Source organism: Serratia sp. T13T92, from assembly GCF_047530105.1.
GTDB classification, from domain to species: domain Bacteria; phylum Pseudomonadota; class Gammaproteobacteria; order Enterobacterales; family Enterobacteriaceae; genus Chania; species Chania fonticola.
In genome coordinates this window covers 1-57671 of sequence record NZ_JBLJAK010000017.1, presented here as the reverse complement: position 1 = coordinate 57671, position 57671 = coordinate 1, and the positions used below count along the sequence as shown (strand labels likewise).

Sequence of the window (57671 nt, the reverse complement as noted above, 5' to 3'; positions counted from 1 at the left end):
CTGGATAACGTGCTGCTAGAGGCGGGTTTTGAGTTTGACGGGGCAACCCCGGTCAGCACTCGCACCGAACTGAAAACGCTGGAGATCAACCAGGGCAAGATCGTTGCGTTGCGCGATAACCGCCAGCATGCAGACAGCGCGTTGCCGGTCTACGACGCTGGCGGCAAACTGATGCTGCCCGCCATGCGTGATATGCACATCCATCTGGACAAAACCTTTTACGGCGGCCCATGGCGTTCGCTGAATCGCCCGGCGGGCACCACCATCAAGGATATGATCAGGCTGGAGCAGAAACTGCTGCCGGAACTGCAACCTTATACCCAAGAACGGGCAGAAAAGCTGATCGATCTGATTCAGTCCTACGGTTCCACCACCGCTCGCAGCCATTGCAACGTTGAGCCGACTTCCGGCCTGAAAAACCTGGAGAATCTGCAAGAAGTGCTGGCACGTCGCAAATCTGGTTTTGACTGCGAGATTGTCGCGTTCCCACAGCATGGCTTGCTGTATTCGAAATCAGAGCCGCTGATGCGTGAGGCAATGCAGGCAGGAGCGCACTATGTCGGTGGCCTGGACCCGACCAACGTCGACGGTGCAATGGAAAAATCGCTCGATAGCATGTTCCAGATCGCGCTGGATTATAACAAAGGGGTGGACATCCACCTGCACGAAACCAGCCCGGCAGGCATTGCAGCGGTGAATTACATGGTAGCAACCGTTGAGAAAACGCCACAGTTAAAGGGCAAGCTAACCATTAGCCACGCCTTTGCGCTGGCGATGATGAATGAGCAACAGGTGGATGAGATCGCCACCCGCATGGCGGCACAGCAGATCACCATTGCCACCACGGTACCCATTGGCACTATGCACATGCCGCTCAGCCAACTGCGCAAGAAAGGCGTGTTTTTGATGACTGGCACCGACAGCGTGATCGACCACTGGTCGCCGTATGGTTTGGGCGACATGTTGGAGAAAGCCAACCTTTACGCTCAGCTTTACGTCCGCCCGAATGAGGGAACCTTGTCACGTTCGTTGGCGCTCGCCACAGGTGACGTCTTGCCGCTGAATGATAAGGGTGAGCGCGTATGGCCGAAAGCCCAGGACGATGCCAGCTTCGTGCTGGTTGATGCTTCCTGCTCCGCCGAGGCGGTAGCGCGTATTTCCCCAAGAACCGCCACGTTCCATAAGGGCGAGATGGTTTGGGGCCGCGTTGGGCAAGGTAGTAAGGCCTGATAGGTGTGGTGACACCTAGGGGCGCAGCATGCTGCGCCCATTTAAATCATCATTGGCTTGCATTAACAATCCACCAGTAGAGCAGGCCGAGCAATGCCAAAAATACCAATATGGTGATTACCACCCGTCTCCGAGTGCGCCCTTTGGTAAACGAATAAATGCAATTCACAATTTCGTAGATGGCTTCCAATATCCCAAAAATAATTCTGAATACCACACTTACCAAGTCGCTGATAATGTCAAACATTCCCTGTTCCTTGCTATCCATAAAGGGCATACCGTACCAGCCAGGCATATGATAAGCCACTGACCTGCGCTAGCAGACCCACTGATTACCCCACTCTTACCAGCGCATTGTTGGCTCGCACGGATCATAGTGTGCACACCCGTATAAACTTATCGCACTTCACTCAGGCAAATCGGTTAAAAACCGTGGGTCGGTGGGAAATAATGCCTTAGCTTCCTGGTGTAAATGCCGGAAGGTGGCGGTATCCTGTTGATATTGCGCGATAGCCAACCATGAAGCATAAACATTTTTATCAATCCGCTGAGCAAGATAGCCCTGAGCCCATTGGGCATAGTTTTCAAGCAGGCGGGGATCGCGGGTCTGGTTATACATTAGCAACGCATGGGTCTGTTGATCGTATTGCCAGCGCTCGGTATTCACCCAGGGATCAAACGCCATTGCACGGCGAGCTGGCTGAATATCCGCAAAGTGATTACGTTCAAAGGTAGTTAAAGACAAATTGGCATATAGCCCAATACTGGCCACTATGCAGACGGCGGCTGAAGCCATGGGCACTACGGTTCTTAAAAAAAAGTTAGTTGCCAAGGATAAAGTGGCACGCTCTAAGGCCTTATCGGTTTGACGATCCCACTGTGCCAGCAGCAGTAAAAAAATCGCCCAATGTGCGCTAGACAGCATAAACGGGTATTCCGTTTGGCTGTGTAACAGCAAAGGGAGCAGCACGATGGTCAACGCCAGGCTTGCGCCTTTTTTTCGCCAGGATAGCCGGAGCAACCTGATACCGGCACACAGTAAGATCACCATGCCTGCCAAGGCAACCATGCCCCCTTCAACCCACCACAGCAAGATTTCATTATGCGGATGGCGCACCACACCAAGCCCCAATGTGGATAATCCGGCAGCCAGGCGATAGTGCTGAAAGCTATATTCGAATCCACCGTAACCCCAACCCAGCCAGGGCTTTTCGGCAATCATCTTCAGGCTGTCCAGTAACATCATCAGCCGCGCCTGGTTTGACGCGGCGTGTTCAACCGTTTCAATTCCTCCGCTCACTTGAAAAATCAAGGCGATAGTGATACCCAAAAGCATTAGGCCTGTTGCGATACCCGTGAGCTTTTTTGCCTGCCGCCATCCCAAACAGAGCAACAACGCCCCGCTGATACCGCCGCCAAGCCAGCCTATCCGTGACTGTAACCACACCAATAATGCGGGGAACAGCACCAGCACCACCCCCAAGGCATAGCGTCTGTATCGTTCTGCTTTTGGCTGGGTTAAGGAAAAATCAGGCAACAACAACAGCATCAATGCCAGTGCTAATCCGCAAGCGATAAAGCTGGCCAGAACATTCACCTGCTGGAAGACCCCATAAGGCCGGCCATCTTTCATTGGGTAGTCAAACCAGGCTGGTACGGCTCCCGGTAAAGTCAATTGCAACAGGGCAATCAACGCCTGTAATACAGCGGCCAGTAGAATGGCGTAAAATAGCCAATGCCGGGCAAAGTGCGGTGGGCGATATTGCATCCATGAGACGTAAAAAACCCAACCGCCAGCTAACCCAAGCCAGCGTGCCATTCCCGCACTCAGCCAATGTGGCGAGGTATATAATAGGGGAATTGCCAGGATCACCACGGCCAGCAGCAGCCAACGTGCCGTTACGCTAAGCGAGACGGGAGAGTTAGCCGATAGTGTCAGCCAGATGGTGCCAGTGACGGCAGCCATCACAGCCCAAGTCAGGATATTATGCGGCAGTTTCAGGCCGCTTCCGCCCATGTTAGGCAAGGCAAGCGGGCTAAGAAATATCAACCAAATCAGTAGCAGCCCTAGAGGCAATAAGGCTAGTCCCACCGGACTAACCAATGGTAAAGGGCTTTGTGGATGACGCATTTTTCACCTGATAAAATAAGCTTCAGTGTTGAGAGCGATGGTATTACTTTTTTATGCCTATCACTCTTCAAATTACGAGGGAATAATAAATTTAACATCAATTATAGTCATTGATGCATAAGAGTCTACAACATCGTGGAAAAACCAATCAATTTAATAGTTGACAATTAAAAAATAATATCTTCAATTTTTTATAACAAAAAATTAAATGTTGGCTTAAAAGCAGAGATCGCAAACTCAATGGCAATATTGCTGAATTTGCAGGGGAATGTATACATGCCAATCTTTAGTTAAACAATTGATTAATTGAGAGATGTGAAATATACGGCGCCCGTTTTAGCGTAGCCGCTTAGGAGTGTCTGGCCCGGTAAACCGGGCCATCGTACGATGAGAGTATTAAATCAACCAAAAACAAGTTAAAACAAATTAAATCAGCTTAAATCAACATCTTTACTGCCAAACAACCAGGTCAGAATAAATCCGGCGATATAGGAGATCATAATACCGGCGACATACACCAGCATGCCGGCAAAAATCCCCTTGGCTGAGGTCATTAATGGGATCGACACCAGGCCCGAAGGACCAAACACCGTATTCAGCCCCACCGGCAACCCCATCCAGGCAACCAGACCGATAAAGAACCCACCGACCGCACCACCCAGACAGGCGGTAACGAAGGGCTTCAGGCGCGGTAAGGTTACGCCGTAAATCAGCGGCTCACCAATCCCCAGCAGGCCGGGGAAAATGGCACCTTTAATCTGGGTACGCAGCAAAGAGCCTTTAGGTGACCGAGCAAACAGCGCCAGTGACGCTCCCACCTGCCCTGCACCGGCCATCGCCAGAATAGGGAACAGCGAGTTAAAGCCCTGTGCATCCATCAAGGCAAAGTAAACCGGCACAAAGCCCTGATGAATGCCAAACACTACGGCGATCAGGAACAACCCGGCCAGAATGGCGGTACCGAACGGGTTGCCGTTCAGGTGCATAAACAGCCATGACATGCCCTTAAACAACTCACCGCCAACCGGCATAATCACCACAAAGGTAATGGCGCCAGTGATCAGCAGGGTAATTGACGAAGTCAGGATCATATCCAGATTATCGGGGATCACCCGGCGCACCTGCCTTTCGATCCATGCGCCCAAGATACAGGCCAGTAGCACCCCAATAATGTTACCGCGTGGGTCGATCGCCAGCCCAAAAAAGTCGCTCATCCCTGCGTAGTAGCCGGTAGTTCCTTCGGGAACATAGCGTAAAACAAACAGCGAAGCGATGATCGCTCCGTTAACCCCGGTGCCACCAAAGGCCTTCTGAGTGTTAAAGCCGATCAGGATACTGAGGAAGGTAAACAAACCGATGCTGAACACTTTCATGTAAGCGATCAGCCCTTTGAGCCATGCGGCCGGTGCCGCCCCCTCCACGATCAGCGTTTGCTGCATCAGGGTAGCGATCCCCAACAACAGCCCTGCGGCAATAAAACCTGGGATCAACGGCGTAAAAATCGTGGCAAACTTAGTCAGGAAATTATGCACCGCGCTATTTTGCTTGGCTTTCATCTGCTGCTTGTTTTCACTTGCCAAGGCCTGCAAGTCAGCTTGCTCGGCATTCCCCCGTTCCTGCTGCGGCTGCGCCGTTAACAACGCATTCATCATCTCGCTGGCAGTTTGCGCTTTGCCAGGGCCGAGGATAACCTGCAGTTGATCGTCGCCGTTAACTACCCCCATCACGCCAGGGATCTTCTTCAACTCATCAAGCCGTATTTGCTGACGATCCTTTAACGTCAGACGCAGCCTGGTCATGCAGTTACCGCAGATAATGATATTTTTACTGCCACCTACCAGAAGTAAAATTTGCTCTATCATCGGAACGGTTATTTTCGCCATGGTTATGCCTGTATCCCTTGCAGTGCTTGACGGATAAATCCTTTGTTTTTACTTAAAACCGCGCTGGCCTCAGGTGCAGACAAGCCGCCGAGGATCATCACAATCGCGGTTTTGCAGTGGCGCTGACATTGATTAAGTGCCTCTTCCGCCTCTTCAGGGCTGCACTCCGTGGCTTCGACCACGATATTGACCTGGCGCTGTATAAGCTTGGCGTTGGTGGCTTCCACGTCGACCATCAGGTTGCTGTAAACTTTGCCGCTGCGGATCATCGCCCCGGTGGTGATCATATTCAGGATTAACTTCTGCGCCGTTCCCGCTTTCATCCGCGATGAACCTGTCACCACTTCTGGGCCTACCACCGGTTCAATCGCGATATCGGCTGCCTGACCCATTTCGCTATTCGGATTGCATGAGATGGCTACGGCAGTCGCCCCCTCGCTACGGGCATAAGCTATTGCCCCCAGCACATAAGGGGTGCGGCCGCTCGCTGCGATGCCGACCAACACATCACGCGCGTTGAAACCGAGATTACGCAGATCCTGCTCGCCCATTTGCGGACTATCTTCGGCATTTTCCACCGCCTGCAAAATCGCGGCATGGCCCCCGGCAATCAGACCAACTACCTGCTCACGCGGCGTGCCGTAAGTAGGTGGGCACTCGCTGGCATCCAGGATCCCCAACCGGCCAGAGGTGCCCGCTCCGCAATAAATCAATCGGCCACCGTTGGCAAAAGCGTCTACCACCAGATCCACTACCCTGGCGATTGCTGGCAAGGTAGCAGCTACCGCCAGCGGCACTTTTTGGTCTTCGCTGTTGATCACTGCGAGCATATCCAGAGTGGGCAACGTATCAATTTGCGAACTGGCCGGGTTGCGGCTTTCCGTCACCATCTGGCTTAAATTTATCTTCATGGAGGTTTCCAATGGGTTAAGATTTGCGACAATGTTAAGGAATTATTTATTCGGCAAATGTGATAATCGTCACGGTAAATCTATTCTCGCCGAGAGCTAAATCAGGAATAAAGCGGAAAAATAACCGCCATTTAAACTTTAATTTCCAACAATTTCAAATAAATAAGTCAAAGGAATGAAAAGCCCCCGAACTGGAATAATCTATTACACACAGTGGAGATATTGTTGATGTCAGTCCTGAACGAAATCACCTGGTTGTTGCCAAGCCTGGCCGAAAACCAGCAAAAAATCGCTAAATATATCCTTGATAACCCGGAAGCCGTCCTGGGCATGTCTTCTTCCCAGTTTGCTGAAGATGCGGGGGTCAGCCAGTCTGCCATCGTCAAGTTTAGCCAGAAAATCGGTATGAAAGGCTTCCCTGCCCTGAAAATTGCCATCAGTGAGGAGTTGGGTAGAAATAACCTGTTCAAGTCCTCTCCGCACAAGGCCTTGCATAACGCCATCTCGTCGGAAGATTCATTGATGGTTGTGGCACAAAAGCTGGCCCATGAGAAAAATGCCGCAATCGTCGAGACGACAAAAAGGATTAATTTCGCCATTTTCCAACAGGTGGTCGATGCCATCGATAACGCCCAGCGCGTGCAGATCGTCGGCATTTGGGGCTCTGGCCTCACCGCCAAAGATCTGAGCTATAAATTACAAAAGATCGGTATCCTGAGCCTGGTGGAAGCCGACCTTCACGTCCAGATTGCCACCGCGCAGGCGCTAACCGCCAAAGACGTACAAATCGTGATTTCTTTCAGTGGCCGCAGGAAAGATATGCATATCGCCGCCTCCATGGCAAAAGCGCAGGGAGCCACGGTGATAGCCATAACCGGCGACAAGGGAAATCCTTTAGCCAAAATAGCCGATTATGTATTGGAAAGTGTCTCTGATGAAAACGAGTGGCGGAGTTCTTCGATTTCGTCCAGAACCGCACAGAATACCCTGACGGATTTGATTTTCCTGGCGTTAATGCAACAACGCAAAGAGAGCGCCAAACCTCTGGTGCTGAATGCGAGCATGACCATTAATAACCTGGACGACTGAGCCCCAGAAAAAACCGAATACCATTAAAACAACGACAAGAATTATCTTAACTTTTCATGACGAGATTAAAATAATTACCGCAAGATATTCTTGCCCTTAAAGGGTTATTCTTTGCTCGCCCCCTTTACCAATCAAGCTGCGCGATACAATGCTGGTATAAAAAACCGGCATTATTCCTTTACGCATCACAAACACGAATCGATCAACTGTGATAATTATCACTTTATTACCTGGTTTGGAATGTACAATCGCCGGAAATTGATACCTCGGAGTCATCCCATGAAAAAAATAATACCGGTCATCTTTTTATTTAGTGCCGGAAGCTATGCTGCCGCTATTCCAGAAGCCCAACTAAAAGAGATGTGGCTTTCCCCCAAAGACGCGGCTGAAAAGATCATTGCCGACATGAGTTTGGCAGAAAAACTCGGACAAATGCTGATGGTGGACATTCGTTCTTGGGATGAAAACAGTAGCGAAAGTAAAACGCCTTTTATTGAGATGAATACCCACGTCAGTAAAATGATGACTGACTATCATTTAGGCTCGGTGATCCTGTTCCGTGAAAACCTGATTAATACCCCACAAACGGTTGAGTTGATTAATAATTTCCAACACGCACGGACTAATTTACCACTGTTTATCAGTACCGATCAGGAAGGCGGATATGTTACTCGTCTACGTGTAGGCACCGAGATGCCGGGTAATATGGCCTTGGGTGCTACCGGTGTGGCCGATTTAGCCAAACAAGCCGGGAATATCCATGGTTATGAGTTAAGCAGCCTTGGGTTTAACTTTAACTTTGGGCCGGTGGTCGATGTTAATAACAATCAGAATAACCCAGTCATCGGCGTCCGATCCTATTCGGACGACCCCATTCTGGTTGGGCAATTAGCCCGTAGTTATATTGAGGGTATTCATCAATATCCGGTGCTCACCTCTCTGAAGCACTTCCCTGGGCATGGCAACGTCGCCTCGGATACCCATTTTGCCCTCCCCAGCGTCAACACGGATAAGGCTTCATGGCAACAGACCGAACTGAAACCCTTTGTCGACGTAATGCCCGATACCGATGCCATCATGACCGCCCATGTGGTGGTGCCAGCGCTTGATAGCACCATCCTGACCAACATCAAGGGAGAGAAAATCGGTACCCCGGCCACCTTATCCAAAGCGATCCTGACCGATACCCTGCGTAATCAACTCAAGTTTGACGGGCTGATCCTGACGGATGCCATGGACATGGGGGCCATTACCGGCAATTTTGATCGTCATTGGTCCATCAAGCAGGCTATTTTAGCCGGTAATGATATCGTCTTGATGCCAATAGGGATTAAAGACAGCGCCAGCATTGAACAACTCGGCGAACTGTATGCTTATTTGCAGGCAGAAGCGGAGAAAGATCCGGTGCTGAAGCAACGCATTGAAGATTCTGCGCAGCGGGTGATTTATACCAAGCTCAGTAAGCGCATCTCCCCTGCGCCTCATGATACTGCCACGGCTGAAAGCATTGTCGCCTCCAAGGCGCACAAGGATCTGGAAAACGCCATTTCGGAGCAGGCCATTACGCTGATCAAAAATGAGCAGGTTCTGCCTTATGCGCTGAAACCACAAAACAACATCATGGTCTTTTCGGACGAAGGCCCACGCAATGAGTTAATCAACAAGCATCTGAGCCAGATTGCCAATGAGTTGAAAGTGGGATTAAACGTAAAGGATCAGGTGGTTAAGCTGGATCAGGATACATTAACGACAGAAGAAATTGAGCAGCAACTGCAAGGTCAGCAATTGGTTATCCTGGCCACCTATAACCTGAAGCTCAACCCAGTCAATGCCCAGCGCATCATCGACGTCGCCAATAAGCAAAATATCCCTCTGGTAGTTATTGCTACGCGCAACCCGTATGACATTGCCTATTTATCTGACGTAAAGGCCAATATTGCGATTTATGGCATCACCGGTTTTGATGTGACCAATAACGTCCGCAACAGCCTGGAAACCAACATTCGCAGTGGTTTAAGAACGCTGTTCAAGGGGCCTACAGGGGATAGTCTTGCAACGCCTCACGGTAAATTACCGGTTGATATTAAAACACCAGATAATAATAACGTGCTCTACCCACGCGGTTACGGATTAACGGCATTATAATATCTCTGAAGGTAAAACATGAAGATCTTAACAGGGCTAGTGATTTTCAGTGCTATTCTCATGGCACAACCGGTATTGGCTGATGAGTCTGAGACGGATTATGATCAGGAGATCATCAAACTCAATAAACGCATTCAGCAAATAGAAAAAGAAAAGAAAGAAGCACAGGATAAAGTTCACCAACAAACCTGGCGCTTTGATACCTATATTGGTACCGAGCAGGAGATAGACAGTGACGATCGCTGGAAATATATCCGTGGCAGCGTAGCTACCTCGCCTTATGTCGGTGCCTTTATTTACCAGAATGATTCATTATGGCTGTATGACGTTCAGTTTTTGAAAACCTATCTGGATAATACGCCAGAATATGACCGCACACGTTGGCAGGCAGGCGTCACCAGAACCTTTCCCTTTACTCTGGCAGGGAAAACTGGCAACACCAAATTGCGCCTCGGTTATCGTAACGACAACTGGCATTATCCGTCCATCAGCAACCCGGCACTGGCCGATCCAGAATACAAAGGGGATATCCGCAAGGGTGAGGAGCGACACGAGATCTGGATCCGTCCGCAAGCCTATTATAAGTACTCTGATAGCCTGAGTTTTAATGCCAGCCTCTCCTTCCGCCTGATTGACCGCAAGTTGGATTATGCGCGGGCAAAAGGAGATTATGGGGTTTACAAACGCGACTGGAGCCAGATCAATGAGCACTTCGCGGGGGCAAACCTGACGTTTAACCAGAAAAACTCCCTCTGGCTGAACTATCTGTATATCGATGAGCAACTGGTCAATACGCTGTATAACAAGGAGCATTTCCTGTGGGCGATTTACCGTTACAAGTTCGATAGTGGCGTGATGTTAATGCCTTATACCCGCCTGGCGCTGACTAAAGGGACGCAAAGCTTCCGCGACTCCAGAAACCAGGAAACGGTGTATAAAGAGAAAGACCGAAGCCGCTACGGCTTCCAGGCAATCTATCCGTTTACCAAGCAGACGTCGCTGTTTGTCGACAGTTACTACCGCCCGGAACAAACCTGGATGAACGGTGATAAAACCAGCAACAACTTCTGGTTCTGGGCGTTGGAACTACGGCATAACTTCTGACGGGCAATTGATCCCATTAATAGAGAGAAATAAGGAATGAGGCATCTGCTACTGACAGTGTTATTCCTGTGCTCGTCGTTTGCTCTCAGCGCTGGCTATGTCAGCGCTGTACCAGGCATAGTGCTCGGCGTCGACCAGGAACAAACCTATGGGCCACTGCTCAAAAATAAGCGCATCGGCCTGATGGTGAACCAAAGCTCAATCAATAAACAGGGCCAACACACCATCGACAAATTGCTCGCCGAGCAGGAAAAATATCAATTTACCGTGACCACTCTGTTCTCGGTAGAACACGGTATCCGTGGTAATGCCGATGCCGGGCTGGGCGACGATAACCATATCGATAAGCACAGCGGCCTGCCGATCGTATCTCTGTATGGTCGGGATGAGGATGGGCGTTCTCGAGCCCATCCCACCGAGGCACAGTTAGCCAATGTCGATATCGTTATTTACGATCTGCAGGATGTGGGCGTTCGTTTCTTTACCTACACCATTTCCCTGCACCACATGCTGGAAAGCCTGCAAAAATACCATAAGAAAATGATGGTATTCGACCGGCCCAACCCGCTCGGCAGCCATGTGTATGGCCCTATTCTTGAGGAGGCAAACATCTCGGGGATTGGTATGCATCCGATACCAATGGTGCACGGACTCACCTCCGGGGAGTTTGCCCGCATGATCACCGGCGAAGGTTGGCTGACGAATTTCAACGATACCCACTGGCAGAGCTTTGGCAACAAAGACCATCAGTTTCCCGCTGAAGATCTGATGGTTATCAGCATGGCTAACTACCAGCATGACACCCCTTATTCACTACCAGTACGGCCATCGCCGAACCTGCGCAGCGATTTGGCTATCCAGCTTTACCCTTCTTTGGGGCTGTTTGAAGCCACCAGCGTCAACATGGGCAGAGGTTCAGACCATCCGTTTGAACAACTGGGTTTTCCTACTCGCCAGTTTTACGTCAATACCTGCTATCAGGTGGATATCAGCCAGCAGAAAACCGGCTGGCCACAGGCTGGCAAGGAGGTGTGCGGGGAGATTTTGACAGCTACTGACATCAGCCAGGTTAAGCCAACGATAGGTTACCTGGTCGACTGGTGGTTCAAATTCAAGACTGCGGGCTATGAGATGGTGATCCCTGCGGCAAAAGAAGCGCAGTACCTGGATTATCAGGAGGAGTTCTTCTTGATACGCCCTCAGTGGCTGGCCAAGCTCACCGGCACCAGCAAACTGGTGACGTTGCTGAATGACGCAAGCGAAAGAAAACTGTCCGTTGATGAAACGGTCCAGTTCATCGAGGCCCAGTGGCAACCAGCGGTGGATAGCTATTTGCAGTTGCGTGAGAAATATAAGCTTTACCCTTAACGAGACTGCGATGGCGCAAGGGGCGCCACATATTGCACCCCTTACATTCAGCCATTGCCACGTTGGCATTAAGCTTTCCCTTTTCCTATGACTTTGACTTTTGGTGGCGGTAGTCTTTGCCACCTCTTTTTTTGTCAGTGCCGGTTATGGGGCGCTGCATGCCGCTGAGATGAGGTTTCTATGGCCCCCTCTCTGTTCTACTCTCCTTAACCCAGCTCAGCGCCAGAACGGACGGCTGTAGTCTCGCTTGATATCATCCCGGCGTAGACCAATATCCTTTAGCTGATCGCCATTCAGCCTTGCCAGGGTATTGGCAGCTTTGCGCCGCTCATTCCATCGATTTGCCCATCTGTATGCTTTTAACCCTAAACGGACAAAAATATTACGGCGTTTGCTTTTTGTTCCCTCAGCTGACAAACAGCCGCCATTAATTTGATTTTCAACAATATTACTCATAATCAGCTCCCCGTCAGTCGATGAGCCCTTAGCATGATGCTTGGCTGAAAAACATTACAGATGCAAATAGCGGCTATTATTTCCATACAGATATGTGCTAAACAGTCTGAATGGTAAAAATCAGCGCCATCTGTACTGGTCCTTCTCTCTTTATCAGGTGATATCCATGACTCGCTACCAACAATTGGCCAATATCCTTAGCCAACGCATCAAAGAAGGGCTGTATGTGCCCGGAGAACGGCTGCCTTCCGTTCGGGTATTGAGTGACGAGCACGGAGTGAGTATCAGCACCGTACAGCAGGCCTATCGGCAGCTCGAAGAGTGCCTGCTGATCGAGTCGCGGCCGAAATCGGGATACTTCGTGCGCTGTAGCTCAAATCTTCCTGCTTTACCCGCGCTATGCAGCCATGCACAACGGCCTGTCGAGATTTCTCAGTGGGAAAATACGTTGGAGTTTTTACGGGGGAGCACTCAAAAGAATGTGCTACATCTGGGCGTCGGCACACCGGACCTGTCTGGCCCAGGCCTGAAAATACTCAGCCGTTTGCTATCCCGTATCAGCCTGCATCAAAGCGAGGAAGTGCTGGATTACGACAGTATTTACGGCACCACGGCGCTGCGTGAGCAGATTGCCCGCCTGATGCTGGACAGCGGCAATCATCAATCGGCAGACAATATCATTATTACCTCTGGCTGCCATGGCGCACTGGCTATTGCGCTAGGGGCCGTTTGCCAGCCTGGCGACATTGTGGCGGTGGATTCCCCCAGCTTTCATGGTGCGATGCAGACCCTGAAAGGGATGGGGATGAAGGTGATTGAAATCCCAACCGATCCGGTGGTGGGGATCAGCCTGGAAGCGTTGGAAATGGCGCTGGATCAGTGGCCGATTAAAGCCATCCAACTGACACCGACCTGCAATAACCCCTTGGGTTACAACATGCCGGATGAGCGCAAGAAAGCACTGTTAACGCTGGCTCAACGCTATGACGTGGCCATTATAGAAGACGATGTGTACGGCGCACTCGCTTATCAATACCCACGCCCGCCGACCATTGCCTCGTTTGATGATGATGGCCGTGTATTGCTGTGCAGTTCCTTCTCTAAAACCGTCGCGCCCGGTCTGCGGGTTGGTTGGATTGCACCGGGGCGTTACTTAGAAAAAGCGTTACATATGAAGTACATTTCCGCTGGGCGGGTCCCCACCTTGCCACAGCTGGCAATGGCTGAATTCATCAAGCAAGGGCATTATCTACAACATTTACGCCGCATGCGCCGCCAATATCAACGTAATCGCGACATTATGACGGGTTGGATCATGAAGTATTTCCCGCCGAATACCTGCCTGAGCAGGCCACAAGGTAGCTTTATGTTATGGGTGGAGCTGCCTTACGGGTTCGATAGCCTGCGTCTGAATCGCTGTTTGTTGCCACAGGGCATACAGATTGCCGTCGGTTTTATTAGTTCTGCTGCCGGAAAATACCGCAATTGCCTACGGCTCAGCTACAGCAAGCCCATGACCCGCGAGATTGAGCAAGCGCTCCAAAAGGTGGGCAAAACAATTTATGAATTGCTGGAGGTGGAGCAGCCAGCAATGGCGGCGGAAAAGCAAAATCAGCCATAGGGTAGAGGTCACATAACCCTCACTTACTCACAACAATGGGCACTGCATGCGGCGCCCGTTTGGATAATCCGTGGTATCGATTAGGCTCACTTTAAGCAAGATGAGAGAGTTATTGAGCAATAATGAACAACTAATAAACGAAAAAAAGACTACTATTGAATCATACAAAAATTAAGCCTCTCTCACGACTAAGATGATTAGCTTAAAATAGTGGAGCACGTTGTGTTTACGTTTGCGGCTAATTATGAAACGAGGGAATATTCATACTAATAAAATACCATCCAAGAACACGAGAAAAATACGAATCCTAAACCGGAAGTGAATTATGCTATCAAATAAAGAGTCGGGAAGAAGTATTATGATATTAATGGTCTCAGTGGCGATCATTGGTTGTAATTCATTCTTAATCAGCCCGATTCTGAACGATATTGCATCAAGCCTCTCCGCGTCTACGGCGCAGGTATCCCGGGCAATTTCCGCCTATGGTGGTGCTACGGCACTTTCCTCATTATTTCTAGCACCCTATGCGGGAAAAATAGGTATTACGCGTTCAATACGTTATGCAGGCATGTTGATGATCGTAGGGATTGCCCTGAGCGGTATCTCGCTATCCTGGTGGATGCTCACTATTGCTCAATCAATAGCAGGCGTAGCTGCTGGTTTGATGCTGCCCGCTATTTATACGTTAACATCGGATGTGGCACCAGAAGGGGAAAAGTCTCAGGCGCTGGGCAAAGTCATCACCGGGTGGTCGCTTGCCATGGTAATAGGTATTCCCTTATCCGCAGTGATCGCCGATATAACAAACTGGCGAGTGGCTTATGGATTAATGACGGTCTTGGGGCTGGTGTTCTTACTGTTCAGCAAAAGGCTACCAGTGATTGATACACCAGCGGATAAACTTGGTTTTCCGTTTGAAGAATATCGTAAAAATCCTGATATTTTGATTATGTTCGTTGTAACGTTACTCTACATGACGTCATTTTATGGGCTCTATTCGTTCGTTGGCTCATTTGCCCGTGACAGCTTTTATAATAGTGCCGCTCTAGCTGGGCTTATCACCATGGCCTACGGCATTGGTTTTGGTGTGGCTAGCCTTAAGGCTCGGTGGATCGATAAATTCAGCCCGCAATCCTCAGCCTGCATTATTTTTATTACTATATCGCTGATATATGCCATTTTGTCAGTGAGTGGATCAAGCATTTATCTGTTATTGGTGGCTTGCTTACTTTGGGGAGCGGCAAATCATTTTGGTTTGAATGTAATCGTAAGTTTGTTGATCCAATTAAGCTCCTCTTACAAAACGGCCACGCTAGGCATGTACAGCGCGCTTTCTTATAGTGGAACGATGATCGGTGGGCTAGCGTACGGCTATGTATTCAATCGCCAAGGGTTCACCTCAATTGCCTACATTTCGTTGATTCTCTGTATCACAGCCGCTTTTTTAGCTTGGTTTATTTTCAACCATAAGCCAAAATCTTATCAAGACACGCTAAAAACCAAGAACAAATTATAGCCAACTGTTACACTTACGCTAAGGATACTTAGCGATAGGGAAATATAAGATGAGCAATTTTCGTGGAGTAGAAAAAGATATTTCGGTTAACCAACTCTTTAAGTTACCTTCCGAGGATGTGATATCAGACTCTGGTCACTGTGATGGGCTAAATATTTCAGCCATGCTTCACAAGCAGCCCTCCTCTGTGGATGAATGCCTCAGGCCTGCAACGGCACAACATCAATTGGTGCTGTACTGTGGGGAGACTGAACACGGTGAAGTCAGTTTTAATCAGGAACCATGGCGTAAATATACTAAAAGAAACAATGAATGGTATATCGCTCCAGCGGGGAGAAATGGATCTGCATGGCGTTGGGGAAAAAAGTCATTTTCTTCGAAAGAGTCGCTGATTTATCGAATTTTGTTGCCAGTGAGTTCGTTGGAAGAAGAGGCTCAGGGTATAGACGGTAGAAACACGACGGTAACATTGATACCAAGAATGGGTGTGGTGGATGATTTGATGCTGAAATTAGCACTTCAGCTACAAGAAGAAATGGCGAGCCCCAGCATACTAGGAAGCTTATATACTGATGCGATTGCATCACTTCTCTCGCTACATGTTCTGAAAAACCATTCGGAACTCATTGTGAGCAAGGTGAGATCGGGCGGTTTTTTTTCCTCTGCGAGGAAAGCGACGTTACGAGATTTCATCATGGATAATTTGCATATGCCCATATCTCTTGATCAGATGGCGTCGTTGGTTTCACTTAGCAAGTTTCATTTTTCGCGCGTATTCAAAAACACCTTTGGTATGCCACCGTATAAGTATATTTTCCGTTCCAGAATGAATCTTTTTGAGCAACTGCTTGTCAACACGGATGAACCCTTATATTTACTAGCGGAAAAAGTAGGATTCGTGCATTCGAATAACGTTATCAGGGCATTTCGGCGCTTCAATGGGATAACGCCAGCGGAATATCGCCGACGTATAAAAAGTATTCTGGATTAATAAGTCTACTATCCAAGCAGGGTACGACGAGCCAAAATGCCTTCACGGGGCCATCCGCAACGGTATTCTGAGCTGGCTATTTCCACCGTACTGATGCTCCCGTGTCTGGCGAAATCTGCACCCAGCCGTGGAACCCGATCCCCCTATGTGTAAGTGAACGGCATTAACAACCTACGCCGAGTTTTGGCATTACTCAAAGGACTGGGATTCAGGTTCTCAGTCCCTGAGCTCTTTTTGACAGGAACGACTCAGTTCTGGCTCCAGTTTGTAACAAGGTCAAAAAACGGACACGCACCTTTCTCAACGACTACACTTGTAAAATTGGTTTGATCACGTGTGATCTCTTGATGCTACGTTGCTTACCAACAACGTTCTCCCTACGATCCCACTAACGGACTTGGTATGAAGATTGAAATTCTTAAGCAGGCGGTTATGGATTCACGAGACGGCATCACCATCTCTGACAATGCCATAGACGACAATCCTTTGATTTTTGTAAATCCGGCTTTTGAGAGAATGACCGGCTACTCCTTCGAAGAAATCACCAACATCAACTGTCGATACTTACAAAATAACGATCGGGAACAGCCAGAGCTGGAGATTGTGCGCAACGCCGTTAAAAAAGGTGAGTACTGCCTTGTAACCTTGCGAAACTACCGCAAGGATGGAACTATGTTTTGGAACGAGTTAAGCATATCGCCAATTCATGATGAGAGTGGGGCTGTAACCAATTTTATCGGGATCCAAAAAGACGTAACACCAAGAATGATAATCCAGCAACAGCTTCGTGATGAGCATCGGTCCCTCGAGGAAATGAAAATACACTTCGAGCAACTCTCCATAAAGGATGGACTCACCGGGATTTATAATCGTCGCTTTTTTGATACACAGTTCGACATTCAATGCAAAATTGCCATCCGTAATGGCGACTCATTGACGCTCGCCATGATCGATGTCGATCACTTCAAATCATTCAATGATATTTATGGACATCAGGCAGGCGATGAAGCGCTAATACGTGTTGCGGATTGCTTAAGCAAGTCCTTCAAGCGGGGGTCTGATTTTGTCGCCAGGTATGGCGGCGAAGAATTTGTCATTCTCTCCAATGGCATGACGAAAGACCAGGCAACGCTGTATGTGCAGACGCTATGCCAACTGGTGCGAGATTTGAGAATACCGCACTCCGCTTCCAGCACTGGATACTTGACTATAAGCATCGGTTTTTCAGTTCATACATTTGACCAACTGCCCTTGCCTAACGTACTACTGACACATGCCGATAAAGCTCTCTACGTAGCTAAAGCCCGGGGCAAAGATCAGTTTTTCAGTCTTTAGGTTCTGTACAAAAATCTGTGGGGCATGGAGATGAACTGGAGATCCCCGGCATATTGCCAACGCTACTGGGGTTTTACACTCACCTTCAGCCAAGGTTGAAGGATCCTGTCGTATCGGGGCTTGCTGGGGAGGCCCTGAGAGACAGACCGGGAACAGTGAAACGGATGAGTATGGTTAATACGCTGAAAAAATTAGGAAATAATTACAGTAATATGTTCATGGGATACTGACCATACTACCGGGGATCACTCAACCCACAGGGCGAGGGAACAAACATTAAAAACGGCAATTTGCGTTGCCATTTTGCGTCTACCTCCACTCGATTGATTTTTCAGCGAAAAAAAGGTACTTTCTTACCTGAACTTCAGCGTGGACGGTCCTTCATTATGCCTATTATTCAGTCTGTTGAACGTGCCTTACAGATCCTCGACCTGTTTAACGAACAGGCGACGGAGTTGAAGATCACTGACATCAGTAAACAAATGGGGCTGAGCAAAAGTACGCTCCACTCGCTGCTCAAAACGCTACAGTTGCACGGTTACATCGATCAAAACCCCGAAAACAGCAAATATCGCCTCGGCATGAAGCTAGTGGAACGCGGCCATTTTGTGGTGAGCTCCATGGATATTCGCCAGAAGGCGAAGGGCTGGCTGACGGATCTGTCGCAACGCACCGGGCAGACCACCCATCTGGGCATTCTCGACGGGCGCGAAGGCGTCTACATCGAGAAAATCGAAGGTAAGCTGGCGGCGATTGCTTATTCCCGTATTGGCCGTCGTCTGCCCATCCATGCCACCGCCATCGGCAAAGTGTTGATCGCCTGGCTCAACGACGCCGATCTCCATGCGCTGCTCGAAGGCTATCAGTACACCTCATTCACTCCTACGACGATAACGTCACATGAGGCGCTGCTGGCCGCGCTGGCGCAAACACGTGCGCAGGGTTACGCCCTGGACAGCGAAGAGAACGAACAGGGCGTGCGATGCGTATCGGTCCCTGTTTGGAATCATGAATCCCGCGTGATTGCGGCTCTAAGTCTGTCGACCTTAACCTCGCGGGTGGACGATGACGAATTCGCCCGCTTCCGGGGGATGCTGGAAGAGGCCGGGCTCCAGCTTTCAAGAACGCTGGGCTACCCGGCCTGAGGGCTTATGCCGTGGCAGGCGTATAGCTAAAGTAATCAAAGTCTGCATAGCAGCCGTCACCGCTGATGTCTTCGCAGTGTAGCCCGACAAACGCCCCCGTAAAGAATCCGCGACCGCCGATATAATCATCCGACAGTTTCCACGCCTCATAGGTGATGTGCACAGTCTGCCACTGCTCGCCATCAAACGAATAGCTATAGCGATACACTAAATTCTCGACGTCAACGCGCAACCACACACTCTGCGCGTCTTCCGGCACGGGGATCGGTTGCTCATGAAGCGGCCACGACGGAACGTTGTGATCCAACTGAATCACCTTCAGCGTTCTTCCCCGCCCTTCCTCGAAATCGACAAAGCAATAGCTCCAGTTTTTGCTGTTGTAGTAGCAGGTTAAACCCGCGCTCTGCTGGAAGTGTCGTGGGGCGAACTCCATGCGTGTCTCGGCGCGAAAGGCACTGTGCTGCCAGCGCCGCGCCACGGTGGACTGGGTAAAGGTCGAGTTGAGGGAATCATTGCCGTACAGGCGCAAAAAGCCCGAACGTGCACTCAGCGATCCCAGGGAGTCGTCGAACGGAATGCGCAGCGTTTGCAACTCCGAGTTGAGCGTTGATGTCTCAAAATCATCGCGCCAGTTTGCCGTTAGTACGGTTTGGCTCTCTGACATCTGTGGCCCAGGCACGTTAACCTGCGCATGTTTGCCGCCTTCAACGTATGGCCAGCCGTCGCGCCAGGTGATGCGCGCGATCCCCGTTTCACGCCCCAGCGGGCAGTATCCACGCCCTCCAGAGGCCAGCAGCGGCACGCCCGGCAAACGCTGTGGTCTACTGGTGAGATACGCCATATACCACTCGCCGGTATGCGTCTCCAGCAGCGAGCCATGCCCGCTCTTTTGCAGCGGGTTTTCTGGCAGATGCCAGCTGGTCATCATCGTCACGTCCGGGTGCAGCTCGTACGGACCGTCGAGATTTTTTGATCGCAGCACTACGACCGCATGCTCATAGCTGGTGCCGCCCTCCGCCACTACCAGGTAATACCAGCCCTCTTTACGATAAAGATGCGCGCCTTCCGTGTAGCACAGTGGCGTACCGGTAAATAGAGTTTTGCGCTCGGGCGATAATCGCTGCGTCTGTGGGAAATACTCCTGCATCACAATGGTGTTGTGCGGATTGCTGTGGTGGCGCGGCCCCCACGGACGGTAAATGTAGTATTTACGGCCATCGTCATCATGGAACATTGACGGGTCAAACCCACCGTTGCCCATCGGGATCGGCTCGCTCCACGGCCCTTCGATGGAGGGCGCTGTGACCAGGAAATTCTTGCCATTCTTCCAGGGTGAATCGACGATTTTCACGTCCGTATAGAGCAGCCAGAACTGCCCGTCGGCGTAGCTCAGACAGGGTGCCCAAATGCCGCCGGAATCGGGATTACCTTTCATATCCAGCATCGACACGCGATCCAGCGGCGTGCTGACCAGCGACCAATTTTTCAAATCGCGGGAATGATAAATCCGCACGCCGGGAAACCACTCAAAGGTGGACGTGGCGATGTAGTAATCCTCGCCCTGACGGCACAGAGACGGGTCCGGGTTGAATCCGCTCAGGATCGGGTTAGTGATGGTGTACATATTGCCTCCTTCTTAATGGGATACCGCCGTCGCCGCAGTGGGAAGATCCTCGCCCTGCGCCGCACGGTGTTTAAGCAGTTGCTTGCTGATGGCCTGAACGCGGTCATCGCTGAGTTTGTAGAGCGAGAGCATGATGAACATGCCGACATAGAGCACCACCGGCACCACGCAGAACAGGGTCTTGATAGTGGTCAGCACTGCAATGGGCTGCACGCTGCTGTTGGCGGAGTAGTTCACATACGCGAGGATCCAGCCGACTACCGCACCGCCAATCGCCAGGCCGATTTTCAGGCTGAACAGATAGGTGGAGAACACCAACCCGTCCAGACGGCGGCCGCTACGGCTCTCTTCGTAATCCACGACGTCGGACGCCATCAGCCATTGCAGCGGCGTGGTGGTATTAAAGACAAACAGGAATAGGATGTTGAGCGCGAAAATCAGCGCGATGTATTCGACCGGTGTGATGAAAATCAGCAGGCTGATTAGGGAGTACACGACAATAATCCATTTAAAGGCTTTCACGCGGTCGAAGCGGCCTAACAACCGGGACGAACAGAGCGAGCCAAACATGGTGGCGATACTGCCGTAGAGTAAGAACTGCGTCGCCATCTCCGGGTGATCCATCACGTATTTCACAAAATAGAGCGTTGCCCCGCCGCGCACCACGTTAGAACAGGTCGCCATCATTTTAAATGCGCACATGATCCGCCACTGGCTATTGCCCCAAAGCAGTTTCAGATCTTTCGACACCGACGAGCCCGGCTGCACCTCAAAGGTGTAGCGCTCTTTGGTGGTAAAGAAGCAGACGTACAGCAGCACCACACCGCTTAGCCCCAACACGAACATCGCGCCAAAGTAGCCCAGTTGCTCATTCCCTTTGCCGATGATGCCCACCAGCGGCAGCGCAATCCCACTGATCGCCAGCGATCCGGCGGCAGCAAGGAAAAAGCGCCACGACTGAAGCTCATGACGCTCTTTCGGATCGGCAGTGATAACGCCAGGCATGGCGCAGTATGGGACATTGACGAAGGTGTATACCAGCGTCAGCAAAATGTAGGTCACACAGGCGTAGATGATTTTACCGTTGGCGGAAAAGTCTGGCGTATAGAACGTCAGCATACAGACCACACCAAACGGGATCGCCCCCCACAGCAGGAACGGGCGGAACTGGCCGTGGCGCGTACGGGTGCGGTCCACCAGCAATCCCATCAGCGGATCGGTCACGGCATCGAGTATGCGCGACACTAAAAACAGTGTCCCCATAATGCCAGCAGACAAGCCAAACACATCGGTATAAAAATAGGCCAGCAGGAACATGGTGGCCTGCCAGACGAAGCCGCAGGCGGTATCACCCAGCCCGTAGCCAATTTTATCTTTCATGGTTAATTGCATTATTACCCCCAAGTGGAAATGTGCAAACGTCAGGGACCTGTTCCAGGCAAGATCAATACCTGGTGCATCTTCAGGAATACACCCGTTTTTCGTGTGCTGACATGACTATTTCGTGTTAATAGAGTGTAAGTAAACGATCGATTAACCAGCAATGGTCATATCTGATTTATGAATTATGATATTTTGCTTTTGTGATAATCGTCGTTATATCATTGAAAACTGAAAATAGTTTTATACTTTTAATTTTAATGATTTATAAAAAACTATTTTTAAATATCGCTATATTACAGGCATGATAAAACTGCCCACGAAACATTATCGCAGGCAGAATTTTTAATTTTATCATTCACATTCCGAGTGCTTTTTTACCGGCGTTAATAACCTCGATAATTTTATCGGTATCATAAATGCAGCCTTTCCAGGTGCCGCCGCTAATCGACTGCAAAGCGGCCCACAGTCGCGTATCGTCCGGTAAGAAATCATGCGCGTGTAATTCCGGATGCGGTGTTCTGCGTGCCAGTTCTGCCGCCCCTTCTTCCGACGTCAGCGGATGTTGTGCTGTGCCGATGAAATTTACCCGGCCAGTTAAAGATAGCCTGTCCACCTCGAGCTCAATAATGTCGTTATCGCGCAGCTTACCAATCGGCCCGCCAGCCAGCGCTTCGGGGGCCACGTGACCAAAACACGCGCCTGTCGACACGCCAGAGAAACGCGCGTCGGTGATCAGCGAAACTGTTTTTCCCCAGGAGACATGCTTTAACGCCGAGGTCAGTTGGTAAGTCTCTTCCATCCCGGTGCCGGACGGGCCTCCGCCGATGACGACCATGATATCACCGCGATCGATCTCGCCGTTTTTGATGGCCGTGATCGCCCGCGCTTCGGAAACAAACACTCGCGCCCGGCCTGTATGACGATAAACGCCGTCTGCGCCCACCACCGACGGATCGATGGCCGTCGCCTTGATCACCGATCCTTCCGGCGCGATATTCCCCACCGGGAAAGCGACCGTTGAGGTCAGCCCGCGGGCTTTGGCGCGTTCCGGTGGGAGGATGACATCATCAGGATCGACACTGTCCTGCTCGCGCAAACACTGACGGAAACGTTCGCGACGCTCGGACGCCTGCCACCAGTCGAGGTTTTCCCCTACCGTCTGGCCCGTCACCGTCATGGCATCCAGATGCAACAGGCCGAGATCGCGCAGGTGGAGCATCACTTCCGGCACGCCGCCCGCGAGGAACGCGCGTACCGTCGGGTGATAGTCTGGTCCATTCGGTAGCACGCTCACCAAGCGCGGAACCTTACGGTTGATGCGTGTCCAGTGGTCGACATCCGGGATCGTGCATCCCGCTGCATAGGCGATAGCAGGAATGTGCAGCAGCAAATTGGTCGAGCCACCAAACGCGGCGTGGATCACCATCGCGTTTTCAATCGCTTTATCGGTGAGGATATCGCGCGTGGTGATCCCACGATCGTCCAACTGCGCCACCGCGCGGGCCGATTGGCGGGAAATCTCTAGCCATACATCCTGCCCAGACGGCGCTAGTGCCGAGTGCGGCAACGCCAGCCCGAGCGCTTCGGCCACCACCTGAGAAGTTCCAGCAGTGCCTAAAAACTGACAACCGCCGCCCGGCGACGCGCAGGCGCGACAGCCCAGTTCAGCTGCTTCCTGTAACGAGAGTTCATGGTTGGCGTAGCGCGCGCCGATGGTCTGCACCTTTCCGGCATCTTCGCCAAACGTCGGCGGCAGCGTCGCGCCGCCCGGCACCAGAATGGTCGGCAGATGGTGCATGGAGGCCAGCGCAATCATGGTCGCGGGCAGACCTTTGTCGCAGGTAGCAACACCAATCACCGCGCGGCGCGTGGGCAACGAACGAATAAGACGACGGAAGACGATAGCGGCGTCGTTACGATACGGTAGAGAATCGAACATCCCGTGCGTCCCCTGCGAGCGCCCGTCGCAAGGATCGCTGACAAACGCTGCAAACGGAATGCCGCCGTTACGGGTGATCTCTTTTGCCGCCGCCTGCATTTGCAGGCCGATTTCCCAGTGTCCGGTGTGATATCCGAGCGCTACCGGGCGACCATCGCCCGCGCGGATCCCACCCTGAGTGCCAATAATAAGCACCTCTTTGCCGGTGAGTTTATTGGCGTCCCAGCCCATTCCGGCGTTCTGCGTCATGCCAAACAGATTGCCACTCGGGGACTCCATCAGCATTTGCGGCGTCAGCGGCAGCGCACCCTGCGGGCCGGCCGCATGGGTCGTGACCGAATAAAAGGCATCGTCCTGCGGGGTGAAAATAGTCTCTATCGCCATCTTATTCTTCCGATTCAGCAGAGTTTCAACTGTTGCAGCAGGGCTTTCAGCTGCGTCTTGCGCGACTCATCCAGCGGGTTCGCAGGCGGCAGTACATAGGTCGAAACCGGTCGTCCGCACAGCGAAATCGCCTCTTTAATCACGTTCACAAATGGCGTATCGAGCTGATACATCTGCGGAATTTGCAGCATTGTCTGGTGATATTTGGCGGCCTGAGCCAGGTCGCCGTCGTGGAATGCCTGCAGCAGTTTGACGGAGACCTGCGGCGCGAAGTTAGCGCTCGCCGAGATCGCCCCGTCGCCGCCCAGCAGCAGCGTGTTGAACAGGTGATCGTCGTAACCGCACAGCACCGTAAAGTGGGGATGCGCCGCTTTCACGGTCAGGATCATGCTGCGCAGATGGGCCACGGAGTCGATGGTATCTTTGATACCCAAGATGTTGCCGCGAGAATCGGCCAGCGTTTTGACCAGCGCGGGCGTTAAGTCCTGACCGGTTAGCGCCGGGAAGTTATAGAGGATCACAGGGAGCGTTACGCTGTCCGCCACCTGCTGGTAATAGCGGATCAGGTTCTCTTCAGATACTTTCCAGTAATAAGGGTTAATCACCACAATGCCATCCGCACCCACGCGCTGCGCGTGCTGACTCAGTTCAATGGTTTCCCGTGCGTTAGTGCCGCCGGTACCAATCAGAACCGGCACCCGGCGATCCACATGATCAATGGCAAATTCGGCGATCGCTTTACGCTCTTCGGCGCTGAGCTGGGAGAACTCGCCTCCGCTGCCTAAAAAGAACAATCCGTCGACACCAGCGTTAATCATGTCGTCAATGAGCGCGGCGGTACCCTGTTTATCTAACTGGCCATCGGCGTTAAAAATGGTGGAGACAGGCGGAATAATCCCCGAGAACTGCGCGGTATGCTGCATGAGATCTCCTTGCTGACCTATTTTGTTCTATATTATAGAACAGTGTTCATTAATTTAGCTCTCATACTATGCCGCGATGCGCGGAGAGGTAAACCGGGAAAAATCAGCAAGGGGCAATTTTTTAGCCTGGATCACGAAATGATGAAACGAGGTACAAAAGTTGTAGCCCGGAAGCGAGCGCCACCGGGCGAGGGAAATTAACCGACCAGCATTTTCACAACCACTTTACGTACCTTCGCGGGAGTCCTCACAGCGCACAGCGGCTTACGGATGATTAATCCTATTGCAAAATAACCCGCATCGCCTGGTTTGCCAGGCTCAGCCACGCGAACTTTTGCAAATGTAGTCATACAGGCGCTGAGTGTCCGCCAGTGAACAGAGCCGCGTTCCAAGATTAAGCGTGGCCGCACTGCCCGCTGCGACGCCGAACCGAACCATATCCACCAGGTCAGCCCCGTTCGCCAATTTCAACACCATCGCGCCTACCATGCTGTCACCGGCCCCGACGGTGCTAAGTTTCTTCACCGGTGGCGGGACTATCTGTATACAGGTGTCACTATCAACGGCGAGAGCTCCTTGAGGGCCGAGTGATACAACAACCCGCTCAGCTCCCCCCTGTTGTACCAACTCCCTAGCGGCAGCCCGGACATCATCAGGATGCTCCAATGACCGCCCGATAAGCGCAGACAGCTCATTCTGATTCGGTTTTACCAAAGCCAGCCCCCCTTCATCCAGACAGGCCTGTAAAGCATCCCCAGAACTGTCGACGATACAGTGCAATCCCATGGCTTGCGCCTGCTTAATCAGGTCGGTTAATTTTGCCAGCGTGGTGCCCGGTGGCAAGCTGCCACTAATCACCAAAATTGAACCATGAGGGATCTTCTGCACCTTCAACAAAATCTGGTCAAACTCGGCATCATTAACCCTTGCCCCTGGCATAACAAAGCGAAACTGTTCACCGCTATTATCCACATGGACATGCAGGTTCTGCCGTGTCCAGTCCTGAGCTTTCAGCGTTTCTGTAACAATGCCTTCCCGATCAAGCAACTCTTTTAAATGCTCACCCGTTGGCCCGCCAATTGGAAAGATCGCACTGGCTTGCCCACCAAGATAAACAACGGCACGGGCAACATTGATGCCACCCCCGCCAGGTTCAAAAATGGGGGTGGTGCAGCGTAGTTTCCCTTCAGGGTAGATCTTGGGAGTTGTCGTCGCGCTATCGAGAGAAGGAGAAAGTGTTAAAGTAAAAATCTGAGTCATGATGGTCAAATCCTCTTATTTTGATTTTACTTTGTTGATTTGGTTGAGGAAGAAAAGGGAAAATGTTGGTCATGCACCCAGACTGGGAGCATATACCCAAGCCAGAAAATATCCGTACACCACAAGTATATACCTAAAGAACTTAAGGATAAGGTTAAGCAACGTGCAGCACTCAATGGCCGCTCGCTCAATGCGGAGCTGGTGCAGATTGTTCAGGATGCCATGCCCAGGCCTTCACCTGTTATTGGCTACCTTAGCGACACGGAAAAGTTAGCCGCTCAGCAGGCCGAAACCGTCAAGAAGATGGTTTTCGAAACGCTCGTGCAGATGTATGCTGATAAAAAATAATCAGTTAGGACTCTGGGATGAAAAAGATCATCATTGCCATGCTGGCCTTGGCCTCACTACCCGCTAGCGCCGAGTGCTGGGTTGTGTCGAACTTAAAAGGCTCAACATTCATGAAGGATGATGCCTACAAACGAACGGATGACGGTTTTAGCGGCTCGTTCATGATAACAATTGATGAGAAAAACTCCTCCGTTGTGACAAACGGCACGGACGCTGGAGGGATAAAATATATTCCTATATCCCAAAATACGCTTATTGGATTATCTCAGTCTGATTCTGGTGAGGCGGTTGAGACGTGGTCTATCAACAATGATGGAAAGGTAATGATGACAAAAGTCCTAACCGGATGGGGAGGGTTTGACTCCTCCAAAGCATTTGTTGGTGATGTAACAGGCAAATGCTAAACGCTACGGCCGGGAGCTATATATATAAAATTTTAGCGTTATCTTTGTTACTGGCGCCATGCGTTTCTAATGCTCAGTGCTGGGTGGTTTCCAACCTGAAAGGCCAGTCTCAATTCAGTCCTGAGTACAAACTTCAACAAGATGAGGCCGCTGGGACATACCATATTTCTATAAATGGGAATACAGCAAGCCTTACTTCAGTTGGTGATGCATATGAATCAGGACTTACGTACTCACCTGTGTCATCAACTTCTCTGGTTGGAGAATCTCACGGTAAAAGTAACTCCTTCATCGAGACATGGGCGATTACACCTGATGGGAAAGTGCTCTACACTAAAACTCGGGCTAGTTCTTCACATTGGAGCCAATTGTCATCTTTCATCGGCGATGTTATTGGAAAGTGTTAGCCATCCTCAACTAATTATTAGGGCTTTTTATGGGTAAATTAATTTTGTGCCTTATAGCAATTGTTTTAACTGGCTGCGCTCAATCCACTCAGGTAAACCGCGGCGATGGGAAAGCATAGAAATGGTTCAGCGTTATGCGCACCTCTCCTCCTCTCACTTAACCGAACATGCGAGAAAAATTGACGAAGTCTTGGCGGGCAATGTCACTAATCTGGCACTTTTGGAAAATGTAGCAATCTGATTGTGGAGGTAAGTCTATGATTTTTAATGGTACGCCCTACAGGGCTCGAACCTGTGACCTACGGCTTAGAAGGCCGTTGCTCTATCCAACTGAGCTAAGGGCGCATTGAAATGCGGATGCGGCAACCGAGGTTGCGGAGTTGGATTATACGGTCAGAGGTTATTGAGTCAATGCCTTTTGACTCTGTGGTGGTGGCAGAGGTGCTTTATGGCGATTTTTCGCACACAAAAGCTATGATAAGTCACCCTAACGCGATGATCTGGCTACGCTAATCCCCTGCCACAATACCGCCTCATCAACCCCTTCTGATTCAGCCGCTGGTGCAAATGGGCGTGGGTTTGCCCTCTGCCCTGCTTTTTGCGACAAACAGGCACGAGCCGATCGCACCACGGCGTTGATATCCCCCCAATCGGCATGCGGAACGTTCAGCACATTACAGGCCTGCGCCAGCATTGCCCTCGGCAACTTACTGGCTGCCAAGGTATTCATCGATGCCTGGCAAAGTGGCGTAGCAAACAGCAATGCCAACAGTAAAAGAGCGCTACGCATCATTGGAAACTCCTTTTGTACCACTGCGCCATACGCTGGCTCCAGGAAGGACGACCCTCTTTCGGCTTACAAAGCCGATGTAACGCCTGCAACAACGCCACCTGCGCCGGATGTAGGGAAGAATCAAACACCGTTTCACCAATATGCCGCTGTTCATCTGCTGGATTTCCACCAGGATGATGCAATGGATAGAGCCGAGTAATCGTCTGCATGATCCTGCCTCCATAGGCCCCAAACGCCAGGGGCGATGGGTTAAGCCTAAAAGACTGGAGGTAAAAAAAGCGTAGAGGATCATTCCGTTGGTGTAAAAAATGTATAAACCGCTACGCAATCGTGTGCTTATTCTCTGCATTAACCCGATCGAAAGCCTGACAGCGCGCCTCTCTTCTGCCAAAATAGCGCCATCCCCCGCTTTTCTTAAATGATGGATTTCCTCACTGATGGCAGCAAAGATTATTGATGGCAAAACGATTGCGCAGCAGGTTAGAAACGAAGTGGCTGAGCAAGTGAAACAACGTCTGGCGGCTGGCAAGCGTGCGCCGGGCCTGGCGGTGGTACTGGTTGGTGAGAATCCGGCTTCGCAGATTTATGTCGCCAGCAAGCGCAAGGCCTGTGAGGAAGTGGGCTTTATCTCCCGCTCTTACGATCTGCCCGCCTCCACCACCGAGCCTGAACTGCTGGCGCTGATCGACAAATTAAACGCCGATAAAGAAATTGACGGCATTCTGGTGCAACTCCCTTTGCCTGCAGGCATTGATAATGTGAAGGTGCTGGAGCGCATCAGCCCGGATAAAGACGTGGACGGTTTCCATCCTTACAACGTCGGCCGCCTGTGCCAGCGTGCGCCTAAACTGCGCCCTTGTACCCCACGCGGCATTGTCACCCTGTTGGAACGCTACAACATCGATACCTATGGCCTGAACGCCGTGGTAGTGGGTGCCTCCAACATCGTTGGCCGCCCGATGAGTATGGAGCTACTGCTGGCTGGCTGTACCACCACCGTCACACACCGCTTTACCAAAAACCTGCGCCATCACGTCGAAAATGCCGATCTGCTGATCGTGGCCGTGGGTAAACCTGGGTTTATCCCAGGAGATTGGATCAAACCGGGTGCGATCGTGATCGATGTCGGCATCAACCGCTTGGAAAGTGGTAAAGTAGTCGGCGACGTAGACTTCGAAGCCGCAAGCGAACGTGCGGCCTTCATTACTCCGGTTCCAGGTGGCGTCGGCCCCATGACCGTTGCTACACTGATCCAAAATACCTTGCAAGCCTGCGAGGAATTTCACGACGTTCAACCTAACTAAGTTAAGGCAGTATGGAAATTTTCAATCTGGAAGGTCACCCTCATGTCGAACTGTGCGATCTGCTGAAGTTCCAGGGCTGGTGTGACAGCGGCGGTGCCGCGAAAGAAGTGATCGCCGAAGGGCAGGTCAAAGTAAACGGTCAGGTCGAAACGCGTAAGCGCTGCAAGATCGTTGATGGCCAGAAGGTCAGCTACAAAGGCATGAGCGTCACGGTTAAAGCCTGATTGTTCAACCGCCAGGAAAAAAATGCCGGGTCGGCTAAGCTACCCGGCATTTTTGATCCGCTCAAACCCGCTAATGCTCCAATGCGACGAAGCACACGTGTTGCATAGCGCGCAACGAGCCATACAGTTCGTCCAGAGTCGTCCTTTTCCTTACCGTCAGCTTAAAGTTAACTTCAATCTTGTGTTTTTTGACGTCACGTATCGTCATCGCATCAATCAGGTTTCTCTGCTGATTAAGCTGGGCCATCAAGCTGGCTAACCCTGCCTGCTCATCGAGTATCAGCCGTACCTTGACCTTCCCTAGATATTGATTCCTCGATTGCAGCAGGAAAATATAGGGGCTGATTTTTATCGCCAGTAAAAACAGTGCAGTAGCCAAGATTGCGTGCAAATAAAAACTGGCTCCACAGGCAATCCCCACTCCCGCCGATGCCCAAACGATCGCGGCGGTCGTCAGACCTGAGATGGCATCATCACGCCGGTGCAAGATCACCCCAGCGCCCAGGAAGCCCACCCCACTGATAATCTGTGCGGCCAACCGCATGGGATCGCTGCGGATGTTGACGGATATCTCGGCGTAATACTCCGCAGACTGAATCGACACCACCGTTAATACGCAGCTGGCGACGGCAATAATCACGCAGGTTTTAAACCCAACGGGCTTGCCCTTGGATTCACGTTCCAGGCCAATCACGCCCCCCAGAACAAACGCCGCGACTATCTTGCCTACCGTCGCCAGATGGAGCGGCCCCAACCCGCCCAGCACCGATAACCAGCTGTCCATGTTGCTTCCTATTGCTTCGCGGGTTTCATTGCCGCCGGTGTTTTCTGTTTAGAAAGATCGTCCTTGAAGAAAATAAAGAAGAAGACTGAGACAACGGCGGCGATAATCGCCGAGAACAGCCAGAAGCTTTCCCACTGCGGTAACGCCTGCGGCCCCTGCTCTGTCACGGTGTTGTTGAAGATCTGGCCGCAAATGGTGGAAGCAAACAGCAAGCCAAAACCATTGGAGACGATAAAGCGCAGACTCTGTGCCTGGGCTTTGATTTCGGGCCGTGCTTTACGGTCAACATAGATATCCCCTACCGTAAAGAAGAAGTCCCAGCAAAAGCCTTGCAGCATCAGGCCAATCAGGACAAACGTCATGTTGGCGTCAAGCGCAGCCTGGGAGAACAGCACCGAGCGGATGATCCAGCACACCGCGCCCATCATCAACGTCACCTTGAAGCCCGCTTTCAGTAGGAAGAATGAAAGCAGGAACATAAACACCACTTCACAGGCGATCCCGACCTGCATCATGGAGGCGGCATTATCAAACCCGAGCGCTTTCAGGAACACAGGTATATAGGCGGAATAGGCGGTTTTGGGGATCATCAACACAAAGATGCTCAGCATCAGAATGGAGAAGTTACGATCTTTAAATAACGACAGCGCATCCAGGCACAGCAGATCGCGCAGGGTGAAGGTGCTGCCCTTGGCCTTCGGAGGTGTATCCGGCAAGGTAAAGCAGTACAGCCCCAACCCTACCCCAGCGGCCGAAGCAATGTACCAGGTCATGGTATCGCCGGAATATCCCATCTGCCCGATGATGAAACCTATCGCCATAAAGCCGAAGGTGCCAAATACGCGGATCACCGGGAAGTACTTCACGCCGTTGATATGGCTAAAGCTGATACTGTTGGCCAGCGCGGTGGTCGGATAGAACAGCAGCCCGACCAGGAAGATCATCACCAACGTCATGGTGGTGTCATGCGCCTCGATAAACTGCGGTACACACAGGATCACTCCGGCGTTAATCAGGTGCAGGATCGCCATGACTTTCTGCGAAGCAAAGAAGCGGTCTGCAACCATGCCGATAAACAGCGGCGAGAGTATCGTTGCCAATCCCAGCAACGCATATGATGAACCAATAATGGCGGACATGCCGTAGGTGCTCAGCACCAGGCCCATCGTCATATTCCAGGCACCCTGCATGAAATACTGCACAAACATCATGATCAGCAGGCGAGGAGTCTTGTTAAAGTCCATGAGATCTCCCCCTATGCCACGTTAACGGTCAGGCCGTCATACGCAACGGTGATGTTTTTATCACGGCAGGCCGCCACCAGTTCCTCATGCAGCAACTTGCCGCTGTGAGAAATATGCGACACCACGATCTGGCTGCCTGAATGCAGGCACTCCATCGCACGCAGCTTCTCTTGGGCGGCAAACACGGTTTCCAGGCTCATATGGTTGTCGGTGCGATCGTCGCCGTTGAAACCGTAAGTGCATTCCAGCACCACTAAATCCAACGCTTTGCCCTGTAGCCACTGCCAGGTGAGTTCAGGGAACCAGCCGGAGTCATGGCCATAAAAAATCGTCTGGCCGTCTTTTTCGATCACATACACGTAGCAGAGCTCCCACTTGGCGTGGTTAGCCAGCAGCGGTGTGATCTTGTAGCCATGGCTTTCTACGGTGACAAAAGGCACCAGGCAGTGGAAACCAAAACGCTGTTTGCTGTAACCCGGTAATACCGCAGCGCAGCCGTTGATCGCCCGGTCGTTACCAAAAATCTCCAATGGATGGTCGATATCGAAGCCGTAGCCCTCCATGCGGCTAAACAGCTCACCGACGTTGAAATGGTCTGGATGGGTGTGGGTAAACAGCAGGTCGGTGAAGCCACTCGCGTCCAGCCCATCACGCAACAGCTGTTGGCTGAACTCCGGGGCGACATCGATCAACATCACATCATCAATAATCGCCGAAGAGTGGGTACGCAGATCTTTCCCCTTGAGAAAACGGGCCTGTTGGCAATGTTCACAGCGGCAAAACGGATTGGGGATCCCTTCAGAGGCAGCCGATCCCAGGAAATGTATTTTCATTTTTTTATCCTTTTTATTCAGTACATTACTGACCTGTTGCTCCTATCGCCTTCGTTAAGGTGAACCATGAAGGTGATTTTGGAACGTGTCAATCATAATCCTGAGGCCAAAAAACGGTTAACACTGCAATGCATATTGGTGATCGGCTTCAAAAATTTAATTTAATATTGAGCAAAATCAATTAACTAAAAATAACCACTGGTCATTATTTCGTTTTTCATCAATTTTGTGAAATCGGTTTAATTAAGTACAAATAACCGTCATTTAATTATGGAACGATCCAAATTTTATGCTTGGATAGAAATCGAGATAGCGGAGCGCTCATGCCGGTGTTAGCATCAAAACAGGCGGCTCAAAGCGGTGGGAAAATGGCAACTATCAAGGATATAGCGAAGCTGGCGGGGGTATCTCACGGCACCGCTTCCAACGTGCTCAACGGGCGCGGCAATGTCAGCGTTGAAAAGATCGAGGCGGTCAAACAGGCCGCCCAGCAAATGGGTTATCAGATCAATGCCCAGGCGCAGTCGCTACGCGCCAGCAAAAGCAGTGGCGTTGCGCTGATCCTGCCCGATATCAACAGCGAGCAGTATCACCAACTCTACCGCGGGCTTCAGCAATCGTTACGATCTTCTTTCCCAGGCGATCTGGATCTTTACGTCACTAACGACCTGCCCTCTGCCGAAAGAGATATCTTGCAGACGCTGGCCGCAAAATCCTACCAAACCATTGTTACGGTCTCCTGCCTTGCCGACAGCGAAAGCTATTATCAGACGCTACGACTGCCAGCGGAGCAGATCCTGTTTGTCTATCGCCATCCAGCGCAGGCCAAGGCCACATTCAACCTGAACTTTTGCCTGGCGGGCCAAGCCATTGCCAGCGAGATCGCCCGCGAACAGCCCACGCACGTTGGCGTGCTTTGTGAGCCACTCGCTTATACCAACGGCCAGTATTTTGTCGAGGCATTGAAAGCTACGCTGGCACAGTTAAGCCCATCGACCCAGTTAACGGTCGTTCCGTCACCGGCCAGTGAATGTCACACCGCCGCTTTCGCTTTTTTTGCTGGCCAGCCGCCACAGGTACTGATTGCTCAAGACAGTGAAAAAGCCCGTTGCCTGACGCAGGCGGCCTATCTGGGTAGCGCGGTCCCCTGCCCGCCGATCTGGCAACTCAGCGATAACGAACCCGCCGTAGTAGCCAATCAGTACCACTATCAGATGGATTACGCCCGGCTGGGTCTGGAAATCGCCCGTTATATCTGCGGATTAGTGACACTGGCCGATGAGCAGATACTGGATAGCCGCGGCTTTGCTCTCGACGTTCAACCCATGCCCGCCGTTTCTGAGCAGGGTGAAACGCTGAACATGCTGATCTTGCCTAGCCCCTCCACCGATGCGCTAAAAAAGCTGTTGCCGCATTTCTATCGCCAGACGGGCATCAAGGTTAATCTCGCGGTTTATCCTTATGATGAAGTGTTTGAGATCCTCTCGAATCTGCATCTGCATCCTTATTACGATTTGCTGCGTATCGATATGGCCTGCCTCCCCTGGTTTGCGGCAAAGGCCCTCACGCCGTTGGCAGAGATCGCGCCAGATCTACCGGAGCTGCTGGAAAACTTCTCGGCAGAGGTTGGCCATCATTTCAGCCAGATTGACGGCAAAGCCTATGCGTTACCGTTTGATGCCAGCACCCAGTTGCTGTTCTATCGCCGCGATCTGTTCGAAGACCCCACGGTCAAACGCATGTTCTATGAGAAATCGGGCAAAGAGCTGAAGATCCCGACCAGCTTCTCCGAGTTTGATGACATTACGGCCTTTTTCACGGCGACTCATCAACCCGGTAATCCGCAGCGTCCGATAGGTTCATCAACGACTCTCGGGAGTTCCGGGTTAATTGCTACCGAGTATCTGCTGCGCTATTACGCGTTAGGTGGGCGGTTAGTGCACCAAGACAAACCGGTACAACTGGAGGCAGAATTCGCCATCGAAGCGTTGCGGCAATATCAGCAACAGCTTACCGTCACCACCAATCTGAACAGTGAATGGTGGAATGCTGCGGTGGCCCAGTTTGAGCAGGGCCAACTGGCGATGCTGATCATGTATATGAACCTGTTCAACGACGTCGCCCATAGCCCTCTATCACCGGCAATTGGTTACGCGCCGGTTCCGGGCAACCTCCCGCAGATGGGCGGTGGCTCGTTAGGCATGTCTCGTTTCAGTGATAAGAAAGTGCAGGTAGAACAGTTCTTCCGTTGGCTGTATTCGGCTGAAATTACCGAGCATCTGGTGCTTTTGGGCGGTAACAGCGCCCACCACAGCATCTATCAGAACCAGCGCATTCTGCATCTTTATCCGTGGTTCAATTTGCTACGGGATGACCCTAGTACCGGCATCCGTGAATCCAGGGGTTTACAGGGTGAGCTGTTCAACCTGCGCCATGCGGAGATCATTATCGGCCAGGGCGTCACCAACGTAGTGAACAAGATAATGGATCCGCAGCAAGCCATTGATTACATCAACCAGCGGCTGCTCAGCGAAGCCCATGCTTAGGGCATAAAAAAACCGGGTGACAAACGCCACCCGGTCTTATTAGCTTAATAAGTTATTAGTTTACTTACGGCGCCAGCTAGTGCCTTGCGGGCCATCTTCCAGCACGATATTCATCTCGTTCAACCGATCGCGAGCGGCATCTGCCAGCGCCCAGTCCTTGGCGGCACGCGCGTCGTTACGCTGTTTGATCAACGCTTCAATCTCTGCCACTTCCGAGTCGTCCGCTTGCGCGCCACCTTGCAGGAACTGTTCTGGTTCCTGTTGCAGCAGGCCCAATACCTTGGCCAGTTTACGCAGCTCCGCCGCCAACCCATTCGCCGCCGCCATGTCTTCGCTCTTCAGACGGTTTACTTCACGCGCTAAATCGAACAACGCGGAATAGGCTTCTGGGGTGTTGAAGTCGTCGTCCATGGCTTCACGGAAGCGAGCTTCAAACACTTCACCGCCAGCGGGTTGCGCATTGGCATCGGTGCCACGCAGTGCGGTGTACAAACGCTCCAGAGAGGCACGCGCCTGCTTGAGGTTCTCTTCGCTGTAGTTCAATTGGCTACGGTAATGGCCAGACATCAGGAAATAACGCACGGTTTCGGCGTCGTAGTAGCCCAGCACGTCGCGGATAGTAAAGAAGTTGTTCAATGACTTGGACATCTTCTCTCTGTCGATCATCACCATCCCGGAGTGCATCCAGTAATTGACGTACGGGCCATCATGCGCGCAGCTGGATTGGGCAATCTCGTTCTCGTGGTGCGGGAACATCAGATCGGAGCCACCGCCGTGAATGTCAAAATGGGTGCCAAGCTGTTTGCAGTTCATGGCCGAGCATTCGATATGCCAGCCTGGACGGCCTGGGCCCCAAGGCGATTCCCAGCTTGGTTCGCCCGGCTTGGACATCTTCCACAGCACGAAGTCCATCGGGTTGCGTTTCACGTCGTCGATTTCTACGCGCGCACCGGCTTGCAGTTGTTCCAGATCCTGGCGTGACAGCAGGCCGTATTGCGGATCGCTATCGATGGAGAACATCACGTCACCGTTGCTGGCCACATAGGCATGATCGCGCGCCAACAGGCGTTGGGTGATCTCGATGATTTCTTCGATATGGTGGGTAGCACGCGGCTCCTGATCCGGGCGTTCGATCAGCAGCGAATCAAAATCGGCGTGCATCTCTGCCAGCATACGCGTGGTCAGTTGATCGCAGGTTTCGCCGTTTTCTGCCGCGCGGCGGATGATTTTATCGTCCACGTCGGTCACGTTACGCACGTAGTTCAGCGAATAACCGAGGTAACGCAGGTAGCGCGCTACCACGTCGAAAGCAACAAAGGTACGCCCGTGGCCGATATGACACAGGTCATAAATGGTTACCCCGCACACGTACATACCGACTTTACCGGCATGAATGGGCTTAAATTCCTCTTTTTGACGACTCAGGGTATTAAATATCTTTAGCATCAGGGCTGTCCGTGGTGTGCGTGATAACAAACATATCCGCATATTGAAACCCGAAGGCTGCTCTATTGCAAGGTCAAGCCCAAGGATTGCTGAATTGATCGGCAGAAAATTGCGTGAGATCGGAATTAACCTGATCCAGACTAAGATTACAACACGTGTATTTCTGCCGTGGAACTGCCACCCTAGCCACTGCTGACTGATTAATTGAGATATGTTATAAAGTCGGTCTGATTGCTCACACGCCTTCCTATGTGACAGCTCATTTCATCTTGCTAGGACTAAAACTATGGTTACTTTCCACACCAATCACGGCGATATCGTTATCAAGACCTTTGCTGACAAGGCACCGGTTACCGTTGAAAACTTCCTGAACTACTGCCGTGAAGGCTTCTACAACAACACCATCTTCCACCGTGTTATCAACGGCTTTATGGTTCAGGGCGGTGGTTTTGAACCTGGTATGCATCAGAAAGACACCAAAGCAACCATCAAGAACGAAGCTAACAACGGCCTGAAAAACACCCGTGGCACCCTGGCAATGGCTCGTACCAACGATCCACACTCTGCCACCGCCCAGTTCTTCATCAACGTGGTTGATAACGACTTCCTGAACTTCCGCGCTGAAAACTCCCAAGGTTGGGGTTACTGCGTATTTGCCGAAGTAGCAGAAGGCATGGACGTGGTCGAGAAGATCAAAGCGGTAAAAACTGGCCGCAGCGGCATGCACCAGGATGTACCGGTTGAAGATGTAGTGATCACCAGCGTTACCGTCAGCGAGTAATCGCGGCTGCATGAGCACGCTGTTCATCGCAGACCTGCATCTATGCGCACAGGAACCGGCAATTACTGCCGGTTTTCTGCGTTTTTTGCAGCGTGAAGCCGTTCACGCCGATGCGTTATATATCCTGGGCGATCTGTTTGAAGCCTGGATTGGTGATGACGACCCCGAGCCGTTGCATCGTGAAATTGCCACCGCACTAAAGGCATTGCACCAGGCCGGAGTACCCTGCTACTTCATCCACGGCAACCGCGATTTCCTGTTGGGTAAGCGCTTTGCCAAGCAGAGCGGTATGATCCTGCTACCTGAAGAGCAGGTCGTCGAGCTATATGGCCGCAAGATCCTGATCCTGCACGGTGATACCCTGTGTACCGACGATCAGGCCTATCAAGAATTCCGCAAGAAAGTTCATAACACCTGGATCCAACGTGCTTTTCTGGCGCTCCCCCTGCGCTGGCGCTTGAAGATCGCCGCTAAAATGCGTGCGCGCAGCCAACAAAGCAACCAATACAAATCCACCGCGATTATGGACGTCAACCCGCAGGCCGTTGAGCAGGCCATGTTGCGCCACAACGTCCACTGGATGATCCACGGCCACACCCATCGCCCGGCAATCCATCCGCTGGCATTACCTAACGGTGAAGCCCATCGCGCGGTGTTAGGAGCCTGGCATACACAAGGCTCAATGATTAAAGTCACGGCAGATGCCGTCGAACTGATCGAGTTCCCCTTCTAGACCGTTTTCCTGCTTTTGAGGGTAAAAACCGTCGACGCAACCGTTTTCCTCGCCCTGTACCCATGATATGCTCTACGCCCTCATACGGCCTGCCAGCCGACGTTTGTCCACATCACAGGAGCCATGCACTCATGGGAGCCACCGCTACTTCAGCCGCCAACGCTGGGGTTAAAATCGCAATCGTAATGGGTTCAAAAAGTGACTGGGCCACTATGCAGTCCGCGGCCGAAGTTCTGACCACGCTGGATGTCCCGTTCCATGTCGAAGTTGTCTCCGCCCACCGTACGCCGGATAAGCTGTTCAGCTTTGCCGAACACGCCAAGGCTATGGGTTTTGACGTGATTATCGCCGGTGCCGGGGGTGCTGCGCATCTGCCAGGCATGTTGGCGGCCAAAACGCTGGTTCCGGTGCTGGGTGTGCCGGTACAAAGCGCTGCATTGAGCGGTGTCGATAGTCTGTATTCCATCGTGCAGATGCCACGCGGCATTCCGGTTGGTACGCTCGCCATCGGTAAAGCCGGGGCGGCCAACGCCGGGTTGCTGGCAGCACAAATTCTGGCGTTGCACGATGCCGGGCTGGCACAACGATTGGCGCAATGGCGTCAGGCCCAGACCGACGAGGTGCTTAACCACCCGGACCCACGGGAGGACGCATGAAGCCAGTTTGCGTACTGGGTAACGGCCAGTTAGGACGTATGCTGCGTCAGGCCGGTGAGCCGTTGGGGATTGCAGTTTATCCTGTCGGTCTGGATGCCGAGCCGGAAGCGGTGCCCTATCAAAATGCGGTGATCACCGCAGAGATCGAACGCTGGCCAGAAACTGCCCTGACCCGTGAGTTGGCAACTCACAATAACTTCGTCAACCGCGATATCTTCCCGCGTTTGGCCGATCGCCTGACACAGAAGCAACTGCTCGATCAGCTTCATCTTGCTACCGCCCCTTGGCAATTGCTGGCAAACGCTAGCGAATGGCCGCAGGTGTTTGCCACCTTGGGTGAGTTGGCGATCGTTAAACGGCGCGTGGGTGGTTATGACGGCCGTGGGCAGTGGCGTTTGCGCCCTGGTCAAGAAGCGGAGCTACCGGCGGATAACTATGGCGAATGTATCGTCGAGCAGGGGATTAATTTCTCTGGCGAAGTGTCATTGGTGGGTGCCCGTGGTCACGATGGTCAGTCGGTATTCTATCCGTTGACCCACAACCTGCACGAAGAAGGCATTCTGCGTACCAGCGTGGCGCTGCCACAGCCCAACCCGGCGTTACAGCTGCAGGCCGAGCAGATGTTGGCTGCGATCCTTGATGAGTTGAACTACGTGGGCGTGATGGCGATGGAGTGCTTTATCGTCGGCGACAGCCTGTTGATCAACGAGCTGGCTCCGCGTGTCCACAACAGCGGCCACTGGACGCAGAACGGCGCCTCCATCAGCCAGTTTGAGCTGCATTTGCGGGCTATCCTGGGGCTGCCGTTGCCTAAGCCGGTGGTGAATACGCCTTCGGTGATGGTCAACCTGATTGGCACGGCGGTTAATCAGCAATGGCTGGCCCTGCCGCTGGTGCATTTGCACTGGTATGAGAAAGAGGTGCGTGAGGGGCGTAAGGTGGGTCACCTGAATCTCAACGATCCCGATGCAGCCTCTTTGCAACAGGCGTTGCAGGCGTTAGCGCCGCTGCTACCTGCCGAGTACCAAAGTGGTTTGGCCTGGGCACAGCAAAAGCTGGGGTGAACTTGTGGGGTGATAGGCCTTTAATCTCGGTGTATACCCCTCACCCTAACCCTCTCCCACAGGGAGAGGGGACCGATCGAGTTAGGCCGAAAGGATAGTTATTCTTCATCAGCACTGGCTGATTGACCCTGCTCATCCTGGTTAAAGTGACGATCGCGTTGCTTGATCAGCTCTTTACTTCCAAAAGTGCAGGGGCTATCAGCTCCCTCTCCCTGTGAGAGCGCCGCTGCTGCCAGCCGCGTACCAAAGTGGCTTGGCCTGGGCACAGCAAAAGCTGGGGTGATCTTGTGGGGTGATAGGCCTTTAATCTCGGTGTATACCCCTCACCCTAACCCTCTCCCACAGGGAGAGGGGACCGATCGAGTTAGGCCGAAAGGATAGTTATTCTTCATCAGCACTGGCTGATTGCCCCTGCTCATCCTGGTTAAAGTGACGATCGAGTTGCTTGATCAGCTCTTTACTTCCAAAAGTGCAGGGGCTATCAGCTCCCTCTCCCTGTGGGAGAGGGTTGGGGTGAGGGGTCAACCTTCGTAGCTGCGGAACAACGCCCGGCCGCGCAGCAGGCGTACACCAAGCCAGCCGCCACACAGTGAGAGCAGCAAGGCACTCAGCAGCGGTAACGCCCACCACAGCACTGGCGTAGGTGCCCATGGGAAGTCGAATACCTTGGTCTGCAACAGCCAAAGCGCCGCTTCTGCACCCACCGCCGCCGCGATCCCGGCCACCAGCCCAAGCAACGCAAACTCGCACCACAGCGTACCACGTAGCAGGCGTTTACCAGCACCTAGCGTGCGGTAAACCACCAGTTCCTGCCTACGCTGTCGCATCCCTACCTGTACCTGTGCCAGCAACAGCAGACCGCCGCAGATCACCACCAGCACCACCATCACCTCCAGCGCCCTGCTCACCTGCTGCAACACGCCGCCGACCTGCTTGAGGATCGAACCGATATCCAGCAGGCTCAGGGTTGGGAACTGGCGGTTGAGCTGCGTCAGTACCTTGCCGTCGCCGTCATAGCGGAAGCTGGTCAGCCAGGTTTGTGGCTGGCCGTCCAATGCTCCCGGCGGGAAGATAAAGTAGAAGTTCGGCTTCAGGCTCTCCCAATCCACCTGCCGCAGGCTGGTAACTTTGGCGCTAAACGATTGAGTATCGCCGCTGAACGTCAAGGTATCACCCAGTTGGATCTTGAGCCTGCCGGCGATCCCTTCATCCATCGAGACCTCACCGGTTTTCGGCGGCCAGGTGCCTGCCGTCAGTGGGTTATGATCCGGCAGATTGCTTTGCCAGGTCAGATTCAGTTCACGGTTCACCGCCTCGCCACCGGGATCGTCTTCATGCACCCGCTCCGTTGCCACCTGCTGGTTAATTTCAGACAGGCGCACACGTACGATGGGATAGAAGGTTTCCTCATGCAGCTGATGCTGTTGCAAGAAGGCTTTCACCAGGGGAACCTGTGCCGTGGTCATATTCAGCAGGAAATAGTTCGGGCTGTCCGGCGGTAACTGCTGTTGCCAACGATCGAGCAGATCGCCACGCAAGACCAGCAGCAGAGCCAGCAACATAAACGACAGTGAGAACGCGGCTAACTGGCTGATCGTCACCCAAGGCTGATGCAACAGGCGATTCACCGCCAACCGCAGCGCCAGATTTTTCAGCGTGATGCGCCGCAGCAGCAACAGGCTGCCCCAGCCTATTCCCCCCAGCAGCAAGGCCAGCACCACCATACCGGCCAGAATGGCCCACAGTAGCGTACTTGCCCCCATTAATACCGTCAGTAGCCCGACCACAATCACCGCAGTGGCTGGCAGGAAGTAACGCAGCGGCCAGACGTTGGCTACCACATCCCGGCGCAGTACGCGCAGCGGCTGAGTCGCCAGCAGTTGCCGGTACGGGCGCAACCCAACCAGCAGCGAAATCATGACCAGAGCCCCCATCGCCCAGAGCCACGGCCAGCCCCCAGCGGCGGGGAGTTCCCCCGGCAACACCGGTGCCAGCAAGCGGATCAACACCGCTTCAAACCCAAGACCAATCACGCTGCCGCAGGTTCCCGCCAGCAGTAACACCGCCAGCCACTGGCCAATAATCAGCTTGCTGAGGGCCTTTCTGCCAGCGCCCAGGGTTTTCAGCACCGCAATAAGGTCATAGCGGCTGCGGCAATAGTGGCTCATCGCCACCGCCACGGCGGCGATCGACAGCAGCAAGGTCAGCAGCGCCGAAAGCAGCAGGAACTGTTGGGAACGCTGTAGCGATTTGCCTAGCGCGCTGCCGGACTCCTCCAACCCATACCAGCGCTGATCGGGTTTGAGCTGCGGTTTGAGGCGTTCTTCATAGCGTTGAATATCGGTTGGCGCACCGGCAAACATATAACGGTAGGTCAGGCGGCTGCCCGGCTGTACCGCTCCGGTTTTATCCACATCCGCCAGATTGATGATAATGCCAGGCGCAGTCTGGAACGGATTGAAGCCGGAATCCGGCTCCTGCACGATTTCACCGGCGATGCGTAACGTGGTATCCCCCACCTCCAGATTGTCGCCGACCTTGATATCCAATAATGCCAACAGGCGCGGAGCCACCAACACGCTGCCCGGCACAGGTTTGAGATTGGCTGGCAGGGTTTCCAACTGCCCATACAGCGGATAGGCCGCATCGGTAGCCTTGACGTTGGCCAGTAGCGGACGATCCCCCGCGTAGGTCATGGTGGTAAAAGAGAGCTGGCGGCTGACTTTCAGCCCCTGTTGCTGGGCATCTAGCAGCCAGCCTTCCGGCACCGGACGCGCGGTACGCAATACCCGATCCCCGGCGATAAAGTCGCGGCTTTGCTGGCTCAAGCCTTTGTCCATACGATCGCTGATGCTGCCCAGTGCCAACACGCAGGCGACCGATAACGTCAGCGCCAGCCAGACGATCAGCAGCGAAGGCGATCGCCATTCACGCCAGAACCAACGCCAAATCATGCTTCCTCCCACAGCTTGCCTTCACGCAAGCGCAGCCGCCGCTGACAACGCGCCGCCAGCGTCTCGTCATGGGTGACCAGGATCAGTGTGGTGGCGAAATCACGGTTGAGGGAGAACAGCAGATCGGCTATGCGCTCACCGGTCTGGCGATCCAGGTTGCCGGTGGGTTCATCAGCGAACAGAACCCGTGGGCGGCCACTGAACGCCCGTGCCAGCGCCACACGCTGTTGTTCCCCACCGGAAAGTTGCGCTGGCAGGTGGCTAAGACGCTTGCCTAACCCCAGCTGTTCCAGCAGTTGCACCGCTTGGTCCCGGCTTTGACGATCGCTTTCGCCACGCAGCAGCGCGGGGAGTTGTACGTTTTCCAGCGCGTTCAAGGTGGGGACCAGCATGAAAGACTGGAATACAAAGCCGACGTTTTTAGCCCGCAGCGCAGCGCGCCCTTCTTCATCCAGCGCCGTCAGCGATTCCCCCAGCAGGCTAACTTCTCCTTCGCTACCGTCGTCCAGCCCGGCAAGAATGCCCAACAAGGTCGATTTGCCTGAACCGGACTCGCCGATCAGCGCAATTGTCTGTGCGGGTTTGACAACCAGCTCGACTCCGGTAAGGATGGTAAGCTGATGCTCACCCTGACCAACGTGTTTACTAAGATGATGAACTTCAAGAACGTTTTCCGCTGGCATCTTCCCTTCCTTTTGCTGTTGGGATTATTCAGTTTACGTGCTGTCGCGGCCGATACCTTATTGATTTTGGGCGACAGTTTAAGTGCTGGCTATCGGTTGCCGGTAGCGCAGGCCTGGGCCACTCGCCTGGCCGATGAGTGGCAGAAACAACCTGGCCACCCGACCGTGGTCAATGCCAGTATCAGCGGTGACACCGCCGCTCAGGGGCTGGCACGCTTGCCCGAGCTGTTGAAACAACATCAACCCCGCTGGGTGCTGATCGAGCTGGGTGCCAACGATGGTCTGCGCGGCTTCCCGGCTGCGGATATCGAGCGCGATCTCAACCAGATTATCACGCTGGTTTTGCAGGCGGGGGCTAAACCGCTGCTGATGCAAATTCATATTCCGCCAAACTATGGCCGCCGCTACACCGAGGCTTTCGGTGCGCTGTATCCTGCGTTGGCCAAGCAATTCAACATTCCGCTGCTGCCGTTTTATATGGAACAGGTGGTGATCAAACCGGAATGGATGCAGGATGACGGTTTGCACCCCAATCAGGATGCCCAGCCGTTTATCGCCACCTGGATGGCGCAACAGTTGGAACCACTAGTTAAACATGAGTCTAACTGAATAGGGTTAGCTACTAGGTAAAGTTATGCAAAAAGCGGTATTGATAACCGGCTGTTCCAGCGGGATAGGATTGATTGCAGCGCAAGATCTGCGTAACCGTGGCTATCGCGTGCTGGCCGCCTGCCGTAAGCCGGAAGACGTGGAAAATATGCGCCAGCTTGGGCTGGAAGGCATTGAGCTGGATCTGGACGATAGCGCCAGCGTAGAACGCGCCGCCGCACAGGTGATCGAGCTGACCAACGGGCGGCTGTACGGACTGTTCAACAATGCCGGCTTCGGCGTTTACGGCCCGCTCAGTTCGATTTCACGCCAACAGCTGGAACGGCAATTCTCCGCCAACCTGTTTGGCACCCACCAGCTCACCCAGTTGCTGCTGCCAGCCATGCTGCCGCACGGTGAAGGGCGCATTATTCAGACCAGTTCGGTGATGGGGTTAATCTCCAGCGCCGGGCGTGGGGCCTATGCCGCCAGCAAATTTGCGCTGGAAGCCTGGTCGGACGCGTTGCGCATGGAGTTGCACGGCAGCGGCATTCAGGTCAGCCTGATCGAGCCAGGCCCGCTGACGACCCATTTCACCCAGAACGTCAATCAGGCGCAGAGCGATAAACCGGTGCACAACCCGAGCATCGCCAAGCGGTTGACGCTGCCTGCCGAAGCGGTGTTACCGAAGCTGCGCCATGCGCTGGAAAGCCCCAAAGCCAAGCTGCGCTATCCGGTTACCCTGCTGGCGCATACCATGAGCATCCTGCGCCGCCTGTTGCCGGGCCGTACGCTGGATTGGCTATTGCGCAGTAATGGTTAAGCAAACGGGGGCTAAGGGTTGAAGCTCGCCGCTTTGCCCCCATTTAGAATAGATTGGCTCCGCAAGATCAGATTAGAGAGAAACCATGCTAGCTCAAGCCGTTGTTGATATTAACGAAACTAACCTGCACCAAACGCTGGAACAGTCCATGTCCCAGCCGGTGCTGTTCTACTTCTGGTCGGATCGCAGCCAGCACTGTCTGCAGCTCACCCCGATACTGGATAAACTGGCGGCGGAATACGCGGGTCAGTTCGTTCTGGCGAAGGTGGATTGCGATGCCGAGCAGGCGATCGCCGCCCAGTTTGGCCTGCGTTCCCTGCCAACCGTCTATCTGTTCAAGGATGGTCAACCGGTTGATGGTTTTCAAGGGCCGCAGCCGGAAGAGATGATCCGCGAATTCCTGCAGCGTTTCCTGCCAAAAGCCGAAGATCTCAAGCTGGCAGAAGCCACCGAACTGTTGCAGGAAGACCGTGCAGCAGAAGCTCTGCCTTTGTTGAAAGATGCCTGGAGTCTCAGCAATCAACGCAGCGATATCGGCCTGACGCTGGCGGAAACCCAGATCGCCCTGAACAAGACGGATGATGCCGAAGCGGTGCTGGCAACCATCCCATTGCAGGATCGCGATACCCGTTACCTCGGCCTGGTCGCGCAGATTGAGCTGATGAAGCAGGCCGCCGATACGCCGGAAATTCAGCAGTTGCAGCAGCAGGTTCAGCAACAGCCGGAAAACGTCGAACTTGCCGTGCAGTTAGCCTTGCAACTGCATCAGGTTGGCCGTAACGAAGAGGCTCTGGAATTGCTGATGGGTCATCTGAAAAAGGATTTGGCGGCGGCTAACGGTAGCGCCCGCAAGACCTTGATGGATATCCTGGCCGCACTGGGGACTGGCGATGCGCTGGCCGCCAAATATCGCCGCCAGCTGTATTCACTGCTGTATTAATCGAACGTGGGCGCAGCCGCACGGTTGCGCCCTGCATCCAACATCAAGCCTCCTGCGCCGGTTTCCCCTCTTTGACGAACAACATGGCGATAAAGCCCACCACCGTGATCATCGCGGCAAAATAGAACCCCGCATTCAGCGTCCCCGTGCTGTCGGCAATAAAGCCGGTCACGTAAGGCGCAAAGATCGACGCCGCCATACCAAAGAAGTTATACAGCCCGAAAGCGGTGCTGAGCGCGGCACGCGGTGCGTTGTCTGCCACCAGTGCGATCAGTACCGGGTTGAGGCTGATTTTGCCGATAAACCCATACAGCACCAATACGCCAATCAACGCCGCTTCACTGGTGGAATAGACGATGCCGAAGATCGCCAGCAGTGAGAAAGGCAGCATAAACAGCACCACCGGTTTTCTGCGGCCCAGCTTGTCGGAGATATAGCTGCAAATCAGCGTCCCGAGCACCGAGATCCACGGTACGATGGAGGCGATGCTGGCGGCGTGCACAATATCCATGCCGCGTTCTTTTTGCAGATAATACGGCAGCCAGGTAATGATCACGAAGAAGCCGTAGATCGAGCAAAAGATGGTGATATAGGCCATCAGCAGGTTACGGTTTTTAAACAGATCCAGGAAACTGAATTCGCTCTTTGCTGCCACCGCCGCTGGAGTTTCGCTGGCACTTTGCGGCGCTTTTTCCCGAATGAAAAACAGCATCAGCAACGCCACAATCAATACCGGAACCGCCATCGCCAGGAACGGCATCTTCCACGAAGTATGAAAATGCTCGATCATAAAGCTGGAAAGGTAATACCCCAGCGCGATACCGAACGACATCCCACTGCCGATCACCGCACTGCCCAAGGTGATCCATTTCTTGGGAATGGCCTCGGAAGAAAGCGCATACTGCGGGCCATAATAGACGCCTTGCGAAGCACCGGTCAGCATCCACAGCACGATGAAAATCAGAAAGTTGGATGAGATGCTGACGGCAGCGATAAACAGCGCAAACAGCATAAAGCCGCTAACCAGAATGCGTTTTCTGCCCAAGCGGTCGCCCAATAGTCCGGCAGGCACCTGTAAAATGGTGTAGGTCAGAAAGAACAGGCTGCTGATTAAGCCCAGATGGCTTTTTGACAACCCGAACTCGGTTTGGATCTGCGGCATGATGGGGCTAAGTACCGAACGCCCGGCATAGATAACAACCCAGCCGAGGAAGAAGATCACGACGGTTTTAATCCAATAGGGCATTCGCTCTGTTTTTATAGTTTGCATATTCATTTTCCCTTGGTTGATGGGCCGCTAGGCCCACCCAGTATTACGGCGTAATTAATGTCCCCGCAGTGCCTGCCAGTACCGACTCGATATCCTGCAAGGCACCGATATGTGCCACCTTGCCGCTACGCTGCACAAAGCGGCTGACCGCCATGATTTTTGGCCCCATCGATCCATCGGCTACCGCCATCGGGGCCAGCTCTTGGGTGGTGGCCGAACGAATGGCTTTTTGCTGCGGGGTGCCCCAGTGCTGATACACCGCATCCGCATCAGTGAGGATCACCAGGTGATCGGCATCCAGGGCTTCGGCCAGTAACGCAGAGGCCAGATCCTTGTCGATCACCGCTTCGCTGCCGACCATCCCCTGTGCGCTGGCCACCATCGGAACGCCGCCACCGCCGTTGCAAATCACGATGTGGTTTTTCGCCAGCAGCAGATTGATCGCTTCAATATCGATAATCTTTTTCGGTTCAGGGGAAGGCACCACCCGGCGCAGGTATTTCCCATCCAGCTTCATGCTCCAGCCATACTTTTTTTCCAGCTCGGCTTGCTGTTGCGGCTCATAAACCGGCCCGATAAATTTGCTGGGTTCCCGATACGCCGGATCTTCGCTGTCTACCAAGACGCGAGTCAGCAACGTGGACACCGGCTGAGCAGGATGGAATGCCCCTAGCTGCTGGGCCAGCATATAGCCGATCATGCCCTGGCTTTCCGCCACCAGAATGTCGAGCGGATAAGGGGGAACATCGCGATAGGACAGGTTTTGTAACGCCAACAGCCCCACCTGTGGGCCGTTACCGTGCACGATGGCGATGCGGTATTTCTTGGCCAGCTTGCCAATGGCATCGGCAATTAACGCAATGCTCTGGTACTGATTCTCTGCAGATAACACCGCGCCACGCTTTAACAGGGCGTTGCCCCCCAAGGCAATTACTAAAGTTTCCATTCAGATACCTGTATTTAATACCCGTCGTCTTTCGAGCTGCAGCGTTGTTACCTGCACTATCTCACCCCAGTCACTTACTAAACGTAAGCTCCTGGGGATGAGATAGCTTGGCGCCTAGCTGCAACTCGAAATCCATAGGGTATGTATTGGATAAATTCAGTGCTTTTTCAGTTTCAGATTAAAAAAACTAATAAAGACGATTGATTGCCATCGCGCCCAACCAGACGCCCAATAGCGTGTCCGCACCGGAAAAATGGCCGGTTGCCAACATGTCGTTGATGGCCGCGGGTAATTCTTGAGGCCTGAGTAAGGCACGTGCCAAGAGTTGTACCGGGGTGGAGAAGATCCCCTGCTCGGCAAACTGCAAATAGTGGACGCTGACCAAGGTGGTCAACTGGTTTAAAGGTTGGCTGGCGGCAAAAAAGGACGGCAACCTTACGACATCCACGCGGCTATCAAGATGAGCCGCCAACAACATGCCCAGCACCGTGTCATCATTGCTTGGCGTCAAGCCAGGGCCTTTGCCAAGCACGGCGCTCCAGTCTACTTTCTGCCCCAACAACCAGGCGGTAAAGTGCTGCTGTAGCTCGCGAATTTCCAGGCAATGCGGTTGATCAACGAGGCTATCCAGGCGGCCAAACAGGCCGGTCTGGGCGTCAACATCGGCCAGCGCGGCAGCCAATGGCGGCAACGCAATTTCTCCACTCACCTTCAGGCAGAGATCCAAACACCTCCCCTGGCGGTAGATGGCAATGTCCTCAAGCTCAATCCCCGCCGGTGAAAGCTGGCAATGCTGGGCTGCAGGCAGGCTGTCAAAGATTTCGTCGAAGTCGTCGTCGCCAATTTCCCAGCCCATCGGGCTAAGCCCACGCCCTTCACGGTGCAACGTCAGTAGCCGATCGTTAGGCGAGAGAAAGTTGATGGCATTGTTGAAACGCCCCACGCAACGTAGCGGACCGTAATCTTGCGTGGCATAGCGGCTAATGGCTAATGCGGTAATGTCCATAACTTGCTCCCTAGCCCGGAGTCTCCTCCGGGCGAACCGGTTGTTACGCGCTGATGCCCAGTTTTTCTGCCAGCGCTTCGATGGCTTTTTCAAAGCAGCCCAATGGAGCACGCACGGTACCGGCACCAATCTGTCCAACCCCGGCTTCACGGTGGGCAATCCCGGTGTTGATCAACGGCGTGATACCGGTTTCCACCACCCGACGGGCATCCAGCCCCAGGCAAGCGCCCTGGAAGTCCCAGGTTGGGATTTGCAGCATCATGTTGCGTTCCAGGTAAATCTCGGCCATCTCTTCGGAGATATCGGTCGCGGCGCTCATGCCACCGGCGGCTCCGACAAAGCGGGTCACGCCAGGCGCGGCGACCATGGCCGCACCGCCAATGCCGAAGGTCTCGGTAATGGCGCTGTCGCCAATATCCGGGTTGGCGTCGGCCTGGCTATAGCCGGAGAAGAACAGGCCTTCCGGCGTATTGACCGGCGCGGTAAACCATTGGTCGCCCATGCCGCTGATCTTGACGCCAAAGTTTTTGCCGTTACGGGTCATCACCGTCACGATGGTGCCTTGCTTAATCTCGGCCCCGGCATCCATGGCCGCCTTGCAATAGGCCATCGCCAGGTTGAGGAAGAACTGGTCGGTAATGCTGAGGAATTGCATGACCTTGGCCAGCTCAACGTTGTCCCGCTCAAGCAGGCTGATTTTAGGAGCTAACAGACGCATCAGCAGCGCCGACGCCGCGATATTACGCTGGTGGAACTCGTCCCCCATGGTGATGGCCTGAGCCATGACGGCGGTAAGATCGATCCCTTCATCAAAGGTGGCCAGTACCTCTTTCAGTACCGGTGCCAATGAGTCACGCATCCAGCACAGGCGAGCCTGCACGTCTGGCCCATAGGCACCAAAACGCATCACCTTACCGATCCCTTCGTTCAGGTTGCAGTAGGCATGGTTGCCATGAACGGTGTTTTTCACCACCACCAGCGGCATATGCGCCGAGGTGATGCCCCCCATCGGGCCAACGGCACTGACGTTATGGCAAGGGATGAATTCAATCTCACCCTTTTCCAGCAACGCCAACGCCTGCTGCTCGCTTTCGGCCCACTGCTCAAACAGGCAGGCCCCAATGCAGGCACCGCGTACCGGGCCACTCATTTCCGCCCAGGTGACCGGCGGGCCGGCATGCAGCAATTTTCTCCCCTGTGCCAACTGCGGGATCAGGTTTTTAGCTAAATCAACATCCTGCCAATGTGGGCGGGCTTCACGGATCCTGGCGATAACGGCAGCGTTTGCTTGTTCAATAGTTGCGTACATATCAATCCCTTACTTTAAATTTTTCAGTATGTTAGCCAATCGTTGATTACCACCGGCCACCGGGGCCCATTGGTAATGCACCACTGAAATTTCGTTGGTTTGCAGATCGTCGGCAAAGCTACGCAGGCCTGCATTGATCACGGAAACACCGGCCAGCATGGCGGGTGCGGGTTCGTTAGTACCCAGCGCAGGAGGGGCGATTAACTGGCAGGCCAGCGCTACCGCTTCAGGCAGCGAATTCATCACGGCAATGCCCGCCTCGTTGAGCGTGGCAATCTGTTTGGAACGCTGCTGGGGATCTTGTTCGGTGCCTGTCACCGTGGCGATAACTGCCAGCGGATGTGCCGCACCACGCTTTTCGCGTACGCGTTTGACTTCGGTAGCCAAGGAATCTGCGGGATCTTCCTGGGCGCCATAGCCAATCACCACATCCAGCAGCAACACGCCAATCTGCGGCTGCTGAGCAAGGCGAGCGATTTCCTGATTACGGGTAGACGGGTCGATCATTGGGTGCGGTTTACCCTGGGTGTAGAAATCGTCCCCCATATCAATAATGCGGTGCCCGTCGGCATTGAGCATTGAGCCATGCTGATGCTTGCTGTCGGCCTCCACGCCCAGCCGATCGGCCAGCAACATGGCGCATTCCGCTGCCAGCGTGCCACCGGCGTACAGACCGGAGATTTTGCCACCGCATACCGCAGGTTGCTGTGCGGCCATTTGCTGCACGTTTGCCAACATCGCTGCCAGGCGTGCAGCCTCATCCAATGTAGTGGCGAAGGTGATGTTATCTTCCTGCTTCAGTGCGTTCCTGGCGCCAAGGAACAACGCGACAACCGGTTTGCCAAGGGTCTTCATCTCATCGATAACCCGTTGACGTACCGCTTCGGCCGGAGGCTTGGAGACAAACGCCAACACCTGGCTTTGCGGATCGGCCGCCAACATACGCAGTGCGGTGATAGCGCTGATACCACCGATTTCGGCGGTTAAATCACGCCCGCCCAAGCCAATGGCGTGAGAGACGCCCTGCCCGGCCAGGGTAATTTGTGAGGTCAGCTCCTGGATACCCGTTCCCGAGGCGCCAATGATGCCGATCATGCCTTTGGGGGCAACGTTGGCAAAGGCCAGCGGAGCCCCGGCAATATTGGCCGTGCCGCAGTCTGGCCCCATAACAATCAGGCCCTTGTCGCGCGCCTTGGTTTTTAGCGCCACTTCCTGCTCAACGCTGACGTTGTCGGAAAACATCATCACGTTACAGCCATCGTCCAGCGCCTGATCGGCCAACTGCGCGGCATATTCCCCTGCAATGGAAATCAGCACCATATTGGCATCCGGCAGCTTCTGCCGCGCCATGCGCCAGCTGCGTGCCTTGAGCAAGCGTTTTCCGCCCTGCTGCCCCTGGGCAATGGCTTTCAACGCCAGGTCTAACGCTTCACCGATCTGTACAGTGATGCTGTCATCGGCAGATTCCGCCTTGATGGCCACGCAAATATCATTGGGGGTCGCTTCACTGAATTGCGGATGCCAGAAACCGGTCGCTTCAAGTAAGGATTTATTGGCCGGTGTCCCCATCATGACCGATATTTCTTCGACGTTGGGTGATTCGCTAAGCTTGCGGGAAATTAGCATCAGGCTGACGGAATCCTGAAAGCTCCCTTTTTTTATAAAAGCATGGATCATATTGATATCCTTAAAACAGCATGTGAACTTCGCAATGGGCGTTCTCAGATATTTTTAGCAACCTATTTATTTCAGACCCCATATTCTTATTGGCCAAGCTACAAATAAAACCCGTTGACGAAGGTGAGTCTCATCACACTTTGCCCATTGTTAGAAAAAATCATCAAGTCCGGCGGTAATTAATTAAATTCAATCATCAGAAACACGGCGCTTTGTTAAAAATAATCTAACAATGGTAATGCCATTCAATGAAAATTTAAGCCAATAAAACAATAGCCGTCTGGATCACATTATTCCCTTGCTATGTTTATACAGTAGGAGACAGAGATAGTTTAAATAAACCGTAGTAACGAAAGGACTGTCTATGAAAGTCTCTAAGCAGCAACTGCACCAACTGATTCAAAATAAAATTCATTCTGCAGGCCTAAGCCAGGAACACGCCGGGATTGTCGCGGACGTTTTGGTCCATGCGGATGCGCGCGGGATCCATTCCCACGGCGCGGTGAGAGTGGAATATTATTCTGAACGCATCAGCAAAGGCGGCACCAATAACGACCCGCATTTCACCTTTGAAAAAACCGGCCCTTGCAGCGCAGTTTTTGATGGCGACAACGGTGCCGGGCACGTCGCAGCCAAGTTGGGTATGGACCACGCCATCGAAATGGCGAAAGAGAACGGCGTAGCGGTGGTAGGCGTTCGCCGCATCGGCCACAGTGGCGCGCTGTCTTACTTTGTGCAACAGGCCGCCCATGCGGGCATGATTGGCATATCAGTGTGTCAGTCGGATCCGATGGTCGTCCCATATGGCGGCGCAGAGGTCTATTACGGCACCAACCCTATCGCTTTCTCGGCACCGGCCGAAGGCGACGACATCATGACCTTCGATATGGCCACTACGGTTCAAGCCTGGGGCAAGGTGCTGGATGCTCGCTCACGCAACGTGCCAATCCCGGATACCTGGGCGGTAGACAGCGAAGGCAATAACACCACCGATCCTTTCGCCGTCAGCGGGCTGTTGCCTATCGCCGGGCCAAAAGGTTACGGCCTGATGATGATGGTCGATATTCTATCCGGCGTGTTGCTTGGCCTGCCGTTCGGCAAACACGTCAGCTCGATGTATCACGATTTAAGCGCAGGCCGGGAATTGGGCCAGCTGCATATCGTGCTCAACCCAAGCTATTTCACCAACGAAGTGACCTTCCGCAAACATATCAGCCAGGTCATGAGAGAACTGAACGAAATCAAACCGGCGCCTGGCGTGAAACAAGTGCTCTACCCTGGCCAGGGTAGCCATATGCGTGAAATAGAAAATGAAAAGAATGGCATCGATATTGTTGACGACATTTATCAATACCTGATTTCTGATGATATTTACCAACGTTCCTACGACCATAAAGATCCGTTTGCCAGTTAATCGTCAGATCAATTAAATCAGGCGGAGAAAAGCTATTTTCACCGCCATTTCCCTTATCAACCCTCCCGACAAAGCTGAGTTGGCGCATGTCTCAGGGACGTTACAAGCAGGCAGATAAATATGAAGAATTTCCAACAAGAAATTAGTGAAACTTCTGGCTGGTTATCCAAGATCGGGGCAGATCCCAGCGGCGGCATGACGCGTTTGCTGTATACCCCTGAGTGGGTGGAAGCCCAACAGGCGCTGAAGCAGGCTTTTGAAACCGCCGGTCTGGCGACCTCTTTTGATGCCGTCGGCAATTTATCCGGCCGCCTGCAGGGCAGCAAATATCCCGATCAGGTGATACTTTCTGGCTCGCATATCGATACGGTCGTCAACGGCGGCAACCTTGATGGTCAATTTGGCATCGAAGCCGCCTATCTGGCGATCAAACATCTGAAAGAGACCTACGGCGCGCCATTGCGCACGCTGGAAGTCATCTCGCTGGCCGAGGAGGAAGGCAGCCGTTTCCCTTACGTTTTCTGGGGCAGTAAAAACATTATCGGCTCCGCTCGCCCGGAAGAAGTCAAAAGCATCTGTGATGCCAAAGGCGTGAATTTCGTTGACGCCATGCATAGCGCAGGCTTTGACTTCCGCCCGCAAGACCAGCCGCTGCGCAAAGATATCGCCGCCTTCGTTGAACTGCATATCGAGCAGGGCAAAGTGTTGGAGACCGAAGGAAAAACCATTGGCGTGGTCACCAGCATCGTCGGCCAGCGCCGCTACGATATCAAACTCAAGGGCGAGGCCAACCACGCGGGCACCACGCCGATGGGTTACCGCAAAGATACCGTTTATGCCTTCAGCCGGATCTGCTGCGAATCCATCGCCAAGGCCAAAGCGGAAGGCGACCCGCTGGTGCTGACCTTTGGCAAGGTCGAGCCCAAACCTAACACCGTCAACGTCGTGCCTGGCTTCACTCATTTCACCCTGGATTGCCGCCACACCGACAAAGCAACGCTGCTGCGTTTCACCCAGGAGATCGAAGCCGATATTCAACGCATCTGTGCCGAAATGGGCATTGAGGTCGAGATCGACCTGTGGATGGATGAAACGCCGATCCCAATGGACAAACAGCTGCTGGCCTGCGTCAGCCACCTGTGTGAAAGCCATAAGATGAACTACCGCATGATCCACAGCGGTGCTGGCCATGACTCACAGATTTTTGCCCCGCACGTGCCGACGGTGATGATGTTTGTGCCAAGCATTGCCGGTATCAGCCATAACCCGGCGGAGAAAACCGAACTGTCCGACCTGGCCGAAGGGGTGAAAATTCTGGCGCATACCTTATACCAACTGGCCTATACCGAGCAGGGAGCCCGCCTATGAGCAACAGCAAAACCTCCTCCAACACCGGGTTTGACCCGCTGTATTGGAAAAAAATCGTGGTGGTCCTGTGTCTGGGCTGGGCGGTGATCTGGATTTACCGCACGGTGTTGACACCGATCTTCCCTGAGATCCAGGCAACCATCGGCTCGCATTCCAACGCCGAGATGGGCCTGATCGCCAGCTTCTACTTCTTTGCCTATACCGGGATGCAAATCCCCGCCGGGATCTTGGTGGATAAGTTCGGCAAGAAGGTGGTGCTGATCCCAGGCTTTTGCCTGTTTATCATCGCCACCTTGCTGATCGGTAACGCCACCAGCCTGACCATGATCTACGCCGGTAGCCTGCTGGCCGGGATGGGCTGTGGATCTTACTACGGTTCGGCATACTCGCTGTCATCAGAAAACATTCCGCTGGAACGCCGTGGTTTGGCCACCGCCATTATCAACAGCGGCTCCGCACTGGGGATGGCCATTGGCCTGATCGCTTCCAGCCTGCTGGTGAAAAGCATGGGGATGGACTGGCAAATCATGCTGTTTATCATCACCGGCCTGCTGGTGGTAATGACGGTGGTGTTCTTCCTGGTGATCAAGGGGGGCTCCTACACCGCCTCTCTGGCCGCCAGCCCGGCAGCCGCTGCGGCCACGCCAGTGGAAGAGACCGAGGAAGTCAGTGGGTTGTTCAGCCTGCGGATGATTTCCGCCTACGTGATGTATTTCGCCACCTGCTATGGCTACTACATGATCGTGACCTGGCTGCCTTCCTTCCTGCAACAGGAACGAGGGTTCGAAGGCGTGGCCATCGGCTTCTCTGCCGCGCTGGTGGCCTTCGCCTCTGTGCCAGGGGCGCTGTTCTTCAGCCGCATGTCTGACCGTTTCCGTGCCAAGAAAGTGCAGTTGATCATCTTCTTGCAAATCTGTGCTGCCGTGACGCTAGTCTGCACCGTGATCTCACCGGACTCCACCACCCTGCTGGTCAGCCTGATCCTTTACGGCCTGCTCGGTAAGCTGGCGGTGGATCCGATCATGATCTCCTTCGTGGCAGATAACGCTCCGAAGAAAGGCTACGGCACCAGCTTTGGCGTGTTTAACTTTTTCGGCATGTCCTCTTCGGTGATTGCTCCCTTCCTCACCGGGGTGATCTCCGACAGCACCGGCTCCAAGGTGATGGGGTTCTATATCTCCGCCGCCATCCTGCTGATCGGCACCGTGATCTTCTTTACCGTCAACGTATTGATGAAGCAGAAAAACAATCGCCAAACGGCGGCACAGGCATAATTTTTGTTGTAGGGCTACGGCCCTGACTAATCAGGAGAATTACCGTGGGTTATATCAATAATCAGATTGGCTATCCAAAAGATATCTTGGCTTCGCGCTCGATTATCAAACGCGACAACTATGCCGTGATCCCACCAGATGGCCTGGTGCGTAACATCATTCCTGGCTTTGAGAATTGCGACGTCACCATTCTTGCCACCCCAAAACTGGGCGCCACTTTTGTCGATTATCTGGTGACGCTGCATGATGGCGGCCGTAACCAGCAAGGCTTTGGCGGTGAAAATATTGAAACCTTGGTCTACGTTATCGAAGGTAACATCACCGCGTCAGCCGACAGTACCGATTATCCACTCACCACTGGTGGCTATCTGTATTGCCCTGCCGGCGTGATGCTGCGCCTGGAGAACACCAACGGCGGCAAGCCAAGCCAGTTGTTCCTCTACAAGCGAGTCTACAACCGCATCAAGGGCTATGAAGCCCACGTGGTGAGCAACAACGTCAACAAGCTGGAAAGAATTCACTATGAAGGCATGAGCGATGTGATCCTGCAAGATCTGCTGCCGAAAGATCTGGGGTTCGATATGAATATTCATATCCTCTCCTTCAAGCCAGGTGCCAGCCATGGCTATATCGAAACCCACGTGCAGGAACATGGCGCATATATTCTCAGCGGTGCTGGGGTGTATAACCTGGATAACGAGTGGATCCCGGTCAAGAAAGGGGATTACATCTTTATGGCCGCCTACGTTCCGCAAGCCGGTTATGCGGTGGGCCAGGAAGAGTTCAGCTATATCTACTCGAAAGACTGCAACCGCGACGTCGACTTCTAAACCCGCTTCAAGGCCACGCTCCATGTAGTGTGGCCTATTTGATTGAAGCAGAGTCTTATTGTTCATTCAGTAATCAATCTTCCCCTCACCCCAACCCTCTCCCACAGGGAGAGGGAGCTATTAGCCCTCATTCTTTTGTGGGTAAATAATTCATCTTAGCAAACTCGATCGCCCCTTCAATCAAGCTGAATCTGCCGGTGCTCATGAAGAATCACGATACTTTCAGCCCAACTCGATCGGTCCCCTCTTCCAGTGGGAGAGGGAGCTATTAGCCCTCGCTCTTTTGTGGGTAAATAATTCATCTTAGCAAATTCGACCGCCTCCTCATTCGAAGTGAATTACTACAACTTCATACATACTCGATCGGTCCCCTCTCCCTGTGGGTAGATAATTCATCTCAGCAAATTCGACCGTCTCCTCATTCGAAGTGAATTACTACAACTTCATACATACTCGATCGGTCCCCTCTCCCTGTGGGCTGAGTGATCCCCAGTAATATGGTCAGCATCCCATGACCATATTACTGTACTCATTCCCTAACTTTTTCAGCATGTTAACTATATTCATCCGTCTCACTATTCCCG

At 53.0% G+C, this 57671-nt stretch carries 49 protein-coding genes, 1 tRNA gene and 1 pseudogene (1 of these 51 running past the window's edge); 28 read left to right on the top strand and 23 right to left on the bottom strand.

What is annotated here, in order from left to right; genetic code table 11:
- Window positions 1–1230 carry the 3' portion of an amidohydrolase family protein gene (locus ACMV5I_RS16580; protein WP_414824854.1) on the top strand. The gene continues 165 nt to the left of window position 1, outside the view, so only the last 1230 of its 1395 coding nucleotides appear in the window; the start codon falls outside the window, past its left edge; the stop codon is at window positions 1228–1230.
- A 28-nt stretch (window positions 1231–1258) separates the two neighbouring features.
- Entirely contained in the window at window positions 1259–1540 is a 282-nt protein-coding gene (locus ACMV5I_RS16575; protein ID WP_414824853.1) for a hypothetical protein, read from the top strand.
- Between the two features lie 96 nt (window positions 1541–1636).
- Here the strand turns inward: ACMV5I_RS16575 and ACMV5I_RS16570 are convergent, their stop codons facing one another.
- The 3 genes from ACMV5I_RS16570 to murQ form a co-directional block, all read right to left on the bottom strand.
- Complete coding sequence (locus ACMV5I_RS16570; protein WP_414824852.1) at window positions 1637–3196, bottom strand: Wzy polymerase domain-containing protein; 1560 nt, start codon at window positions 3194–3196, stop codon at window positions 1637–1639.
- A 596-nt stretch (window positions 3197–3792) separates the two neighbouring features.
- The gene (gene murP / locus ACMV5I_RS16565) at window positions 3793–5244 is read right to left on the bottom strand and encodes a PTS N-acetylmuramic acid transporter subunit IIBC (RefSeq protein WP_414824851.1); all 1452 of its coding nucleotides are present in this window, start codon (window positions 5242–5244) and stop codon (window positions 3793–3795) included.
- A gap of 2 nt (window positions 5245–5246) precedes the next feature.
- Window positions 5247–6155: an N-acetylmuramic acid 6-phosphate etherase gene (gene murQ, locus ACMV5I_RS16560; protein WP_414824850.1), complete on the bottom strand. Its 909-nt coding sequence runs from the start codon at window positions 6153–6155 to the stop codon at window positions 5247–5249.
- Between the two features lie 228 nt (window positions 6156–6383).
- Between murQ and ACMV5I_RS16555 the strand changes: the two genes are divergently transcribed.
- The 4 genes from ACMV5I_RS16555 to ACMV5I_RS16540 all read left to right on the top strand — a co-directional run bounded on the left by ACMV5I_RS16555 (window position 6384) and on the right by ACMV5I_RS16540 (window position 11861).
- Window positions 6384–7244, top strand: a complete 861-nt coding sequence (locus tag ACMV5I_RS16555; protein ID WP_284121092.1) for an SIS domain-containing protein — start codon at window positions 6384–6386, stop codon at window positions 7242–7244.
- A gap of 279 nt (window positions 7245–7523) precedes the next feature.
- Entirely contained in the window at window positions 7524–9389 is a 1866-nt protein-coding gene (locus ACMV5I_RS16550) for a glycoside hydrolase family 3 protein (protein ID WP_414824849.1), read from the top strand.
- Window positions 9390–9407: 18 nt separating this feature from the next.
- Complete coding sequence (locus ACMV5I_RS16545) at window positions 9408–10493, top strand: hypothetical protein (protein ID WP_024484805.1); 1086 nt, start codon at window positions 9408–9410, stop codon at window positions 10491–10493.
- 36 nt (window positions 10494–10529) lie between these two features.
- Window positions 10530–11861, top strand: a complete 1332-nt coding sequence (locus tag ACMV5I_RS16540; protein WP_414824848.1) for an exo-beta-N-acetylmuramidase NamZ domain-containing protein — start codon at window positions 10530–10532, stop codon at window positions 11859–11861.
- A gap of 216 nt (window positions 11862–12077) precedes the next feature.
- Here ACMV5I_RS16540 and ACMV5I_RS16535 read toward each other — a convergent pair whose 3' ends face one another.
- Window positions 12078–12317, bottom strand: a complete 240-nt coding sequence (locus ACMV5I_RS16535) for a DUF1127 domain-containing protein (protein WP_414824847.1) — start codon at window positions 12315–12317, stop codon at window positions 12078–12080.
- 166 nt (window positions 12318–12483) lie between these two features.
- Between ACMV5I_RS16535 and ACMV5I_RS16530 the strand changes: the two genes are divergently transcribed.
- The 5 genes from ACMV5I_RS16530 (at window position 12484) to ACMV5I_RS16510 (ending at window position 18925) form a co-directional block, all read left to right on the top strand.
- A complete protein-coding gene (locus tag ACMV5I_RS16530) occupies window positions 12484–13938 on the top strand; it encodes a PLP-dependent aminotransferase family protein (protein WP_414824846.1) in 1455 nt (484 codons plus the stop codon).
- Window positions 13939–14263: 325 nt separating this feature from the next.
- Complete coding sequence (locus ACMV5I_RS16525) at window positions 14264–15454, top strand: MFS transporter (RefSeq protein WP_414824845.1); 1191 nt, start codon at window positions 14264–14266, stop codon at window positions 15452–15454.
- A 49-nt stretch (window positions 15455–15503) separates the two neighbouring features.
- Window positions 15504–16445, top strand: a complete 942-nt coding sequence (locus tag ACMV5I_RS16520; protein ID WP_414824844.1) for a helix-turn-helix domain-containing protein — start codon at window positions 15504–15506, stop codon at window positions 16443–16445.
- Between the two features lie 402 nt (window positions 16446–16847).
- A complete protein-coding gene (locus ACMV5I_RS16515) occupies window positions 16848–17780 on the top strand; it encodes a diguanylate cyclase (RefSeq protein WP_261445852.1) in 933 nt (310 codons plus the stop codon).
- 386 nt (window positions 17781–18166) lie between these two features.
- A complete protein-coding gene (locus tag ACMV5I_RS16510; RefSeq protein WP_202670929.1) occupies window positions 18167–18925 on the top strand; it encodes an IclR family transcriptional regulator in 759 nt (252 codons plus the stop codon).
- A 4-nt stretch (window positions 18926–18929) separates the two neighbouring features.
- Here the strand turns inward: ACMV5I_RS16510 and ACMV5I_RS16505 are convergent, their stop codons facing one another.
- The 5 genes from ACMV5I_RS16505 to pfkB all read right to left on the bottom strand — a co-directional run bounded on the left by ACMV5I_RS16505 (window position 18930) and on the right by pfkB (window position 26438).
- Entirely contained in the window at window positions 18930–20549 is a 1620-nt protein-coding gene (locus ACMV5I_RS16505) for a glycoside hydrolase family 43 protein (RefSeq protein WP_414824843.1), read from the bottom strand.
- Between the two features lie 12 nt (window positions 20550–20561).
- Window positions 20562–21944, bottom strand: coding sequence for a glycoside-pentoside-hexuronide (GPH):cation symporter (locus tag ACMV5I_RS16500; protein WP_414824880.1), 1383 nt, complete (start codon window positions 21942–21944; stop codon window positions 20562–20564).
- Between the two features lie 343 nt (window positions 21945–22287).
- A complete protein-coding gene (locus ACMV5I_RS16495) occupies window positions 22288–24255 on the bottom strand; it encodes a YjhG/YagF family D-xylonate dehydratase (RefSeq protein WP_414824842.1) in 1968 nt (655 codons plus the stop codon).
- 14 nt (window positions 24256–24269) lie between these two features.
- Window positions 24270–25178: a dihydrodipicolinate synthase family protein gene (locus ACMV5I_RS16490; protein ID WP_202809620.1), complete on the bottom strand. Its 909-nt coding sequence runs from the start codon at window positions 25176–25178 to the stop codon at window positions 24270–24272.
- Between the two features lie 318 nt (window positions 25179–25496).
- Entirely contained in the window at window positions 25497–26438 is a 942-nt protein-coding gene (pfkB, locus tag ACMV5I_RS16485; protein ID WP_414824841.1) for a 6-phosphofructokinase II, read from the bottom strand.
- A 108-nt stretch (window positions 26439–26546) separates the two neighbouring features.
- Here pfkB and ACMV5I_RS16480 point away from each other — a divergent pair, with 108 nt between their 5' ends.
- The 3 genes and pseudogenes from ACMV5I_RS16480 to ACMV5I_RS16470 form a co-directional block, all read left to right on the top strand.
- Window positions 26547–26786 carry an Arc family DNA-binding protein gene (locus tag ACMV5I_RS16480; protein ID WP_414824879.1) on the top strand — a complete coding sequence of 80 codons (240 nt, stop codon included), beginning with the start codon at window positions 26547–26549 and terminating at the stop codon, window positions 26784–26786.
- Between the two features lie 17 nt (window positions 26787–26803).
- On the top strand, window positions 26804–27190 hold the full coding sequence (locus ACMV5I_RS16475; RefSeq protein ID WP_179248243.1) for a hypothetical protein: 387 nt from the start codon (window positions 26804–26806) through the stop codon (window positions 27188–27190).
- Window positions 27191–27703: 513 nt separating this feature from the next.
- Window positions 27704–27838: pseudogene (locus tag ACMV5I_RS16470) on the top strand (integrase); the annotation flags it as partial.
- 27 nt (window positions 27839–27865) lie between these two features.
- Here the strand turns inward: ACMV5I_RS16470 and ACMV5I_RS16465 are convergent.
- The 3 genes from ACMV5I_RS16465 to ACMV5I_RS16455 form a co-directional block, all read right to left on the bottom strand.
- Window positions 27866–27942 (bottom strand) — tRNA-Arg (locus ACMV5I_RS16465).
- A 142-nt stretch (window positions 27943–28084) separates the two neighbouring features.
- On the bottom strand, window positions 28085–28390 hold the full coding sequence (locus tag ACMV5I_RS16460) for a hypothetical protein (RefSeq protein WP_414824840.1): 306 nt from the start codon (window positions 28388–28390) through the stop codon (window positions 28085–28087).
- A complete protein-coding gene (locus ACMV5I_RS16455; protein WP_414824839.1) occupies window positions 28387–28599 on the bottom strand; it encodes a hypothetical protein in 213 nt (70 codons plus the stop codon). The genes ACMV5I_RS16460 and ACMV5I_RS16455 overlap by 4 nt, the downstream gene beginning before the upstream one ends.
- Window positions 28600–28827: 228 nt before the next feature.
- On the opposite strand from ACMV5I_RS16455, the gene folD reads away from it, so the two are divergent.
- Both folD and ybcJ read left to right on the top strand, forming a co-directional pair.
- Window positions 28828–29694, top strand: coding sequence for a bifunctional methylenetetrahydrofolate dehydrogenase/methenyltetrahydrofolate cyclohydrolase FolD (gene folD, locus ACMV5I_RS16450; protein WP_021805409.1), 867 nt, complete (start codon window positions 28828–28830; stop codon window positions 29692–29694).
- Between the two features lie 11 nt (window positions 29695–29705).
- The gene (ybcJ, locus tag ACMV5I_RS16445; RefSeq protein ID WP_021805410.1) at window positions 29706–29918 is read left to right on the top strand and encodes a ribosome-associated protein YbcJ; all 213 of its coding nucleotides are present in this window, start codon (window positions 29706–29708) and stop codon (window positions 29916–29918) included.
- A gap of 70 nt (window positions 29919–29988) precedes the next feature.
- On the opposite strand, the gene ACMV5I_RS16440 is transcribed toward ybcJ, so the two are convergent.
- Genes ACMV5I_RS16440 through ACMV5I_RS16430 form a run of 3 tightly spaced genes read right to left on the bottom strand, consistent with a single transcriptional unit; the run spans window position 29989 to window position 32779 of the window.
- Window positions 29989–30702: an MgtC/SapB family protein gene (locus ACMV5I_RS16440; RefSeq protein WP_121606096.1), complete on the bottom strand. Its 714-nt coding sequence runs from the start codon at window positions 30700–30702 to the stop codon at window positions 29989–29991.
- Between the two features lie 8 nt (window positions 30703–30710).
- Window positions 30711–31946: an MFS transporter gene (locus ACMV5I_RS16435; protein ID WP_174333046.1), complete on the bottom strand. Its 1236-nt coding sequence runs from the start codon at window positions 31944–31946 to the stop codon at window positions 30711–30713.
- Window positions 31947–31957: 11 nt separating this feature from the next.
- Window positions 31958–32779, bottom strand: coding sequence for an MBL fold metallo-hydrolase (locus ACMV5I_RS16430; protein WP_098928364.1), 822 nt, complete (start codon window positions 32777–32779; stop codon window positions 31958–31960).
- Window positions 32780–33147: 368 nt separating this feature from the next.
- Between ACMV5I_RS16430 and ACMV5I_RS16425 the strand changes: the two genes are divergently transcribed.
- A complete protein-coding gene (locus ACMV5I_RS16425; protein WP_414824838.1) occupies window positions 33148–35325 on the top strand; it encodes an extracellular solute-binding protein in 2178 nt (725 codons plus the stop codon).
- A 60-nt stretch (window positions 35326–35385) separates the two neighbouring features.
- Here ACMV5I_RS16425 and cysS read toward each other — a convergent pair whose 3' ends face one another.
- Window positions 35386–36771: a cysteine--tRNA ligase gene (cysS, locus tag ACMV5I_RS16420; protein WP_414824837.1), complete on the bottom strand. Its 1386-nt coding sequence runs from the start codon at window positions 36769–36771 to the stop codon at window positions 35386–35388.
- Window positions 36772–37057: 286 nt separating this feature from the next.
- Here cysS and ppiB point away from each other — a divergent pair, with 286 nt between their 5' ends.
- From ppiB to purK, 4 genes are all read left to right on the top strand, one after another.
- The gene (gene ppiB / locus ACMV5I_RS16415; RefSeq protein WP_024486088.1) at window positions 37058–37552 is read left to right on the top strand and encodes a peptidylprolyl isomerase B; all 495 of its coding nucleotides are present in this window, start codon (window positions 37058–37060) and stop codon (window positions 37550–37552) included.
- Between the two features lie 10 nt (window positions 37553–37562).
- On the top strand, window positions 37563–38285 hold the full coding sequence (locus tag ACMV5I_RS16410; RefSeq protein ID WP_414824836.1) for a UDP-2,3-diacylglucosamine diphosphatase: 723 nt from the start codon (window positions 37563–37565) through the stop codon (window positions 38283–38285).
- 131 nt (window positions 38286–38416) lie between these two features.
- A complete protein-coding gene (gene purE / locus ACMV5I_RS16405) occupies window positions 38417–38941 on the top strand; it encodes a 5-(carboxyamino)imidazole ribonucleotide mutase (RefSeq protein WP_024486090.1) in 525 nt (174 codons plus the stop codon).
- A complete protein-coding gene (purK, locus tag ACMV5I_RS16400) occupies window positions 38938–40005 on the top strand; it encodes a 5-(carboxyamino)imidazole ribonucleotide synthase (RefSeq protein ID WP_414824835.1) in 1068 nt (355 codons plus the stop codon). The genes purE and purK overlap by 4 nt, the downstream gene beginning before the upstream one ends.
- Window positions 40006–40526: 521 nt before the next feature.
- Here the strand turns inward: purK and ybbP are convergent.
- Both ybbP and ybbA read right to left on the bottom strand, forming a co-directional pair.
- Window positions 40527–42959, bottom strand: coding sequence for a putative ABC transporter permease subunit YbbP (gene ybbP / locus ACMV5I_RS16395; protein WP_414824834.1), 2433 nt, complete (start codon window positions 42957–42959; stop codon window positions 40527–40529).
- Window positions 42956–43642: a putative ABC transporter ATP-binding protein YbbA gene (gene ybbA, locus ACMV5I_RS16390; protein ID WP_024486093.1), complete on the bottom strand. Its 687-nt coding sequence runs from the start codon at window positions 43640–43642 to the stop codon at window positions 42956–42958. Before ybbA ends, ybbP begins: the two co-directional genes overlap by 4 nt.
- Between ybbA and tesA the strand changes: the two genes are divergently transcribed.
- The 3 genes from tesA (at window position 43613) to ACMV5I_RS16375 (ending at window position 45993) form a co-directional block, all read left to right on the top strand.
- Window positions 43613–44251 (top strand): multifunctional acyl-CoA thioesterase I/protease I/lysophospholipase L1, encoded by a 639-nt coding sequence (gene tesA, locus ACMV5I_RS16385; protein ID WP_051363221.1) that lies wholly within the window; start codon window positions 43613–43615, stop codon window positions 44249–44251. The two genes, ybbA and tesA, sit on opposite strands and share 30 nt — an antisense overlap.
- Window positions 44252–44276: 25 nt before the next feature.
- A complete protein-coding gene (locus ACMV5I_RS16380; protein WP_414824833.1) occupies window positions 44277–45053 on the top strand; it encodes an SDR family oxidoreductase in 777 nt (258 codons plus the stop codon).
- Between the two features lie 85 nt (window positions 45054–45138).
- Window positions 45139–45993, top strand: a complete 855-nt coding sequence (locus ACMV5I_RS16375; protein ID WP_021805422.1) for a co-chaperone YbbN — start codon at window positions 45139–45141, stop codon at window positions 45991–45993.
- Between the two features lie 43 nt (window positions 45994–46036).
- Here ACMV5I_RS16375 and ACMV5I_RS16370 read toward each other — a convergent pair whose 3' ends face one another.
- From ACMV5I_RS16370 to ACMV5I_RS16350, 5 genes are all read right to left on the bottom strand, one after another.
- A complete protein-coding gene (locus tag ACMV5I_RS16370; RefSeq protein WP_414824832.1) occupies window positions 46037–47263 on the bottom strand; it encodes an MFS transporter in 1227 nt (408 codons plus the stop codon).
- Window positions 47264–47306: 43 nt separating this feature from the next.
- Window positions 47307–48209 (bottom strand): carbamate kinase, encoded by a 903-nt coding sequence (locus ACMV5I_RS16365; RefSeq protein WP_414824831.1) that lies wholly within the window; start codon window positions 48207–48209, stop codon window positions 47307–47309.
- A gap of 187 nt (window positions 48210–48396) precedes the next feature.
- Window positions 48397–49215, bottom strand: a complete 819-nt coding sequence (locus tag ACMV5I_RS16360) for a DUF2877 domain-containing protein (RefSeq protein ID WP_024486469.1) — start codon at window positions 49213–49215, stop codon at window positions 48397–48399.
- Window positions 49216–49258: 43 nt separating this feature from the next.
- Window positions 49259–50524, bottom strand: coding sequence for a DUF1116 domain-containing protein (locus ACMV5I_RS16355; RefSeq protein WP_121606089.1), 1266 nt, complete (start codon window positions 50522–50524; stop codon window positions 49259–49261).
- 9 nt (window positions 50525–50533) lie between these two features.
- Entirely contained in the window at window positions 50534–52201 is a 1668-nt protein-coding gene (locus ACMV5I_RS16350) for an acyl-CoA synthetase FdrA (protein ID WP_141131471.1), read from the bottom strand.
- Window positions 52202–52565: 364 nt separating this feature from the next.
- On the opposite strand from ACMV5I_RS16350, the gene allD reads away from it, so the two are divergent.
- The 4 genes from allD (at window position 52566) to allE (ending at window position 57087) form a co-directional block, all read left to right on the top strand.
- The gene (gene allD / locus ACMV5I_RS16345) at window positions 52566–53615 is read left to right on the top strand and encodes an ureidoglycolate dehydrogenase (protein ID WP_024486472.1); all 1050 of its coding nucleotides are present in this window, start codon (window positions 52566–52568) and stop codon (window positions 53613–53615) included.
- A gap of 120 nt (window positions 53616–53735) precedes the next feature.
- Window positions 53736–54983 carry an allantoate deiminase gene (gene allC / locus ACMV5I_RS16340; protein WP_202670989.1) on the top strand — a complete coding sequence of 416 codons (1248 nt, stop codon included), beginning with the start codon at window positions 53736–53738 and terminating at the stop codon, window positions 54981–54983.
- The gene (locus tag ACMV5I_RS16335) at window positions 54980–56257 is read left to right on the top strand and encodes an MFS transporter (protein ID WP_414824830.1); all 1278 of its coding nucleotides are present in this window, start codon (window positions 54980–54982) and stop codon (window positions 56255–56257) included. The genes allC and ACMV5I_RS16335 overlap by 4 nt, the downstream gene beginning before the upstream one ends.
- Before the next feature lie 44 nt (window positions 56258–56301).
- Window positions 56302–57087 (top strand): (S)-ureidoglycine aminohydrolase, encoded by a 786-nt coding sequence (gene allE / locus ACMV5I_RS16330; protein ID WP_024486475.1) that lies wholly within the window; start codon window positions 56302–56304, stop codon window positions 57085–57087.
- The last annotated feature ends 584 nt before the right edge of the window (window positions 57088–57671 follow it).

Excerpts from the sequence above, each read along its gene's own strand:
- ACMV5I_RS16365 (WP_414824831.1), bottom strand. The coding sequence starts at position 48,209 with ATGGAAACTTTAGTAATTGCCTTGGGGGGCAACGCCCTGTTAAAGCGT.
- ACMV5I_RS16370 (WP_414824832.1), bottom strand. The coding sequence starts at position 47,263 with ATGCAAACTATAAAAACAGAGCGAATGCCCTATTGGATTAAAACCGTC.
- ACMV5I_RS16435 (WP_174333046.1), bottom strand. The coding sequence starts at position 31,946 with ATGGACTTTAACAAGACTCCTCGCCTGCTGATCATGATGTTTGTGCAG.
- ACMV5I_RS16360 (WP_024486469.1), bottom strand. The coding sequence starts at position 49,215 with ATGGACATTACCGCATTAGCCATTAGCCGCTATGCCACGCAAGATTAC.
- ACMV5I_RS16520 (WP_414824844.1), top strand. The coding sequence starts at position 15,504 with ATGAGCAATTTTCGTGGAGTAGAAAAAGATATTTCGGTTAACCAACTC.
- ybbA (WP_024486093.1), bottom strand. The coding sequence starts at position 43,642 with ATGCCAGCGGAAAACGTTCTTGAAGTTCATCATCTTAGTAAACACGTT.
- ACMV5I_RS16425 (WP_414824838.1), top strand. The coding sequence starts at position 33,148 with ATGGCAACTATCAAGGATATAGCGAAGCTGGCGGGGGTATCTCACGGC.
- ACMV5I_RS16505 (WP_414824843.1), bottom strand. The coding sequence starts at position 20,549 with ATGTACACCATCACTAACCCGATCCTGAGCGGATTCAACCCGGACCCG.
- ACMV5I_RS16375 (WP_021805422.1), top strand. The coding sequence starts at position 45,139 with ATGCTAGCTCAAGCCGTTGTTGATATTAACGAAACTAACCTGCACCAA.
- ACMV5I_RS16515 (WP_261445852.1), top strand. The coding sequence starts at position 16,848 with ATGAAGATTGAAATTCTTAAGCAGGCGGTTATGGATTCACGAGACGGC.
- ACMV5I_RS16495 (WP_414824842.1), bottom strand. The coding sequence starts at position 24,255 with ATGGCGATAGAGACTATTTTCACCCCGCAGGACGATGCCTTTTATTCG.
- ACMV5I_RS16510 (WP_202670929.1), top strand. The coding sequence starts at position 18,167 with ATGCCTATTATTCAGTCTGTTGAACGTGCCTTACAGATCCTCGACCTG.
- purE (WP_024486090.1), top strand. The coding sequence starts at position 38,417 with ATGGGAGCCACCGCTACTTCAGCCGCCAACGCTGGGGTTAAAATCGCA.
- ACMV5I_RS16525 (WP_414824845.1), top strand. The coding sequence starts at position 14,264 with ATGCTATCAAATAAAGAGTCGGGAAGAAGTATTATGATATTAATGGTC.
- ACMV5I_RS16540 (WP_414824848.1), top strand. The coding sequence starts at position 10,530 with ATGAGGCATCTGCTACTGACAGTGTTATTCCTGTGCTCGTCGTTTGCT.
- cysS (WP_414824837.1), bottom strand. The coding sequence starts at position 36,771 with ATGCTAAAGATATTTAATACCCTGAGTCGTCAAAAAGAGGAATTTAAG.
- ACMV5I_RS16575 (WP_414824853.1), top strand. The coding sequence starts at position 1,259 with ATGCTGCGCCCATTTAAATCATCATTGGCTTGCATTAACAATCCACCA.
- ACMV5I_RS16545 (WP_024484805.1), top strand. The coding sequence starts at position 9,408 with ATGAAGATCTTAACAGGGCTAGTGATTTTCAGTGCTATTCTCATGGCA.
- ACMV5I_RS16335 (WP_414824830.1), top strand. The coding sequence starts at position 54,980 with ATGAGCAACAGCAAAACCTCCTCCAACACCGGGTTTGACCCGCTGTAT.
- folD (WP_021805409.1), top strand. The coding sequence starts at position 28,828 with ATGGCAGCAAAGATTATTGATGGCAAAACGATTGCGCAGCAGGTTAGA.
- purK (WP_414824835.1), top strand. The coding sequence starts at position 38,938 with ATGAAGCCAGTTTGCGTACTGGGTAACGGCCAGTTAGGACGTATGCTG.
- ACMV5I_RS16430 (WP_098928364.1), bottom strand. The coding sequence starts at position 32,779 with ATGAAAATACATTTCCTGGGATCGGCTGCCTCTGAAGGGATCCCCAAT.
- murQ (WP_414824850.1), bottom strand. The coding sequence starts at position 6,155 with ATGAAGATAAATTTAAGCCAGATGGTGACGGAAAGCCGCAACCCGGCC.
- ppiB (WP_024486088.1), top strand. The coding sequence starts at position 37,058 with ATGGTTACTTTCCACACCAATCACGGCGATATCGTTATCAAGACCTTT.
- ybbP (WP_414824834.1), bottom strand. The coding sequence starts at position 42,959 with ATGATTTGGCGTTGGTTCTGGCGTGAATGGCGATCGCCTTCGCTGCTG.
- ACMV5I_RS16555 (WP_284121092.1), top strand. The coding sequence starts at position 6,384 with ATGTCAGTCCTGAACGAAATCACCTGGTTGTTGCCAAGCCTGGCCGAA.
- murP (WP_414824851.1), bottom strand. The coding sequence starts at position 5,244 with ATGGCGAAAATAACCGTTCCGATGATAGAGCAAATTTTACTTCTGGTA.
- ACMV5I_RS16350 (WP_141131471.1), bottom strand. The coding sequence starts at position 52,201 with ATGATCCATGCTTTTATAAAAAAAGGGAGCTTTCAGGATTCCGTCAGC.
- ACMV5I_RS16355 (WP_121606089.1), bottom strand. The coding sequence starts at position 50,524 with ATGTACGCAACTATTGAACAAGCAAACGCTGCCGTTATCGCCAGGATC.
- ACMV5I_RS16550 (WP_414824849.1), top strand. The coding sequence starts at position 7,524 with ATGAAAAAAATAATACCGGTCATCTTTTTATTTAGTGCCGGAAGCTAT.
- ACMV5I_RS16490 (WP_202809620.1), bottom strand. The coding sequence starts at position 25,178 with ATGCAGCATACCGCGCAGTTCTCGGGGATTATTCCGCCTGTCTCCACC.
- ACMV5I_RS16440 (WP_121606096.1), bottom strand. The coding sequence starts at position 30,702 with ATGGACAGCTGGTTATCGGTGCTGGGCGGGTTGGGGCCGCTCCATCTG.
- ACMV5I_RS16455 (WP_414824839.1), bottom strand. The coding sequence starts at position 28,599 with ATGCAGACGATTACTCGGCTCTATCCATTGCATCATCCTGGTGGAAAT.
- ybcJ (WP_021805410.1), top strand. The coding sequence starts at position 29,706 with ATGGAAATTTTCAATCTGGAAGGTCACCCTCATGTCGAACTGTGCGAT.
- allC (WP_202670989.1), top strand. The coding sequence starts at position 53,736 with ATGAAGAATTTCCAACAAGAAATTAGTGAAACTTCTGGCTGGTTATCC.
- ACMV5I_RS16460 (WP_414824840.1), bottom strand. The coding sequence starts at position 28,390 with ATGATGCGTAGCGCTCTTTTACTGTTGGCATTGCTGTTTGCTACGCCA.
- allD (WP_024486472.1), top strand. The coding sequence starts at position 52,566 with ATGAAAGTCTCTAAGCAGCAACTGCACCAACTGATTCAAAATAAAATT.
- pfkB (WP_414824841.1), bottom strand. The coding sequence starts at position 26,438 with ATGACTCAGATTTTTACTTTAACACTTTCTCCTTCTCTCGATAGCGCG.
- ACMV5I_RS16475 (WP_179248243.1), top strand. The coding sequence starts at position 26,804 with ATGAAAAAGATCATCATTGCCATGCTGGCCTTGGCCTCACTACCCGCT.
- ACMV5I_RS16570 (WP_414824852.1), bottom strand. The coding sequence starts at position 3,196 with ATGGCTGCCGTCACTGGCACCATCTGGCTGACACTATCGGCTAACTCT.
- ACMV5I_RS16410 (WP_414824836.1), top strand. The coding sequence starts at position 37,563 with ATGAGCACGCTGTTCATCGCAGACCTGCATCTATGCGCACAGGAACCG.
- ACMV5I_RS16530 (WP_414824846.1), top strand. The coding sequence starts at position 12,484 with ATGACTCGCTACCAACAATTGGCCAATATCCTTAGCCAACGCATCAAA.
- ACMV5I_RS16535 (WP_414824847.1), bottom strand. The coding sequence starts at position 12,317 with ATGAGTAATATTGTTGAAAATCAAATTAATGGCGGCTGTTTGTCAGCT.
- ACMV5I_RS16380 (WP_414824833.1), top strand. The coding sequence starts at position 44,277 with ATGCAAAAAGCGGTATTGATAACCGGCTGTTCCAGCGGGATAGGATTG.
- tesA (WP_051363221.1), top strand. The coding sequence starts at position 43,613 with ATGAACTTCAAGAACGTTTTCCGCTGGCATCTTCCCTTCCTTTTGCTG.